This window comes from Paenibacillus sp. FSL R7-0652, assembly GCF_038595045.1.
Lineage (GTDB): Bacteria > Bacillota > Bacilli > Paenibacillales > Paenibacillaceae > Paenibacillus.
Genome location: NZ_CP152001.1, coordinates 3,354,528 through 3,412,198, shown reverse-complemented (window position 1 = coordinate 3,412,198; position 57,671 = coordinate 3,354,528). Strand labels below are relative to the sequence as shown.

The following is a 57,671-nucleotide window of genomic DNA, read 5'->3' as shown; positions in this document are numbered from 1 at the left end:
GGAATATGCTCGGGTTTGATGTGATATTTAAAAGCATGCCAGCTGCTGCGGTGCTGCTGGTCCATGGGATGAAGCCAATTAAAGTTTTCCTGAAAAAAGGTATCCATTTCTGCCGACGTTTCATGTGAGATATACCAGGGGAAACATAATAAAACCAGATCAATCCCTTTTTCTTCAAAGAATTTCATTAATGGATGTAGTTGACCAATCATACTGTCGTTAATTACCGTGTGTATCGATATTTTCCCCTGAAACTTTCCTTCTTTACGCAGCTCCATCAGCCGGTCGATCTGTTTCATCACTTTGTCAAATGATCCTTTTCCACGTATCAGATCATGTTCTTTCTCAAACCCTTCAATGGCAATAAGTAACTCAAGGTGAGGTGAGATACGACACAACTCATCTTCAAATTTCTCGATCAGGTATGCGTTAGTACAAATCGTTGTTTCTCGGGGGTCTTTTTCAAGCAAGTCGAGAATACCACGAATATCCCGGTGGAAAAGTGGCTCTCCGCCCCATAAATACAGTCTGGACTTCGTATGATGAGTTTCTTCCAATACTCGCTGAAAAACAGCAAGGTCCATGTCCATATTTTGTTCCGTTTTATCCATATCATGATGATAGCCCGACTCATTCCACTGGTAACAGTGCTTGCATCGCAGATTGCATCGATTGGTCAGTTTTAACGCAACCACTTCGGGCATGTCCATCTTAAATGAAGGGTTTAGCTTTCGCTCTCTATGCGGAATAACCACATTTCTCATCGTTTGTTTCAAAATCTCAAATGATTTATCATCCATTTCTACCCGACTGTTAGGCTGCATCATATCTCTTCCTTTCAGACTGAGATTTTGTTAAAAACTTTATGTCCGCGTTCACCATTTACGGTTTTTCGTTATAAAACAGGCAGCAACCTTGGCAGATAGGCAAAAGATGCTTACGAAGATAACGCCGATATTGCTTGTACTTTTCCCCTCTCCAGATCGCAGCAATGCTCTCATCATTAACGTTGCCCAGCGTAAGATCATAATAAGCATGACAGGACGTAACATCACCTCTGGCGTTAATTTCGGTGCTTATCCACGGAAAAGGGCAGCGTTTTTTGATATGCGTCATCGAATGCCAGTCTGCGGAAAAGTATTTCCTGATGTTATCCTCCGACATCATTTGAGGATACGTATTCATATATTTGTTGTTTTTTTCGCAAAATTCAGCTAGACGCTGGACTTGTTTCTCAATCAGACCCGCATCCATGTCCGAAAAAATGGCTGGATCACAAACAAATCCTTTGGATAGAGGCGCTTCTTGCACTCCAAATTCTTTTCTGAGAATCCCGCTATACTGTTGATGGTTTTCCTCCGTTATATAAGCCTGCAGCTCAATACTGATGCAATCCAGCTTGGAAATATCAATGGATTCAAAGAAAAATCGTTCCAGATGCCGGTGATTTGCAGGTGTAACGACTGTACTAATACCGATCTGCGGATACGCACTTGCTGATTGTTCTCTTAAGGAAAGAAGTTTGTTGATTCCGCGAATAGCTTTTTTAAAAACTCCCTTACCACGCTGAGCATCATTAATTTCTTCCGGACCATCAAGTGAAATCCATATCCGCTCAGGCGGATATTGAATTAACATCTCTGCATGTTTCTCCAAAAGCGTTCCATTCGTCGGAAAATGAACTTTACTCCCTGCTTCATGAATGGCCTGAAGGATTTCACCAATTTGAGGATGCAGCAGAGGTTCCCCTCCGTAGAGCTCATAGTAAGGTTGTGCGGGTTTACAGGTTGCGATAATATCACGAATCACATCGATACTTAATTGGTTTAAAACCTTATACTCACGATAAGGACCGTTCTCTCCCCATTCGTAACACATTCTGCATCGAAGATTACAGCTCTCAAGCAGTTGTAAAAAAACCCACTTGGGTAATGAGACATCAAGATTTGGCATGGTTATTGTGGATTCGATCTGCATGTAATGCCTCCTTCTCGGAATGAATGAAGCGGCTCATATATTCTGTGGGATAATCTTGAATCTGTTGCTGTCTAGAGATCAGATTATGAGCAAGTTGTGCTAGTAGATCTTTGGAGTAGCCCTGCTCAGCCCATACGTTGTACGGTATGCCAAACCCGTTTTCCTCCCAGATGGATGCATTGCGCTTCTCATGCTCACCAAATGGTTCAAGCATAATGAGTGGTGTGCCTGATGCTAAAGAATCCATCAAAGCCCCTGCACCAGGCTTGGATACAACCGCCATGGCTTGGCGAACTAATCCATATAGTCCGTGATGCTCAATGGGTGTCTTGTAAACAAAGGGTTTACCAGAATCCGTAATAACGTATGGAGGAAATGTGTGCAAACCAGACTCGTCTCTGAACCATGTCCGCCAATGAGGATCATTCATTATATAGCGTAAACCTGGCGTATTTGAAGGGACCACCTCTTCTTCCGTGTATGCTACAATATCCAGGTCATACCCGTGTTCAGTGTCCAGGAGCTGACGAAGCTTTTCCCTGAAGGTTCCAACGCCCCATCCTCCTCCATGAATAACGAGACGACTTGGCCGTTCTTCAAATGGAACCAACGGCTTGTCATCCACATCAAGTCGATACATAATCTCAAGTCTGTTCGGATGATACAGAGGAATTTCCCGATAAAATGAGGCATAGTCGGGTTTAAGCTTCAGTAGTTGTTTCCATGAGGGAGATAGACTGGAGTCCACATACAACAGATCCACGTCAATCTCATCCTTTGTTCGTTCACGCAGGATATCCAGCAAGTGGACCCAGTGCCCGGACAACACGATAAATCGAGTACGTTCTTCCTCCAGCCACTGGTCAAGCAGAGACTCTACTGCAGCGAAGTTCAGACTTTGGCGAATATCTCCAGGTATTCGTTGGGATGCAAGAGCGACAGCAAAATTTTCACGATAAGCCTGTCTGCTTTGGTCTGTTTTGAATTGCTTGTCCTCGTCCATCACGTTTTCAAATACTTCAATGCAGGTTTCCAGACCAAGTTGCTGTAACCTTCTGGCGAGGATTAGTCCTGGGATATAAAAACCCAATCCGAAACCGGAACATAATATAGTAATCTTTTGACCCATTTGCACCGTCTCCCCTAGCATAGTAAGCTTGGAATCCTGACAAACTCGGGCTAGGTAATCATGTTTATCCCTGAATCCAGCAATGACTGGTTAACTCCAGCAACTACGTTTTGCATATGCTGCTGGCTCTCATAAATAACTGCAAAATAGAGTCGTCCCATGGTACGTTCATTCTGATCACGATTTGTCAAAGGAGATATAAGAGTTCCCGAGGAGAGTGGCAAGATTCCCATCCCTCTCTCTTTGGTGTACAAGATCTGCTGTTGATTTAAATTTTGAAGCAAGTGTTCATATTGGAAACGGGCAGGAACTGCGAGATTGAGCTGTATCAGGCTACTATGCAGCTGTGTATCGGTAATTAAGCCATCCACACCGTGTTTAATTAAACTCATGGATTTTCGGGCATTTATTTCAACCAGAGGTTCAATTGAATGATCTTGTAATATCATAGAATCGATACAAACATCGCCAAAGTAGCCGTCTTGATATAATAAGCGTCCGATTTCTAACACTTGATCCGTATAACCGGAATCATATAAGTGCGCTTTGAAGGATTCACTCATCGTATGTGAAGCACCGAATGCGTATCCATGATTATCAAGTTGTTGAAAAGAAACGAGTTGAACCTCGCCCGATTCATGAATATAAAGCTGGCAAGAGAAATCAAATTTACGATCCAGTAGAGGTTCTACGACAAAACGAATCAACTTTTCCTGTGCAGCTTGCTTATCCAGATGCTTGATCAAACGAAGCAAGGCTTTTTCGGAGTGAATGAGTAAATTCCCTTTTCCGGACACACCAAACTCATCTTTTAGCATCACAGCTCCGTCACAAAGCATTTCTTTGGCGATCGCAAGTAGTTGTTCCCTCCCCTCGACCACTCTGCCGACATTCGGCAGGTTCAACCTATCGCGCATTTCAAGTGAGTACGATTTAGCATTAATGCGCTGTACAATATTTTGCTCGGGATAATGGGATGCAAGATGGTGCCTTTGTGCAAAAGCTAGTGTTCCAGGTATTAACGCAAACGCTTCCAAGGTTGCTTTTTCCAAAGAGAAGCAAGATAGTAGTTGTTCCGTAACATTAGAGAGATTCATGATTTCAAAGACATTTAAGTGAAACATTTCGTTCTCCCTATCTGAGGTAAACCAGGGATTTCGATTCATATGGATGTCATATCCGATCGAGCGAATGTAATCATATTGAACGGAGTCCATGACATGGCGCGTAAGCAGCAAGTCTCCGTTTTTACAAAAGACAAACAGAAGCTCGTCCATGGAATCAGTAATCTTCTTTGTTTGTATATTCTGTATGGCAGGAATAGAAGCAAGCCGGGAATCGCGCCAGTACCGCTCTGCTTCAAATGATCCACAATGTAGAGCAAAATTCATACGCTGGCCATCTGATGGATGAATTGTGAAAATTTCTGCACGGATTGCAGATGCTCCAGACTGAAATGATCAAAATCAACTTCGATATCGAACTCTTCTTCAATACGTAAAATAAAATTGATAATCTGCAGTGAATCCATTCCTGCATCATGAGTCAGATCAGAGGATTCATTCAGCTTGTTAACCAGGCTTGGGTCTTCCTTGATTTCAGCTATGATCTCAATAATTTTAGTTGTCATTGTATACAGCCTCCCTTTTTCGCAGTACCACTACGATATCTGTCTGAGGTACAAATAAATTGTAATTCGTTACATGCACTTGTCTTGTTTCGGTTACGGATTCAATCTTTAATTCAGGAGGAATACAGCGCTCAATGTGAGCAATTAACGATTCTTTCGTAAATCTCCAAATTACACCATCAATCGAAGAGTTCGCCATATAGCCACTTTCCATTGTAGAACCTGAAAGAGGCTTGAGAACAACCGGGTCGGCAATAATGATAGATCCACCGTCACGTAACAGTCTGGAGCTCTCAACGAAGGCTTTTTTGTGATGACGAATGTGATGAAAGCTTCGTGCAAACAAAATCATATCGCAGCTATGATCAGGTAAAGAAGTCGGCTTATCAATGAAGGCATGGATATAAGAATCAAACCTTCCCCACTTCTTTCCAAGTTTCAGAGCATTTAAATTGGGATCCATGTTGAAAAAACGAACATCCTTCTGCTTGCGAAGATACTTGTTTAATAAACCTGTACCACAGCCCACCTGAAGAACATCGCCCTTTAAACGGGGTAAAACTTTGTAGACATTACGAGGAATAGGGAAATTTTGAACGTACATGGCCAATTCGTAGAAAATCGGATAACGCTCTTGCAATCGAACCAATTTACTGGTATAGAAAGGCTTCCGCTTTTTGTGACGTTTAAAGTCCCATTTGTTCAAATAGTAGACAGGGGTTAACAGCAGGAACAGAATAATAAAGACACCTTGTACGCCATAAATCCCCAATTTTTTAAAACGATCATTGGAATTACGAGGCATCATTTGTTCAGAAGTATTGAAAATGATCACTCCCCTCTCACAACGCTATAAATGGTGTAGAACCCATTCTAACAAGATCAGAGAATCCAATATATGGTTGAATACGCCAAAAAATATAGATATACTGTCCGTAAGCAATGCTTCCTACCAAATGACTTACGAAGCGGAGGGAATCTGATCATGCACGATTCAATCGAATTTAGAGAAGAGTATTTTTTTGACTCTATCACCCCCGTCCATTTGAAGCTGACAAAAGAAGAGCCGTTTACGATGATGCATCACCATGATTTTGTTGAAATCGCTTATGTATATGAAGGAGAAGGGCTTCATCAGATTGGGGATCAATGTATCCTGGTTTCCAAAGGCGACTTGTTTGTCATCCCTCCTGGCGTATCACATGTGTTTCAACCACTGGATTTGAAAGAACAGGCCCCGTTATATATCATGAACTGTCTCTATAAGCCATTTTTGGAGAAATCATTTTTTCGTGGAGGACGCACTTGGTCTATGTTCGTCGAGCGGCGTAATGAATTTCGCAACGTATTCAAACAAATGTTACATCAACAGGAGGCTCCTGCTGCGCCTTATTTAGCTGCTGCTCAATGCCAGTTACTGAATAAACTATTCTACATTCTCTACAATAGTAAACAGCAAAAGCTGTACAGAAAGACCGAGATTAAGGATTTTTCCATACACCAAGCCATTCAATATATGGGGACCCATTATAGGGATACACTTACACTTGAAAAAATAAGCCAGCTTGTTGCGATGAGTACAAGAAACTTTCAACGAATGTTTAAAAAAGAAACGGGTATCAGTTATATTCAGATGTTACAACACATTCGTATGTTATACAGTTGCAAACTGCTGGAGTATTCAAACTGGAGTGTTCAAAAAATTGCTCAAGCGATTGGCATCGATGACATGAAATATTTTTACAAATTATTTAGAGAACATTATGGAACTACTCCAGGGGCATACAGGCAATACATAGGGATTTCTGCTGAACTACTTCGGGAGGATACAACATGTTAGATATACAACCGCTCAAAAGCTTTAATACCCATTTTCAAGTAACGTCTTGTATTGATGATCACTTCAGAACGATTTCCACTTGGCTAGGCAGAGATATGAGAACGATGTATGCAGATGCATGGGTCTTTGAGTACGATGCTGATCCACAACGACTTTTGCTGGATCGCATCGTCTATCCTCGTTTAAATCTGGGTTACCTGGACACCTATCATGGTATACAAGTTGATTTTAGAGACAGAAATTTCAGTGGGACTACGCTGAACAGCAACGAGGATGAAAAGCCATTTCTAGATATGCTGCAGTCTGAGTTAGATGCTGGCATGGCTGTACTGGTAGGTATTGATGTGTATTATTGTCCATGGTCTGACGGTTATCTCAAAACGCATGCACGGCATTCCTGTCTTGCTGTAGGCATAGACCAGAAAGACCAGAAAATAATGCTGGTGGATGCGTATTATGGACAAAAAAATATGGAGATGGAACTCCAATTGTTTTTGAACATCTCATTTTACTATGCTATCTTTCGTTTAACGGATCCCTGCTCTTCTCACAACGATTGGAAAGGACTGCTATCTTCCAGTTTACATGATCAAACGAGCATCCAAACAATGCAAAACAGTATTCGGAACTTAAAAGATTTTGCCAAGGCTTACTCAGAGGAAGGAATCGTTATTTCAGATCCCAAAATAGATACACAACACGCTATCTTTCAATGGATGAGGTTTTCATTGGCCAGACTTAGATATGCGTCGTTTATCTTTTATTTACATGAACTATCTCAGGAAGATATGTTCCATACGATTGGAGGACACTACTTGGAGCTTGCTAGAAAATGGGATGCTATCATGCATCAGTCCATCAAAAGTAGTTTTTCCGGCGATCCCGTGGATCAGCGTCAGAAAATATATAATAAAATGCTCTCTATCATCCAAAGTGAGAGTGAATTCCTTAAGCAACTGCAGGATTTGGCGTAATCCACTATATATCTTATTTGTTCGCTTCTGTAAATTTGAAGTTAGATGAAGTTATCAAATCATACAGGAGTGATTTTTTATGTTTCAGCATCATCAGATCGCATTGAATCAATTGGTCGAGCTTTTAAAACCTGACCCTACGATCAGAGCAATTATAACGGCAGGCTCAATCGCTCAAGGTAAAGCCAGAGAAAACTCGGATATTGACGTTTACATTGTCGTTACAGATGAATCTTTTGAAGAGAGAAAATTGCAGCATCAACTATCATATACCAATCATGAGATCTGTGATTATCCTGAAGGGTATATTGATGGCAAGATTATCAATTATCGTTTTTTGGAACTCGCTGCTGAACAAGGCAGTGAACCTACAAGGTATTCTTTCTTGGGTTCCAAGGCAGTGTATTCAACAATTCCTCAATTGGATGAACTTCTTCAGCGAATCCCTGTTTACCCGGAGCAAAATCGCAAGAAAAATATAATGGATTTTTATGCAGAAATTTACTTGCACGCTTTCTATTTTGCTGGAGAAGCCGTCAAAAAAAACAATCCTTATCTGCTCTCCCATGCTGTTAGCAATTTAGTTTTATTTTCCGGTCGGGCAATTTTGGCGATAAATCATCAGTTGTTTCCCTGCCATAAAGGTCTGATGAATGCAGTCTCTGGAGTAACGAATAAACCGGAAGGCTTTGTAGAATTGACTAATGATCTCATCGCTCATCCGAATTACGAAAAATGCATGGATTACGCGAAGGTCATGCTTGGATTCTATAATCCTAACATTGCTTTCGAGCAAGCGCTTACTATTTTTGTGGCCAACAATGAATGGAACTGGATCGATCAAGAACCGCCGCTAGCGGATCGTTAAGTAGAATAAAGCCAATACGAAATTTTCAAAATATCATCTCCCATTGTTAGGGATCGAATTTGAACAAACTAAACAAGGCCATCACTTTCTGAGTGTGGTGGCCTTGTGGGTTAATTGTTGGATTCTGTTGAACGTATTTGCTTAGATGTTAGAGAGTAAGTCCGCCGTCTGCTAAAATTATGGAGCCGGTCATATAGCTTGATCCATCTGATGCGAGGAATGCTACAAGCTCAGCAAGTTCTTCGGGCTCGGCATAACGTCCCATACGCATATTAGGGAATTCTTCCGGCATATAATCGCTATCCTGAAGCATCTGCGGCACTCCTGCTGTGAGTGAAGTTGCTACACCGCCAGGGCATATTGCATTCACACGAATTCCTTTCCTTACGTATTCAATGGCAGCCGCTTTGGTTAAACCTGCAACACCGTGTTTACTTGCTGTATACGCGGCCAGGCTGTGCTCTGCACGGATTGCAGTTGTGGAGGCTGTGTTAATCACATGACCAAAGCCTTGTTGATCCATCACCTTAAGCGCATGCTTCATACCGAGGAAAATCCCCTTCAGGTTGACATCAATAATTCGTGAAAAATCGCTCAGCGCTGTTTCGTGGAAAGGTTGGAATTTCTGGATGATTCCGGCGTTGTTAAATGCTACATCAATCTTGCCAAACGTTTCTACCGCTTTTTGAATATAGTTTTGAACATGCTCTTCGTTAGATACGTCCGCTTGAACGAAGATGGCTTCCCCCTCTTGCTCTTTCACAAGTTCAAGAGTTTCGTTACCCGTGGCCTCGTTAAAATCAACCAGTACTAGTTTAGCTCCTCTTGAAGCCATAAGTACTGCACTTGCTCTACCGATGCCACTACCCGCCCCCGTAATCGTAATCACTTTCCCAGCCAGAGAATCTGATTTTTTCTTTACTGCTTGAGTTGCCTTTGAAGTCTCTTCTTCTACAAAAGTTACATTAGCGAGATCTGCTTTTAATGCAGCCAAAATCGTTTCAGGCAAATCCACCTGAGGAATAGCGGCAAGTTGATCGAGTGTAAAATGGGAAGCCATTTTGAATGAAGGTTCGTTAATAAACTCTGGCAGATGTTTAGCAAGAAGTGCAGTTGCTTCCGCGTTATTTAATAATTCCGAAATTTTGATGTTCTCGTTGTAGTTTGTCATGTGATCCTCCCTAGATGAATGTATTTCGCTGTTACTGCAATTTCTAAGAATGATTTACCGGAATTTGCCGCAGAGAATCATTCAGTTGCATTATCTTTTCTTCGTTTAATACGTCCCCTGCATATTCTATAATTACACCCAGTGGTACTCCCATGGCATCCGGATGAGGTTCCTCTCCAATCTCCGGCATAGCAGCAAGAATCAACATTTTACAGCTGTCATTCTTCCATAACGCCCCTAGTTTTACATCCAGACTGTACTCCAATACCTCTTCCTCAGGTAAGTGTTCGAGATCTGCAGCAAATTCTCCGAACACACGAGTCATCCAGTTTGTACATAAACTAAACCATTGTGCAACCGAGGGCTCCACCATGCTGATCAGACCCATTGACGTTTGTGGACGGGCAAGGGACAGCCCATGAGTACCTGTAGGAAAAATATGCATCTCAAAAGGTACGTTTTGGCGAGTCAAAGCATCAGCAAAAGCAAGGGAGTTACTCACAGAAACGAGCTTGTCATCGAATGTGTGGAATATAAATGTCGGTGGTGTGAGATGGTCCACCTTCTGATCTACACCTGGGACAGGATTCGGAAAAATCGCACTCATTTCTTCGAGAATACAAGGATAACCAAGAATCAAAGCATCAGGACGATCAGAACCCATCGTACTTAGTGCTGTAGCCAAATGTCCACCTGCGGAGAAACCGCAGACGGCAATTTTTTGCGGATGGATGTCCCACTCTGCACTATGTGTGCGAATAAGCTTCATTGCCTCTTCTGCATCGTTGAGAGGTTGTGGAAACGCAGCATCTTGATTGAGCGAGTAACGTAAAATAAAAGCCTGATATCCTTCGGCCAAAAAAGCCATAGCAATCGGTTCAGCCTCTCGATCAGAGCAGGCTCTGTACCCTCCGCCCGGGAGGATAAGTACCGCAGGCCGTTGTTTCATATTTGGCATCTCGGGTGATGAATCCAGCAGATAGCCAGTCAGGGTAACATTTGTATTGCTCAAGTCATACGATAGAACTTTCATACACGTGCAGGTCTCCTTTTTTATAAGTGTGGTTTCAAAGAAAAAGGGATACTTCCATTGTAGATTTCAGAGATTGGCCCTGCTATAACGCGATACAAAGATCAAATAGCGAAATCCGAAGAAATCATTTCAAACAAAAAAACCGCAAGATCGCGGTTCAATTGTAGTGTTCATCGAAGTGTCCAACCATGAACAAAGGGATTTGAATTTAAACCAGTTGAATCGTCATCAACTTGAGATCCAACTCATCCAGTTCTTCCTCTGGTGTGTTAAACGAAGGATAACTGGACAGATCGCGTATGCTCGCTTCTCCCATAGGACCGATGGTTGAAGGGTCCAGAGAGGCAAGCGTAGGTGAAAGTTCTTGCAGCATACTCCGACTCTCTTCATTACGAAGCAGCACATTGAGAGGTGTACGTGTACTCAGTGTTTGTTTGTATGGAGTAGAAGGCATATAATTAAAGTCGTAATTGCCGCTTGCTACTTCAATACAGACTTCATGGTCACCCTGTAATACCGGCAGGCCGGCATCAGATAGTGCAATCCCGTTCATAAGGACTTGGTCAATAATTGCGCGTGGCAGCTTAATTGTTGCTGTTGCATTAAAGGGAACGGAGAAGCTCAAATATAATTTGCCATGCTCATCAAACTTCCATTCACTTCTGTAAGCTCCAGCTGCTGTATCAATGTGGGCTTTTGTCCACTGAATTCGGAAGTCTGGCATTGGTGCAAGCACGGTATGACGGAAACCAGGCTGATCTTCAGAAGGATTGATGCCAGCCATGTGACGATACATCCATTCCACGATTGCACCATATGCGTAATGATTTAGCGAATTCATACCGCTCTCACTAATTTTCCCATCGGGTAAGATGGAGTTCCACCGTTCCCAGATCGTTGTAGCTCCTAAATTAACGGCATACAGCCAGCTAGGGTAATCATCATTAAGCAAGAGTGTGTAAGCCACATCATTACTTCCGTGTGCTGACAGAACACGATTCAAATATGGCGTTCCAACAAAACCGGTTCTCAGATGATTTTGATCCTTGCGAACACGCATGCGGAGGTCTTCCTCAATTCGTGCTGTATACTGTTCGGGTACGAGATCCATATACAAGGCGACCGCATATGCAGTTTGGGTATCAACTGCCAAACGCCCGTTTGCTGTGAAAAATTCATTTTGAATTGCTGTTCTAACTTCTTGGGCCAGCTTTTCGTAGGAGGCAGCAAGTTCCTCATGCCCTAACACCTTAGCAGCTTTGGCAACGATGTCCGAGGAGTACGCGTAATATGCAGAAGCGATGAAGAAATTATCTGTCCCGCCCATCGGTGAATCGGGATTATCTCCATCTAGTGCCAACCAATCGCCAAAATGGAAACCTACTGTCCAGAGTCTAGATCCCCCGGACTCTTCGTCTGAACGTTTGATGTAATCCACCCATGCTTTCATGCTATCGAATTGTTGCTCCAGGATAGCCTTATCTCCGGAATGTACATACGTATTCCAAGGAATAATTGTTGCTGCATCTCCCCAAGCGCTTGAGCCACCGCCCTGCACTCGGCCCACAGGAACGACCATCGGAACCATTCCATCCCGATCCTCTTGCTCCATCCACAAATCATAACCATATTTATTAAAAAAGGCATACGTGTCCATATTGTAGTTAGCCGTGCCTGAGAAGACCTGTGCGTCTCCAGTCCAGCCCATGCGCTCATCCCGCTGAGGGCAATCTGTAGGCGTGTCCAGGAAATTCCCCTTTTGTCCCCAAAGTGCATTTTGGAATAGACGATTTACACCGGCGTGACTGGTTTCCAGATAACCAATACGATCCATATCGGAGTAAACTACACAGCCTGTAAAATCATTCAGATCCAGCTCTCCAGGCCAGCCTTCTACCTTGACATAGCGGAAGCCGTAAAAGGTGAAATATGGACGTACAACGGCTTCCTCACCATTTGCTGTATATACGTATTCCGCTTTGGCTGACCGAAGGTTTTCACGGAAAAAGTTCCCTTCCTGCAATACTTCGCCGTATTGCAAGCGGATCATGGTTCCTCGGGGTGCTGTTGTGCGGAATTGAAGCCAGCCGACCATATTTTGTCCCATATCAATCACGGTTTCACCCGCTGGTGTGGTCAGAACAGATACAGGTTTCAAAGTTTCCTTGATGACTACCGGGAGACTTCTTCTGGCTTGAATCCGATCGTATCCCAGATCGCTTTCGCGAACCGGATAAATTTCACTTACGTCCAGTGTGGCATCGTAAATTTCCCCATCATAGATGTTGCCATCCAATACATGGGAGCGAGTGGCATGCCAGGACAGGTCCGATGGAATGACCTCTTCTGTACCATCGGCATAAGTGATCACGAATTCGGACAACAAAGCAAAATGATCACCATACAGATTGGCTGTCGTATCACCTTCGAAACCAAAACGGCCCTTGTACCACCCTTTTCCCAGACGCACATCTACCGAATTTGTTCCTTCCTGCAGCAAATCTGTAATATCGTATGTCTGATATTGCAACCATTTGTGATACGCATTATAATGCGGAGTCAGATATTCCTCCCCTGCTTTGACCCCGTTTAATTCCAATTCATAGATGCCCAAACCGCAAATGTAGGCTCTTGCTTGAGTAATCGGACCTCTTAATTCGAAGCTTTTCTTCATCACGGGATGAATATCCCTGTCCAGATCAGGTGTAATCCACATGGCCGTCCAGGATTCATCCATTTTCGCTGTTTCAAACCAGGCAGTTTCACTAACGGCTTGTTCACCCCGTTCATTCCACACGGTAACTCTCCAGAAGTATCGCGTCCGTGGAGCTAATTCCAAGTTTGGTGAGTACGAAAGTGAATCGATATCCTGTTTCTGCCCGCTGTTAAATACGATCTGTGAAAAAGATTCATCAACAGCGATTTCGATCTGTGCCGCAATTTGTTTCGTTGCCGTAGTATCTGTAACCATGTAAGAAAAGCTTGGATTGGATATCTCAAATCCTAACGGATTGGAGATATGATTTGTTTTTAGCTTCGTAATCTTCATCTAAGTAACCTCCTATGTTGATTCGCGAAATTCAGCTGTAAATGATTCAATGTTATGGCCTAGTCTCTGTGGAGCGGTACCACTCGTTCACTTCGTTTGTAATTTGTCTCCCTCCGGAATTCATCCACTTTTGTACAAACTCATCAAACGCAGCAAGTGGCTCCTCTCCATAAATGATCGAGTTAAAAGTTTCCAGCTCATTTTTTTGCAAATAGGCGTTTCGAGCTTGCATCGTTTTGGTCGGGGGACCTTGAAACAGATTGCTGCGATCAATCTGCCTCTGCTGCATCACTACAGCATCTGCCTGCATGATAGGGGATTGAATTTCATCCTTGGGATCAACCCCCATACTTAGTAAAACAGCGCGATCATGTGAATTGAGATTCTTCCCTCGGCCCATTTTCAGTAAAGCTGCTTTGATTCTGGAAGGGTAACTGGCGTATTGTCCCATGAGGGTGTACTTAAACGTTTGCACCTTCCCCCCAGGAATATCATTGCTGTTGCTATCTAAGGATCCATCAGGGTTTAGAACATAATCGTAACCATTTTGATAAGCGCTGAGATACAAAGGATCGTTGGTCACTGTTGCTTCGTATAAATAGTTCTGATACCTGAAAAATGCCTGCAATGCTTCTTCTGAAATATGCCGATTAATCATCAATGCTCCACTGTATGAGTTTCCTTTCAAGCGGGCCGCGGTTCCGTCCATCCCGGCAGGAATGGGATAAGGTACAAACTCGGCTGACGGCTCCTTGGCTTTTAGTTGCTGGAAAGGATAGTCACCAAACCAGCGGGGGCCAGCAACTATCCCTACTTTTCCATCAATGATGTTTTGATTTACTTGACTAAAGTCTTGAAGTGCTAGGTTATTTCCAATGTAACCTTTTCTCTTCCATGATTTTAATGTCGCAAGCGCTTGTTTGATCTGAGGCTGAACACTTCCATACACGAGTTGGCCTTTTTCATTCTTGCTCCATATGCTCGGGATCGCTCCATATGCACCGAATACCCATGAGATATCCCCTATCGGTGAGACGACGTACTGGTCTTTAATTGCAAAATCAATACCGTACGTGTCCTTTATGCCATTTCCGTCCGGGTCGTCATAGGTAAAGGCAGTCATGACCGTTTCCAGTTCTTTCAGATTGTTAGGAGCTTCGAGGTTCAAGTGCTTCAGCCAGTCCTTGCGAATCCAGAGAACAGACTGTGATGCTTGCTCCGTAATGATCGGAATAGCCATACGCTTTCCATTGATCTCGAAAGGCTCCCAGGCTTCTGGCACCTCTGCCATTGCTGCTTTCCATGTGGGCGAAGCATAACGCTCCCAAGCTTCTCCTGCATCCAAGAGTTTTCCTGAAAGCATAAACGTGTTGACCGTATCCATCACATTCGACGTAAAAACATCAGGTAATACATCATCGGAAGAGAGCATTAGCCTAAGCTTCATATCATAGTCTTCAACTGGAGCACTCCATTTTGTACGAATGTTTACACCCAGTGTGTTATAAGCCCAGCGAATATGTACATTATCTGCAGCATTTTCGCCGTTTTTATATACGGTAGTCGGGTCATTCATATTGACTGTTGTCAGCACAACTGCCGATTTATCGGGCTCAGGTTGTGGCGTTTTAGGGCTACATCCTGCAGTGAGCAGGATCAGACATAAGAATGAAAGAGAAAGATAAATTTGTTTCCAGTTCATACGAATCAAGCTCCTTCATCATCATCATATCGTGCCAGTGGTTGAGTCTAAATAACGCTTTATCAACATTACATAATTCATTATTAACCTTACTTCTATATGTAAGTTAAATGGCTTGTAATTCAGAGTTGGCAAGCCTACAATAAGGTGAATTTAGTTCTTGTCAGGGGGAATTTCAGATTGAGAGAGAAATACAGAACATTTCTGAGTATGGTAGCAATTACGTTTATTATGCTTGCTGCTGTTCTTATCATGTATACTTTTTCTGTTCAATCCAGTGTGGATACGGTGCAGAAGGATATTGAAACGAATAATCTCAATCGTGTCCAATTTGTAGTGAATTCGCTGGATCAAAGCCTGGACCGGTTAAACATGTTATCCATCTCGATGGAAACAGACAACTCCATTGCTTTGTTACGCTCGGTTGATGTGATGAGCTCCTACGAACAGGTACAATTAATTCAGAATATTGCTACAAGAGTCAATCTTCAAAGTTTGTCAGAAGGATGGAACAACAAAATCTCCATCTATTCTACACTTTTGAAACAATGGATTATTTCTTCCGAGATGGGCATGAAAGCTCCTATCGTTAACTCCAATAATACAGGTTGGCATTTTGATAAAGCATCGGATAAATACTACAAATATAAAGTGATGCCCCAGACTATTATCCGACTTGAGTTCCCTCGAAGTAATCTTGAAGATATTGTAGAGAACTCCCATCAGGGAGAGAATGAGTCTGTATTTTATAATACTAACGGGGACTCCATCACACGTAAGAAGGCCAGTCCGGTAACATCTAATATTGTAAAGGAGATCGCAAAACATCTTCAACCTACCTCCGGTTCTGAAACCGTGTCTGTAAACGAAGAAAAGTATATCGTAAACTATGTATACTCTCATCAGCTCGGATGGTATTTAATTGACTTCATGCCGCTTGACAGGGCTTTACAACCCATTCGTTTCACTCAGATCTGGTTCTATGCTTCTTGTATCATGCTGTTTATCGCAGGAATCACGATCATTGTGGTTCTCTTCCGTAAAGTACAGATTCCAATTCTCGCCTTATTGAAAGGTGTTCGACTTTTGAAGCATGGGGACTTCTCTTATCGAATACAGCGGGAGAGCAGTAACGAGTTTGATTTTTTATATGGACAATTTAATGATATGGCTGGGCAAATCGAGGATCTGATTGAAAAAGTGTATAAAGAGAAAATTGTAGCAAGGGAAGCCGTGTTAAAGCAGCTGCAGGCTCAGATTAATCCTCATTTTCTGTATAATTGCCTTTTCTTTATCAACAATATGACGAGATTGGGCAATGAGGAAGCGGTGACAGCCATGACTCAAAATCTGGCTGAATATTTCAGGTATACGACGCGATTGGACGAACCTATGACAACCCTGGAAAAAGAGATGGGGATCATACGCAACTATCTTAAAATTCAGAGCTTGCGCATGGATCGGCTCTCCTATCAGATTGAATTTCCGGAGGAATTAAAGACTGTGCCGATTCCGAAACTGCTCATTCAGCCTTTGGTGGAAAACAGTATCATTCATGGTATTGAAACAAAGCGTGATTCTGGCGTCATACACGTCTCAATAAAACGTATTGAGCATGGGATCTGCATCAGGATAGATGATGACGGTAAAGGAATGAGTACGAATGATATCCATGCGCTTAAGGCTAGGATCTCAAAACCTCCGATCGATACGGTGGGATGTGCGCTTTGGAACATTTCGGAACGCCTAAGAATACATGATCCTGTTAACTCACATCTAGAGTTTGAGCAAAGCCCGCTTGGGGGTCTGCGCGTCCAGCTACATTGGTCTCTTGAACCACAACCGAAAGAAAACATGGAGTGAGCTATGGAAATGACTCATGGATTCTCCTCCGTTTAACCAATAATTTGCAACAAAATAAAGGCACCTGGATTATTTAAATCCAGGTGCCTTTTCTCTCGCCTATTGTTGCTTCACGGTATCATACCACTCATTTACTTCTTTGATGATGTTATCTCCTCCGGATGATTTCCACTTTGCAACAAAAGAATCGAATTCATCGACGGGCTTTTTGCCATAAATGATTTCAATATAGGAGTCGATCTGCATTTTGGTTAATAATTCCTGCCTGGAAAGCATCGTTTTGGTAGAAGGACCCTGGAAATACTCTGGTACATCGGTATCACTCTGATCCATTGCAACCAGCAAAGCTTTTGAAGAAAAGGCCTCCAAAGGATTAGATGCGTCATTTCCAAGAATACCAGTTGGTGCCAGTGCCGCTAACTCTTGATTACTCAACGTTTCGTTTTTAGCCATTTTAACATTGGCTTCCAATCTTTTGGAAGGATATACGGCGTCCGAGCCAGTAATCGTATATTTCATCGTTGAAACTTTGCCACCTGTAATTTTACTCTCATCCATAACGGCTTTGCCATTCTCAATCACATAATCGTATCCATCCTGAAAACCCTTGAATAGCAATGGATCATCTGAGTTGTAGGCCTCGTACAAGGCATTTTGATAATGGAAAAACGCCTGTAGAGCTTCTTCTGAAATATCTTTATTAATCAGGATCGCACTCGTATATGGATCCGCGATTGTTCGCATATTTTTGCCATCTGCTCCCTTCGGAATCGGATATGGATTATAAATCGCATTGGGGTTGGATGCCAGCAGCATCGATCCTGGATATACCATCATCCAGTTTTCTCCTCCAAGCATACCCACTTTTCCAGAGGCAACGTTCTCAGCTACTTTATTAAAATCGTGCAGAGCAATGTCACTCGCAATGTATCCCTTGTTCATCCACTCATTGAGTTTGCTCAAACCTGACTTGACCTCTGGTTGAATGGATCCATACTTGAGGTTGCCATCCGTGTCTGGATACCAGCGTTCCGGTATAGCTCCAAACATTCCAAAGAACCATGAAGTATCACCCATAGGTGAGCCGACTACTTGATCTTTCATCGCGAGTTCCAGAGCTAAAGTGTCCTTTTTTCCATTGCCATCAGGATCTTGATTCACAAAAGCATCCATCACCTTCTCCAGCTCATCCAATGTGGTTGGTGCTTTAAGGTTTAACTTATCCAGCCAATCCTGTCTGATCCAAAGTACAGACTGGGTTCCAGCTGTAGGGCGAACTACCGGTATGGCAAATTTTTTGCCATCTTTTATGAAAGGATACCAAGCGGTGGGTTCCTCTGCGAGAGCTGCTTTCCAGGTATCCGATGCGTATTTGTCGAATGCTTCTGTTACGTCAAGCAATTTTCCTGAGTCAATAAAAGTGTTGATCGTGTTGGATTGGCTTGAGTTAGCTACGAATAAATCAGGTATCTTGTCCCCGGAAGACAACATTAGCTTCAATTTGGTGTCGTAATCTACCGCAGAGGATGTCCATAACGTTTTCATTTCTACGCCGAGCGTATCTTTGGCCCAGCGGGTATGAACATTGTCCATATAGTTTTCACCATTTTTGAATTTGACTGTAGGGTCCTCGCTTCTCACCATTGTTACCGATACCGCAGGCTCGATTTTTCCATTCACAATTTTAATTTCTTTTGCAGGCTCATTCGATTTGGCTGCCTCTTCTTTATTGCTGCAAGCGGCTAACAGACTAAAGCTCATCGCAAGAAGCAGGCATCCCCACATCATTTTTCTTTGTTTTTTCATACTTTTCCCCCCAATGGAATTATTCTTTTACTGCACCGATAACAATCCCGGCTGTAAAAAACTTTTGAAGCACAGGATAGATGAGCAAAATCGGTATAGCCCCAATTAAGACCTGAGCTGCCCGAATAGAACGATTGTTAATCTTCGCAATGTCATTCACATTGCTGGCATCGACAACCGGTACAGCAATTAGAGATTTGAGGAGCGTACTGAGTGGTACATTGTCTCCCCTCATATAAATGGAGCCCGCAAACCATTCATTCCAATCGTTCACCACCATAAATAGGCCTACAGTTGCAAGGACAGGCAAGGATAGCGGCAGAAACATATTGAAGAACACCTGCCAATGATTGGCTCCGTCCATAAAAGCAGATTCTTCGATCTCCTTCGGTAATGCTTTGAAAAAATTCATGATGAGAACGAGATAAAATACGTTGACCAAACCTGGAAGCACAAGTGCCCAGACGGAATTATACAAGCCAATTTTGGTGACGAGCAGATAGGTAGGAATTAGCCCGCCATTAAACAACATCGCAACCACAAACAGACTTACAAACAGTTTGTATCCAGCGATGCCGTCCCTCCCGCCGCCTTTGGATAACACATAAGCTGCCATACAGTTGATCATAAGTCCGAGCACCAGGCTTAGCACGGTACGCTGTATTGAAATCCATATCGCTGGCAGGAAAGCGGGATTCTCAAGTGCTTTCAGATAGGAGTTAAAGGTAATATCGATCGGGAAAAAAGTAACTCTGTTTGCCATAACGGCTTCTGTTGAACTTAGCGATATGGCAACAACATGTAGCAATGGTACAACACAAATTAGTGCTAGTAATATCATGAGTACATTATTAAATGTCTGAAACCAGCGCTGAGGCGTAGACATCGCTTGCATAAGATCCCACCTTAGAAAATTTTATAGTCAGCTACTTTGTAGGCAATCCGGTATGCACCCAGAATTAAAATCAGGCTGACAATGGATTTGAATAAACCGATTGCAGTAGAGAAGCTGTAGTTACCATCAATCAGACCGATCCGATAAACAAAAGTATCGATGATATCACCTTTTTCATACACCAGAGGGTTATACAAATTAAAGATTTGATCAAAGCCTGCATTCAGTATTTGACTGAGTGAAAGTGTTAGTACCACAGCTATTGTTGGAATTAGAGATGGCAAAGTGATATGCAACATCTGTTTCCATTTGCCTGCTCCATCAATCTGTGCTGCTTCATACAGTGCTGGATTGATTCCGACTATGGCCGCGAGGAAAATGATGGAACCATATCCGAACTCTTTCCATACTTCACTCGATACCACTGTAAACAGAAACCAGTTGTTATCACCCAGAAAGAAGATGGGGTTGAGTCCTAATGCCTGCAGTGCCTGATTAACAAGACCGCTGTCCGGGTTAAGCAGCTCAATAAAAATACCGCCTAGAACAACCCATGAGAGAAAGTGTGGGAGAAAAACAAATGTTTGAACAGTACTTCTTAATACTTTGCGGCGGACTTCATTAATCAGCAGTGCAAAGCCCATCGTCGAAATAAAACCAAAAACCAGTTTTAACACCGCGATCCGAAGTGTATTCCAGATGACCTGCACGCTATCTGGATATTCAAATAGAAATTTGAAATGTTCCATACCTACCCATTCGGACCCCATTATCCCCAGATAAGGTTTGTAATCCTGAAACGCCATGACTAGTCCGCCCAGGGGCATGTAGACAAATACAAGAACCAATAGCACGGCGGGGCTTAACATTAAGTAGAGCTGCCAGCGATCTCCTCGTCTATTGATTTTCACTTTGTCCTTTTTTGGGGCTGCCAACTCCATATGAGACCTCCTCATGTCTGATGTAGAATAGTATTAATGGATTTATTGTAAGCGCATACAAGTCTGCGGGATATAATGCAATACAAAGGGTGAATAGCGTTTTCTTAACCTATAGATGAAAAAGCTGATCGTAAAAAAAGCCGCCATACAGGCGACTTCATTACGTAGACCGTTCTCTGGACTAACTTAATGTACAACGATTTGCTCTTTATAACTTTTTTTTACAGGAGCATTTGTATTCAAGGAGCATCGGAAGCTGTGCTGTCCACTCGTCAAAATGTGTATCTCTCCATTGGGCATGTGTAAAGAGCATGTTGTAGAAACGGGGACTGTAACCTCGACATGGAATTGATGTTCATCCCGTTTCCAGTCTACACTCGCCAGGCCATAAGGGGTTATCGTAGAAGCTTTAGCCCATGTAATGCCTCCTCCAATCATAGGAGCGACTCGGAAAGTCTGATATCCGCCGCTGGTGGACTCCAAACCTGCAAGCCTTTTATAAAGCCAATCGCCCACAGCTCCATTCGCGTAATGATTAAAGGAAACCATTCCCCCATTCGATTCTTCTGCAGATTTATTGCCGCTTAGTTCTTCAATATTTACAGTTCCATCAGGTCTCAGTGCATCCCAGCGCTCCCAGATCGTTGTCCCGCCAGCCTTCACCTCGTATAGCCAGGATGGACATTCCTCCTGTAACAGCAGTTCATATGCTGCGTCAAGCTGTCCATTGTCAGACAGGGCAAACAGTAGATAAGGGGTTCCGGTAAAGCCTGTTGTAAGGTGATTTCCCGCTTCGTGAATTAATCGAGTCAAATTATTCACCATTTGCTTTGTTTCCTCACCTTCCGTCATGCCAAAATGAAGGGGGAGCACATAGGCCGTCTGAAATTCTTCTTTCATATTCCCCTGTTTATCAGTAAATACGTTCCGGTACGCGGTGATAATTTTTTTTCTTAAATCGTAGTAATAGGATACATCTTCGGTGTGCCCTAGAATGGAAGCGATCTTTGCCATAATGCCACACGAGTTAGCGAAATAAGCGGTGCCTACCCATTTCCCTTTTTTAATCCATGCTTTGGCATCTCCTTCCGGTGCAGCCCAGTCACCAAAATGGAACGGGAAACGCCAAACATAACGATCAGCAGGCGAGACTGCTAGGAAAGAAGACCACCATTTCGCTGCTTTTAGAAATTTCTTCATGGAAACATATTGTTTTTCAAGAACCTGTTTATTGCCGCGTGCCAAGTATTCAGCCCAAGGGACCAGAATACTGCTGTCTCCCCAACATGAATTAGCCATTGCAGGCCAGTGATCTCCACCTCGGGGAATAACCATAGGAAATCCGCCACCTTTGGATTGCTCTGCTCGCATATCCATCAACCATTTATCAAAGAATCGGCTCATGTCGAAGTTGAAACAAGCGGTTGAAGCAAAAACAGCAATATCCCCTGTCCATCCCTGACGTTCATCCCGTTGCGGACAGTCTGTTGGAATATCAACAAAGTTGGAGCGTCCTCCCCAACGGATGTTACTCTGAAGCTGTGTTAAGAGTGGATTGGAACATGAAAAATGACCAATCTCCTTGAAATCAGAATGTAGTACATAAGCCGAAAGTTCAATCTGGTCCGGATCTATCCCGGTCAAACCAACATAACGAAATCCCATATAAGTCAACCGAGGTGAATACGTTTGCTCTCCTTCCAGACAAACATATGTCGCAGCAGCCTTCGCGGTACGCAAAGATTTTACGAATAGTTCCTGATCTACCAATACTTCAGCGTGTCGAAACACAACCTTTTGATTGTGTTTCCCCACAATTTTGGCTTGGATAACGCCTGCAAAGTTTTGACCAAAATCATAGATGATTTCACCACTCGGTGCTATTGAGCGGGATATCGGTTTCAATTCTTCCTGTACACGCACGGGCAAACCATACTGAGCTAATAATTCCGGATTTTTGCGAGGGTGGGTTACATCTACCGGCTTCCAATGTACATGGTTAAGATCAATGGTGGCATCATAATGTTCCCCGTCATACCATTCTGCCATACGATAGTTTCCATTCAGAGTAACTTCCCACGTTGGATCGGTAACGATTAAATCTGATGTACCGTCTGTATACTCGATGTACAGTTCCAATAATAATGCTTGACGATCAGCACTAATTTTATTTTTACGAACATAATTGAATGAACCGACAGCCCATCCCCCCGCTACTACAGCTGTGACTGCGTTCGATGATTTCAGTTGATGTGTAACATCATAGGTCTGGTACTGGATCTGATGATCATATGAAGTGAACCCTGGAGCAAAATAATCTTTCCCCACCTTTTCACCATTCAGAGTAAGTTCATATACCCCCAGCGCCGTTACGTTGATCCACGCCCTTGTCACCGTCCGTGTGAGTTCAAAGTTACGGCGAAATGTCATAGGTACAGGAGAAACCTTTTTAGGGAAATCGTAAGACATATCGGTAATCCATTGAGCAGACCATTTTGAACCCATTCTGCCTGTCTTGAATAAAGCAAAATGCTCTGCCTGTTCTCCACTGGTTCCAGTTGCTATGATCCTGACATGATATTCCGTATGCGGTTTTAGCGGCCCCGTGTAAAGATTGTTAATCTGATCTGAGGTGGTCACACGCCAGTCACCGACTTCAATGATGGCTTCATGCAACTTTTCTCCAGCTCGATCCGAAGAAAGTGCAAACGAAATCATGGGTGCATGATCTGTAATACAGCCGGATTCCAATCCGTTGATCTTGATGGAAGATAGCATTAACATTGAGGCCTCTCCTGCCTTGTCAAAATATTATACATCCAGCTCAGAAACTATTTTTTTATAAACTCTGGTCTCATTCGGAGCATGTAACGGAGTCCATACTTGAGCAAAAAATGGATCTACTTTTGCACGTTCAGCATAATTCCAACTCTCACGTTCACATTCAGGGCACCAATGACCAGCATGCAGCACCAGCTTCGGACTGGCTTGGAATGTATGTCCAAATGCACATGTAAAACTCAACTTATTTCTCCAGTTTCCTTTTTCCATCTCTGAAGACAAACATTGTCCTCCCCGAAATGCTGCGGCCGACTTCACATCATCAATTTCGAGATCCCGCTCAGGTTTGGTGTCATCATATCCATGATCAATATGAACTACGGTGTTCCAATCTTTGAAATGCTGGAACTCGCTTAATTTATCAGGTATGTTGTTCCATGCCTCTTTACTGCCCCAATACGCATCAATGTGGTCTTCCACATTTTCTTCAATAAACCGCAGTGTGCCATGTTCCGTTCTGGCCGGTTTTTCAAACATTTTTTTCATGACGGTTCCCATGATTCGTTCTCCAAACGGAAGTTTACACAAGATTTTCGCTGCCGTTGCCTGAGAACCCAGATTTTCAAGGTAACAATGATAAAAATAATCCATCCCGTCCTGACGGAAATGCAAATAATCGTTTAGCTTGTCCGAATCGAGGTAATACTGTCCGTGAAAATTACGAGTGGCATACCATTTCGGATTAATCACATGGTCAAGGTTTTTGAAACCAATTGCCCCGTATAGTTTTTGGTACATCTCATAGGTACTGACACGGCAGGATTCCCCGCCTCCTATATTGTAAACATGACACCAGAAATCCTCGGGCAGCTTGCCTGTAAACTCATAATTGCACAAATTCTCCATCATTCTGCCAGAGTCACGGTCTGATACATACTCCAGGACGTTGTCCAGACAGTTGTGAAACATAATCGCATCCATAATTTTACTCATGGCGGGTCCCATAATTCCGGTTTGACGCAGGCTTACCCAGTATTTGAGCCCGGATTCAATCACAAGACGCTCGGCTGCAATTTTAGAAACGGCATAATAGTCAAACATGCTTGGTTTAAGGGGATCACCTACGCGTCCCCAATGGATAGGTGGCATGCGATCGCCGGTTTCTGCGATGGTTCCGATAAACACCAGCTTGGTATGTTCCTCTTGGCCATGTTCGTATATAGCACTCACCAGATTTTTGACGGCACCGTAATTAATTTCCATAGCTTTCTTGGGGAAATAATCTGCAGCAGGTGACACAAATGCAGCAATGTGAAGAATCAAATCTACGTCTTTGACACATTCAAGCACCTTTTCATAATCCAGTATGTCTCCATACTTTATGGTTACTTCTTTCAACTCTTGATACGGCTCCAGGGCCTTACGATCCTTTTCCGTATCCAGACACAAAGTAACAATGTCATACAAATGGCTGTCTTTGATCATTCTTTTCAAGCTTTCCTGCCCCATGCCACCGGATGCACCAGTAATAAAAACACGTTTTTTGCTGATCATGCGCTGACTCATGTTGTTTCCTCCTGTATGTTCGTGGTTTAAGGTGTAGTCACTTCTGGTCCTTCGGCAGAGGGGACAAACGTTCTTTTCGAAGCATGCGTTTGATGCCTTGCATGATCTGACCATTCAGCAAGTCAATCAGCCCTGCTGCGATATGGTAGCCAAAACGGCCTGTACTGGACACGGACATGGAACGAATGCTGTTATTCGGCATCATTTTCATCAGAAACATGCCATTTTTGCGCTGCATATCCCGCTCGGGACCTTCAGGCATCTTTTGTGATCGATTAAACTGTTTTTTGCCAATACCGATAACGAATGTATAAAATAAATTCCCTATAAAGGATTCCCGCAATTCATCCAATCTGGAATCCAGAGTATATTTCGTTGATTCCTTATTAGATGATCTCGTTACTTTCCTCCCAAGTAGAACTTCGAATTCTTCCATACTCACTTGAGATAACAAATGTGGAGAGAAGTAATGCTTTAATTGTTCGCGAGAATACGGGCTTGCAATGTCAGGTTGGCTGGTGATAGACAGGCTGGCTGACAACCGAATATCGGTTGCTGAAGCAGCAATCAAGACCTGATAATCCCCATTTTCTACAACCCACTCTTTCCGGTCCACATGATAGTAAGCGAGGTCGCTTAGGGTAAAGCTCATTTTTACTTGCTTTTTCTCACCTGGCTTCAAATATACTTTGCCAAAAGCACGAAGTTCCTTGGTAGGCTTAAACACATCTGAGGTTGGGTTTGCAACATACACCTGTATGATTTCTCCACCCTCCATCTGCCCTGTATTCGAGATTTCACATGTGACGATGAACGTTTCTGAATCTTGCCGGACTTGCAGCGATTCATAAGCAAACTGTGTATAGCTAAGTCCATGACCAAATGGATAACGCACACCCTCTCCCTGCAAAAAATCATAATAGCGATAGCCTACGTAAATAGATTCCTTGTAAAGCTCGGACTTCTGCTGCACAAACTGTTCACCAAAGGGTACATCTGTATAACTTTTCATCCATGTCTCCGCCAGTTTCCCGGAAGGATTTTTTTCTCCGAAAAGGAGTTGAGCCGCAGCTTCTCCTCCTGCTTGGCCAGGCAAGTACATATTCAAGATCGCATGAACCTCATCTTCAAAAGGCAATTCGACAGGTGAACCCCCAAATAATACAAGAACAATTTTTTTGTTCAGCTGGACCAGCTTGCGCAGAAGAGCAAGTTGATTATCAGGTAATGTCATCGACTCCCGGTCATACCCTTCACTTTCTGTATAATCGGTTTGTCCTGCGAAGAATAGAACAACATCCGCTGACTGTGCCTTTGCCATAGCTGAATTAACATATTCCGGTTCTGATTCAAACTCGGACTCTCTGTAGCCACTTGCATAATCGTAGCGGATGCCGCGTTGATCAAAAGCAGTTTTTGGAGAAGTAAGCTTGCTTGGGTTGATCAAAGAGCTTCCGGCCCCCTGAAAACGCATCTTCTCAAACAATTCACCGATGACAACATAGTTTTGGGACGAATCTAATGGCAGGATGCCATCGTTTTTCATAAGGACAGCACTATCGGCTGCGATTTCACCTGACAGGTTATGATGTTCTTCTCTGTCATATGCAAGGCCGTACTGAATATCGTGTGTACGCTGAATCAGCTTCAAAATATTGCTCACCGACTGATCCAGCGCAGAAATTGGTAATTCACCACTATGAACTGTATCTATAATTGACTTTCTAAAATATTCGCAATCACCTGGCATCTCCAGATCCATTCCCGCCTTAATGCCATCTACCCGATCAGATACTGCACCCCAGTCACTGATAACCGCACCATCAAAACCCCATTCTTCTCTTAGAATTTCAGTTAATAGTCTGTGATTTTCGGAACAGAAGACACCATTAATCTTGTTGTATGCACTCATTACAGTTACTGGCTTTGTGTTTTTGACAATTCGTTCAAATGCTCTGAGATAGATCTCACGTAATGCACGCTCATCCAATACAGAATCTCCCATAAAACGATAATTTTCGTTGTTGTTTACAGCGAAATGTTTCAGGGAGACTCCAATCCCTTCATTTTGAACACCCTCGACAAAAGCGCTGCCAAGAATTCCCGAGAGGTAAGGGTCTTCAGAGAAATATTCGAAGTTTCTGCCGCACTTGGGATTTCTTTTAATGTTAACAGCAGGACCAAGGAGAAGATTAACCCCGAAATGGTGACACTCCTTCGCTATAGCTGCACCCATCTTACGAATATTATCCCGGTTCCAGCTGGCAGCAAGCGTAACTCCTGTGGGAAATGATGTTGTCTGCTCACTGTTGTTTAGACCGAGATGATCTGCCTTCTCTCCTTGTTTGCGTAAGCCGCAAGGCCCATCCGTCATATATATAGATGGTATGGATAATCTCGGAATAGAATTTGTTTTCCAAAAATCCACACCAGCCATTAAAGCCGCTTTTTCTTCTACCGTCATACGTTGAATTAGTTCATTAACGGTCTGCATGATCCTTCTCCCTTCGCTCCGGATGCATTAGTTAAGATTTATTGTATTCCATAATGGAAGTGCTATCTTTCATATATGTACTTCAAATTTCAGATTTGTTCTTAAAATATATTGACTGTCTCGGACGAGTTTGCTATTTTGAAATAAATCAAAAGAATGTTGACACTCCAACCATTCGTTTATACGGAGGAAATTTTGTTGAACAGATTACAAAAAACATTGAAATTTCTCTACCAGTCTACGTTGATTCCGACATATTTGTATAACCAGCAGCACCATACATTTAGTCATCCTGCTCAGAGCGAGTTAACTTATCCGCCACTTGAGTATTTATCCCAACTTTTGCTTTCACACGAAGAGGTCGCATATTTATCTACTTCCTTCTTTGCTTATTATGGTGCGATCAAAGTCAGTTCCCTTCCGGGCCATGTTATTCTTGTCGGACCCGTCAGTCAAACACCTTATTTGAAAGACACACTGCGTATCGCTAAAAAAGCCTTTGTCGTTTCCGGTCAAGATGAAGCAAACTTCGAAAGTTTTCTAAAGCAGATCACTCCAATGCCGCTGCAGCAATTTCTAAATCATCTTGTGACCATTCATTATTTTGTGAACGGCCAAGAGATGAGTTACTTGGACTTACTTCAAATGAATTCGATGAAGGAAATTAACAACGAGCAAACAAAACGAATTTACGAGAATAAAGAAAACTTATATTTTAACAATTCCTACGAGATTGAAAACCAGATGTGTTATTACATTGAGAACGGTAATGAAGTTGGCCTTAAACAGTTTTTGGAACGGCCTTTTATGGTTCATGAGGGTATGACCGCTGGGGACACCATTCGTCAGACGAAAAATACATCGATTGTCGCGATTGCCCTGGCTACGCGAGCAGCCATTCGGGGGCAATTAGATACAGAAGTTGCTTTTCAGTTATCCGATCTCTATCTCCAAGAGATTGAACAATTATCGACGCCTGAATCCATTCAAAATTTCATGAAAGAGGCATTGTTTAATTTTGCTAGGAGAGTCCAAGCCGCAAGGTATGATATAGCAGATGACGTAAGTATGCGAAGTTTGATTCAATATATTTATAATAACGTGCATCAGAATTTGACCGTTGATCATGTGGCAAAACATTTTGGTTACAGTCGTACGTATCTATCGACCACTTTCAAAAAAAAAATCGGCAAAAGCCTGCATCAATTTATTATGGATTGCAAGCTAAAGGAAGCTCAAAATTTGCTTGTTTATACGAACAAACCCATTAGCGAAATTAGCAACTATCTTTGTTTCTCCAGTCAAAGTCACTTTCAGACCGTCTTCAAAAAATCATTAAATATTACACCTGCTCACTTCAGGCAACAGAGCAGCCATGGTGTGCGCCAGAATAAATGATCCTAATATTGAATTAAGTGTCTTGAGCCAGTAGAGTTTATCTTCTAACAGAACGTATTTAAAACGGCCAACAAAAAGAAGCTTTCCCTTATGGGAGAGCTTCTTTTTCTAATGAATCAGGACTGTTTTCTGGCGTCTAATTCTTGAATGATCTTAGGATATTCTTTATCAAGTTTATATTTATACAAGGCTGCAGCAAGAATAATCAAAATGACTATGGGCACGTAAATGTTCAGGGCAATAATCGCTTGTTTAGCTCCTGCTCCCTGCTCGGAAGCCTGCTCCACATATCCTCCTAATGCAAGCAGCCAACCGATCATAGCGGTTCCGACTGCTGTTCCTACTTTGGAACCAAATGCGATAACACTATTGGTCAATCCAACCAGACGTTTATTGAACTTCCATTCCCCGTATTCAATCGTATCCGTTGTCAGAGCTGTACCAACGGCCATAAGTGGAATCGTACCTAGAGCCTGAAAGATGGAGCAGACCAGTCCCAGAATAATGCTTTCCGGTGAGATCAGTCTAATCGCAGCTGCGATTAGAGCTATAATAATGCCGCCCAAGGCCGTATTGCGTTTCCCAAAACGTTTGATGAACGGTCCAGAGAGTGCGAATCCAATAATAACGGGTATCAGACCGATCGCCCCCATCAAACCAACCAGGCTGACATTTCCCCAAATGTATTTGGCAAAGTAGCTCCCTGCAGCTACGTTAAGAGCAAACAGGATGTTTACAACTGTCATCACGATGAGGATTTGAACCCAGTACTTATTAGCAAACAACATTTTAAGACCTTGTGACAGCGGAACTTTATCCTGGAAAAAACCAAGTTCATCCAGCTGCACATTATTATATTTTTCTTTGTTGGATAAAAAGGCGACGAAAATACCGATGGCAGCAACGGCAGCAAATACACCGGCTAAGATCGTCCATTCCTTGCGTCCTCCCCCCATAGCTGTTACCACCGGAATGAAAGCAATGGCAACAATCATACCGGACAAATATCCTCCTGCGGAGCGGAAAATCCCCATCAATGATCGTTCATAGTTGTTACGTGTCGTTAGTGCCATTAGGCTGGAATACGGAATAGATGTTGGTGTATACACAAGAATATAAAAAATAAGATTGGTCACAACAGCATATATTATTTTACCAGTTGGACTGATATCTGGAACAGAAAATACGAGCAGCAGCGAGACGAACATCGGGATGGTCATCCATCGAAGCCATGGACGAGCCTGCCCGTATTTTGACTTGGTGCGGTCAACAAGCACTCCCATACCAACGTCTGCAAACGCATCCAATATTTTAGTTAACAGCAGCACTGTACCGACAATTGCAGCGGATACACCGACTACATCGGTATAATAATACGTAATTAATCCAAGCAAGCCGCTGGAGATGTTAAGACCAAATTGCCCCATGGAATCTCCAAGTAATCTGCGTGTCGGAATTTCTCGTTCAGGTTGTTTGGGCTTAACGTTCTCGGTTACAATGGGTTGTTCATTTACTATGGTTCCCATACTGTTTCCCTCCGGTATCTAGTTGTTTTAATGCTCAATTGAGTTCTTTATCTTATAACTTTATTTTAATAACTGTTTGAAGAGAGGGATATAACTCATAACAAAGATGGAATAGCGTAATCTAAATGATTGGTTTAATCGTTACAGCAGTTAGAATTTAGTATCAACTCTCCCGATTTCTCTCCATACTCCGAATCCTTTTCATTTTTTCTATTTTCGCCCTCATCCTCACATATATCAGGTTTTGTAAATGGAGATTTGATCTCTCATATTAAAAGCAGAATCTCGAATGTTATCGGAAAAATGCTGTATTTCTTCTGCAATAACCATCTGCTGTTCAACGGCCTGAACCATCGTTGTGCTTTCTGTATGTGCTTGTTTGGCAATAGAAGCTAAATGCTGCATCGAAGCGCTGACCTCCTCAGAGCTTGCGGATAATTGCTCAGAAGCGGATGAGATCTCTTGCATCTGACTGGCAACGTCTTTGGCAGATTCAAGGATCATTGCGAATGCTTGACCTGCTTGTTCAACTGCATTTATCGTTTGTGCCAACTCTTTTTTTCCTTGAACTACGATAGTGTTTGCTGATACCGTATCTTCCTGAATGTCGTTAATCGTATCAAATATGTTGCTTAACGATCGACGGGTTTGATCTGCCAGTGAGCGAATTTCACTTGCAACAACGGAAAATCCTCTTCCTTGTTCCCCACTTCTTGCAGACTCTATACCTGCGTTAAGAGCGAGTAAGTCAGTTTGACGAGCAACTGTCGCTATAAGATGAACGATTTCTTGAATAGTAACGGAATGCTGTTTCATTGTCGCAACAGATCTTTCTATTTCATCCATCGTGTGATTAAAGCGGTCAATGCGAAGTTTAGCGTTCTTTAGAAGTTCCTCTCCCTTTCTAGCTTCTTGTTCAGTAGTGGATGAACATTCTGTAGCTTCATTATTTGACTCACTGATCAGGGCAATGCCTCGGGCTACTTCATCTATGGCTCGTACCGTTTCTTCTGCTGACTGAAGTTGTACAAGCGCTCCATCGGAAACGGAAGCTGCCGACCGACCAATTTTTCTCATTGAAATGGAGGACTTCTCCAAATTCTTTATTAGATTCTGACTGGTTTGTACAACCACATCGGAATTATCCTGGGCTGAACGTATGAAGCCTGTAAGGCCAGTGCGCATGACTTCAAACATAATTGCAAGTTTGCCAATCTCATCTGAAGCGTTTGAATGAAATGACTGGCTTAAATCTCCATTATGGATCCGTTCCGTTCCTTTAACGAGACGTTCAATAGGCTTAATAATAGAACGCGCGAGCAGCAGGGCGATGACGATAACAAGTAAAGTCACTAATAACTGATATGTGATGGACTGCCAAAATACATTTTTGTTGGACGTGATCAATGTATGAATATTGGAGTTCACATCAATCACACTTTTGGATTTTAATCCAAGGATTAATTCGTTTAGTTTCTGTCCTCCCTCCAAATGACCTTGGTCAATGTAACTGGAATATGCTTCCTGAATCTGAACTGCTTCATTTTTTTCGGATGGATTCAATGCAGAATACTCTTGCAAAGCTTGCTTGAATTTTGTTAACAATTGTGCACTTGCTTCTTCAACGGATTCCTTAGACGCATATCCAATCGATGGAAGCATCATTTGAACCTGGTATTCCATCAGACTCTCCTGCATCTCCTGTGCTTTCAGCGAGGAGGTGAATTGAACTTTTCGTATCTCTTCCAACTTTTCATTTTGGTTTAAAGATTTGTAATTTTGGTAACTTAGTGCCACGAGATACAGTACAATAACAGTCCCAAACACGAATAGCATTTTCCTACGAATACTCATTTAATATCCACCTTCTCTAAAAGTTACATATTAATAATTCTTATAAATTTATACATGTACGAGTTAAGTATAAAGACTATACAAAGGATAAAAGTCGCCTTCATGGCGACTTTTATCTGAAATCAAGCTGAAAAGAAAGATCAAATTCTATGTTTCGCTTTGTACTGCCTGATTCAATGCTGCAAGTAATTGTGATAAGGTTTCCTCTGTCATCCCTGAAAAAGGAATCAGGTTCCGCAATGGCAAATACTGCATGGAAGCTTGAACCATCTCAGCGGATACTGCACTGGATTGAATCTCACTTTGATCCTGATCCGCTTGAGGTTGCATTTGAGAAAGGATTGCCATCGTTTTAGGATTTGCAAGCAACTCACCAAAAGTGGTGTCGCGATGGTATGTTGGGATAATTTCACGTGATGTCGAATTTACGACAACTTTTGTTGTAAGCCTAATATCTTGAGAAGATGCACCTACCAATATCTCGAATTCGCCGCTGTCCACATGCCAATCGGATCGCTCTACATCGTAATATGCAAATGAACGTTTATCGAGACTTATTGTGACTTGTTTCTCTTCACCTGGTTTTAAGTCGATCTTGGTGAAGCCCTTCAACTCTTTGTCAGGACGTGTAACACGGGATGCTGTGTCATGAATATAAAGTTGAACAATCTCCTTACCCTGCACAGAACCAGTATTCTTAATCTTTACCGAGACGTTGATGCAATCTGTATCGTTGATCTTCCTTTTATCAACAGTCAGGTTGGAGTATTCAAATTGTGTGTAGCTTAGTCCATAACCAAAAGGAAACAGCGGTTCTATATCTTTGGCTTCATAGTACCGATAACCTACAAATATCCCCTCTCTGTATTCAACCTGGTTTCCATCACCAGGGAAAAACAATGCGGATGGATTGTGTTTGGTTGAACGCGGGAACGTCTCGGCAAGCTTGCCGCTCGGGTTTGCATCACCAAATAAAATATCAGCGATAGCGCCTCCAGTTGCCTGTCCCCCCAGATATGCTTCCAGAACGGCTTTGGCATTGTGGAGCCAAGGCATAACGACAGGGGCACCATTGCTCAACACGACAATTACATTAGGTTGAACAGCAGCTATTGCGGTAATGAGCTCCTGATGATTGTTTGGCAGGTCAAGATGTTTGCGGTCATATCCCTCAGATTCATAACGATCGGGTAGTCCTACAAACAAGATGGCCACATCAGCTGCCGCTGCCGTTTCCAGAGCAGCTTGTAATAATGGAGCATTGGTTTCATCCGAGCTCAGTTCATATCCCTGCGCATACGTGAGTTGTGCTTGGTCTCCTGCTGAAAGAAGCAACTGCTCATAAGGAATATCAATTTTCGTTGCATTAATGTGTGAACTTCCCCCGCCCTGATAACGGGCAGATTGGGCTAGTTCTCCAATAACAGCGATATGGCCCGTTTTCTGCAATGGTAGTATCCCATTTTCGTTTTTCAGCAATACCATGGTCTCTTGGGCCACCTGTCTCGCAAAAGCATGATGCTCTTCAGCATCGTATGTCACATCTTGCTGCATATGATCTGCACATTTAAAAATAACCGTAAGCAAGCGTTCGACCGCTTGATCAAGTAATGAGATATCGAGTGTGCCCTCTTCAACCGCTTGAATAATTTTAAGTTGTGCCTCCCCATTGGAAGGCGGCATTTCAAGTTCCATGCCTGCCGCCACGCTAGGTACAATTTCACTGACTGCTCCCCAGTCTGACATAACAATTCCGTCATGACCCCATTCTTCTCGCAATATATCATTCAGCAGGTAGGGATTCTCCGATGCATAGGTCCCATTAACTTTGTTGTATGCAGACATAAGAGTCCATGGTTGAGCTTGTTTGACCGCTTTTTCAAAGCCAGTTAAGTAAATTTCGCGTAAAGTCCTTTCATCCACTACCGCATTAACAGACATTCGACGATCCTCCTGATTGTTAACGGCAAAATGCTTCAACGAAGTGCCGACTCCCTGGCTTTGCACACCGCGAATGTGAGATGAAGCCAGTTCACCTGTAAGATACGGATCTTCAGAAAAATACTCAAAGTTTCGTCCGCACAGCGGGGAGCGCTTGATATTAGCACCTGGTCCCAGCAAAACAGATACATTCTCGGTCTGGGCTTCTTTACCAATGGTGCTTCCTACCTGTTCAATCAGGTCGCGATTCCAGGAACTTGCCAGCCCGCTGGCTGTAGGAAAACATGTCGCGGGTACACTTTCGTTCAGACCCAGATGATCCGATTCTCCATCTTGTTTTCGCAGTCCATGTGGTCCGTCAGCTAGCATAATGGATGGAATACCTAATCTTTCGATTCCTGTGGTTGTCCAGAAGGTGCTGCCGGAACACAGACTGGCTTTCTCCTCGATTGTCATTTGATCTATGAGCTGTTTAATATCTCGTTTCATCCATTGATACTCCCTTTCGTTATGTATCATTTAAAGGTATCCATTTTATTTTACGGTTGAGGGAGAAGAAGGCATATAACGCATTCTTAAGATTGCATAACGCATTTCGCAAGATTCATTTTGATTTTTGTGTCCTTTTTTACACCTATAGATAACTACATCCAAACACGGATAACAATATCTTAATATTCGCAGGTTAAGAAGGAAATCCGGATTGTAATGCCCGTGATGATTGCCTACAATAAGGAGACCAATCATCAGGAAGGAAGTTGTTGCACTTATGTATGCGCTTTTAATTGTAGACGACGAGAAGTCTGTGGTGGACAGTCTTGCTCTCACGATTCCTTGGGAAGATAGCGGCATCGAAGAAGTGCATCGTGCCTACTCCGCCGAAGAAGCACTGGATATCGCGTCCCGGTTTGCGATTGATGTGATGATTACGGATATACGTATGCCTGAAATGGATGGTCTTGAATTAATCCGCCTTATTCGCTTATCAGCTCCTCGCATTCGGAGTATTATTTTGTCAGGACACGATGAATTTGAATATGCGCAGCAAGCCATTCGCTATCAGGCGATGAACTATATGCTTAAACCTGTGGACACTCAAGCGCTTATCAAGACTGTTGAAGACGCCATTAAGAATATTGAGCAAGAATGGGAAAAGATAAGTTCAATGCAGCAGATCCAGCACATGTTACATGCTAATCTTCCCGTGTTGCAAAATCAGTTTCTTAATGATCTCCTCCAAAATAAGCCTATGAGTCAGCATATTTTGGAGGAGCGCCTGAAGATTCTGAATCTTCCTATCCGTATGGAAGACAACTATCGAATGATGGTGATCCGAATGGAAGAGGAATTCTCAGGATATGATCTTCAATCTCTATCCCTCCTTGAATATGCGATTACCAATATTGCAGATGAAGTTTTCACTCCATTTGGATTATGGCATTGTATTACCGATCAGGGGTATCTGGTGTTCCTCATTCATCATGAGGATCCCAAAACACTAAACTCTGTCGATTCTTTTGCGGTTAAGTTGCAAAATCATGTGCAAAAATTTCTAAAAGGGGCAATCTCCATCTGTTTGGGACAAGAGCGACTTTTTCCCGGAGGATTAAGTGAAGGTTTTAATCGGTGCGTGGCGGCTATTCAACAAAATGTCGGTGAGCATAAAAGCTATTTTATTACCGTCGACGATCAGCTGCCGAACCCTGTGATGGATCAAGGTTATCTTCAACTTTTGGAGCCCCCACTTCTGCCGCAATTGTTGGAAGCTGGAAACTGGGAAGAAGCGATTGCCAGAATCAAACGTGTGCTTGTAGTAGATGAAGAAGGGTCGGACCTGTCTCATGAAGTTCTTTATACATGCTTGCTGTACTTGTCATCCACCTTTGCCATTGCATTCCGCTCACAACATGTTACGGTAGATGAACTGCTCAATGAAGAGTTCGATTTGATGATTCGAAAGAAAAGTCAAATTTCCAGTCACCGTGTATATGCCTGGGCTGAGAAAATAATTCAGTTTCATCGAAGCCAAGCGATAAATCAGATCAGGCATACCCACGATGATATTGTTTCAAGCGTGCATGCCTACATTCAGAATCATCTTTCAGATGGAATCTCGTTGCAAATTATTGCAGATCACGTTGGACTTCATCCGGTCTACTTGTCAAAAGTCTACAAAACAGCAACAGGAGAAACGATCGGCGATTATCTGTTTCGGCTGCGCATGCAAAGAGCTGTTCACCTTCTGACCCAAACCGAACTTAAAGTTGCTGATGTTAGCAAAAAGCTTGGGTTTATGGCTCCCCCTCATTTTATAAAAATTTTCAAAAAACAATATGGCTGCACACCTCAGGAATATCGAAATCGTTAATTTTACAACAAGATCATTTGATTAATTTATAATGTGAAAAAACCTTCCATCCCATCGATAATTATGGGTGGAAGGTTCTTCTTTGTATTATGCAAATTGTTGGAGCAGTTTTCTTAAGAACGTGATCTGTATCAGATGATGATAAACATACTCTCTTTCGTTGACAAACCACATCTAAGTTGATAGCATAATTTAATTGAACTTAAGGAGGTCATTCTCATTCAACCCAAACAAAGGTTAGAACAGGAGCGAACCAGCTTGCGGCAGAAACGCCGGATCGAAATTATTAAAGCGGCTACTGTTGTATTTGCACGACAGGGTTTTGAACAAACGACGATGCAGGAAATTGCAAATGAAGCGATACTCGGCGTTGCAACAATTTTCCGTTACTTCCCAAAAAAAGAGCATCTTATTGTGGAGGTAGCAGCTAACATCGTGCATTCAGAAATTGAGATACTTCAAGACGTATTGCATGATGAAGGTACGTGTTACGAGAAAATGGAGCGCATCTTTGACGCTTTGGTTTTCTATCATCAAGCTCATTATCAACAGAATTCCAAACTTATAGAAGCTTTTGAATGTTATGTTGCCTTGTCTAAAGAACCTCTGGAGAACATACAAATTTATCAGGATAAATATGATCAGCTAATCCATCTGTTTAAGGAGCTGGCCCATTTAGGCGAACAGGATGGTTCTGTGCGCACTGACATGAATACAGTTGAAACATTAATTACAATGATTAATGTATTCGGTAATTTCTCCAAAAAAATGTCCATGCTGCATGATACGGATGCATTTAATACCCGGGTAGACTTGAATCAACAATTTAACATTCTTAAAACGACGTTTCTTTCAGCGCTCAAGGCTTAATGATATCTTTTTTATTTAATGTTTGATTCCGTCTGAACTTTGGTATTTTTTGTCATTCTGCTCTCGTTCATATTCTCTTGCATAATGGATTCACCTTCAATATCGATATTAGGTAGAAGTCGATCCAACCATTTAGGCAGATACCAAGCGTGTTTGCCGAGTATTGTCATGACAGCAGGTACAAGTGTCATTCGTACGACAAAGGCATCTACCAGGATACCAAAAGCAAGGGCAAGTCCCATCGATTTGATGATCGTATCTTCGGCAAAAATAAAGCTGGCAAACACAGCAATCATAATAAGTCCAGCGGCTGTAACCACAGGCCCGCTGTGAGTTAATCCACTTCTTACTGAACGGTGGGCGTCGCCCGTGTGGGTATAATCCTCACGCATTCTGCTCACCAGAAATACTTCATAATCCATTGCCAGTCCGAACAAAATTCCTGTCACAAGAATTGGGAGGAAATTCAAGACAGGACCAGGTTCCGGGATGCCGAACAAGCTGCCGAGGTATCCATCCTGTATGACCCATACGATAAAACCAAGTGTTGAACCTAACGTGAACAAGAAGCCGACAACTGCTTTAATAGGAACCAGGATTGAACGGAAGACAAGCATTAGCAGGACAAAGGCGAGTCCAACGATAAGCAATGCAAACTTAGGCAGTGCCTCCTGTAATTTTTCCGATATATCAATGTTGACTGCCGTTCCACCAGTCACCATAATCTCTACGTTGTCTTTTTTTAGCACGTTCTCCGATTGATCCCGAATAGCTTGTACTAATTCAGTCGTGCGAATATCATGTGGTCCTGTCTCAGGCAATACAGTAATGATTGCAGCTTGCCCTGAAGGAGTAGGAATCGCTGGCGATACACTTGCAACACCTGGAATATCTTTGATGTAAGTTGTTGCCTCTGCAATCTTGGTCTGGCTATCTTTACTGTTAGTAGTTTTAGCTACAACGACAAGCGGACCATTAAATCCGGCTCCAAAACCCTCTGCTAATAAGTCGTATCCTCTTCGTTCCGTGGTTTCGGTTGATTTAAGCCCGCTATCCGGCAAGCCTAGCTGCATGTGCAGGAATGGCAATGTACATACGGTAAGAATGATTATGGATATAATCGAAATTAACCACGGTTTTCGGGTGATCAACCCTCCCCAGGCATTTTCTTTTGTTTTATTTTTCTTTTGACCTGACCATTTGCGCAACCAGCGATTTTCTCGCGCCGGACTAATCCGATCTCCAGCAACAGCCAGAAGAGCAGGAACAAAGATGATGGCAATAAGCACTGCGATAAATACACTGATTGCTGCAGCCAAGCCCATCATGGTAATAAACGGAATTTGAACAACGGATAGTCCTACAAGGGCGATAATAACGGTCAGACCCGCAAAAACGACTGATCCTCCGGCAGTAGCGTTTGCTTGCGCAATAGCTGTGTCACGGTCATAACCTTCGGCCAGCTGTTGACGGTAGCGGGATATAATGAACAAAGCGTAGTCAATACCTACGGCTAAAGCAAGCATGACAGCGAGTGTAATTGAGAATGATGACATGGATACAAAGTTCGATCCAACGATCACGGTCATCAATCCAATTCCCAAACCGATCACTGCTGTCAGAATTGGTAATCCGGCTGCAAGAAATGATGTGAAGGTAAAAGCCAGAATCATAAATGCAATCAGAATTCCGATGACTTCAGAAACGCCACCTACTTCAATTTCAGAGAAAGCCACACTGCCTCCGAGTTCTGTCTGCACTCCATTTTTGGTTAACAATTCTGCTATATTAAGTACATTTTCTTTTGAATGTTCTCCGACTTCACTTGCAGACTGTTTATACGTAATATCAGCATATCCGATTTTTTTGTCTGCACTTAGTGTCATCGTTTCGTATGGATTGGAAACGGAGACGACGGACAGATCCGTTTTAACATCTTTCAACGCTTTTTTTATTTTGGATTGATTACCCTCTGATGTGAGCAATCCCTGATCAGCTTTGAAAATCAGACGTATTTGACCACCACCATCCGACGCTGGGAATTCGGATTTCAATACCTCGGCAGCCTGCTCGGATTTTGTTCCGGGTATAGTCATCTCACCTGTAAACGAAGTCCCCATGCCTAGGCCGAGAGCTGCCATTACAATGAGAAGTGTGAGTCCTGCTGTAATTACTGCTTTTCTTTTCCTCGAAGACCAGGCTCCGAGACGATATAACCATTTTGCCATAATAAATGTCATGCCCCTTTCAACTTGCTGCAATTAGGAAGTGATTCATCACCACCCTATGTCTGTATTGTATTGAAAAATAGACGAAAAAAAATCGTACATAAGGGCATTCCCTAAATGTACGATCGGGCAAGATCGGGCATGTACGTTAGTTAAATCAAGACGTACGCGAGGCATTTTTTTACTTAGAGATGCAGGAGTCCCTTTTCGACAGCGACAGCAACCGCTTCAGACCGTGAATCTACGCCAAGTTTGTTGTAAATATTCGTAAGATGAGCTTTCACTGTACGTTCGGCAATGCCCATATCAAAAGCAATCTCCTTACTACGCATTCCTCTTGCGATGGCTTGCAGAACAATCGTTTCTTTATCGCTAAGCAAGGTAGGCTCCGTTTTTCTGGCTAACGATCGGGTCTGATGAGCGAATACTCTGGCAGTAATCTCTGGCTGAAGCAAAGTCTCTCCACGGAGTGCAGAGTCTAATGTACGGAATAGGTTTTCACGGCTGGTATCCTTTAAAAGATATCCTTTGGCACCCAGGGATAAACCTTCGATCATAAGTTCATCCTCGTTATATGTGGTAAGAATGATAACGGGAATAAGCAGGCCTTGCTCTTGCATCCGTTTCATGGTATCCAGTCCCCCAAGTCCCCCTGGCATGTTAAGGTCCATCAGGATGACATCCGGTTCAGAACTTTCCATCAGTTTTAATGCTTCAACACCTTCGTTTGCTTCTCCTACAATGCAGTAATTGTCGTCTGTTTCAAGAATAAGCTTCAGACCTTCTCTCACAACCCAATGGTCATCCACAATCATGACTTTGTGCTTCATGCGGCTATCCCTCTCCTTCTACCGATTATAATGGAACGCTTAAATGTATAGCTGTTCCTTGTGCATTACTGTCAATCTCAATACTCCCGCCAATGAGTCTGGCGCGCTCCTGTACACCAATTAAGCCGTAATGGCCATGTAATTTTCCGATGCGATCCGTGTTAAACCCTTGGCCGTTATCGATGATGTTCAGGTTAAACTTATTATTGCTATGGCTGGTAGTTATCTTGACAAGGTTCGCTTGTGCGTGACGGGCGATATTCATAAGGGACTCGCTCAAAATATGCAAGATATGCTCCATCTGCACTTTGGACAACTGTGAAGAGAGCTCTCCCTGAAATTCAGTTGCAATGCCAGTCGCCTGTCGGAATCGTTCCAGTTGTTCTTGAAATGCTTCGCTCAGCGTGATGGAAGGGGTTGATTTCGTGCGTAAATCATCTATTGCTCGTCGTGCATCCGCCAATGATTGTCTGGCCTGCACCATGGCATTACGTATAATTTCCTGTGCTTTGAGCTGGTTCCCCTTTTCTTGGTGAATACTTGCAGCCTCCAGCTGCATAATAATTCCGGCAAGACCTTGGGCCAATGTGTCATGCAAGTCCCTAGCCATCCGCTGTCTCTCACCAGTGAGTGTAAGTTCCTCTACTTTTTGGTGAGCCAGCTCTAATTCCCGCAAGAAATTTTGGGTTCTGACACGTGCATTAACTTGTTTGTAAAACAATGACGCGTAAGATATGACTACAACCATCATGAGTAAAAGTAATAAAACAAGCAGTGCCGCCTCAGGGCCAGTTCGATTAAATAAAGTTAGAGAACAAAACATGACATAGAGCACAAATGCAATGAAAACCACTTTTGCTGTTTCGAAATAGATCGCAACGGTTTGTCCGATCAATACAGGTATAAGTCCAATCAGAATCGCCGGCATGCCATCCGGCATAAGAATAGCACTACCGTATATTAAACTTGCTTGAATTATAATATATAACGGCTTGGAATAAGCGACTATTGAACCTGTTATCCAGTAAAAGTAAGCATGGACAATCATCACTATGACGAAAAAAATACTCGGAATAATGGTGGGTGCTGACATGGTCTGTAATATAAGAGTTGCAGTGGTAACAAGGCAGAGCCATATTAACACAGGGATCCGCGAAGCGGATAAAGGGTCGATAGGTTCTTCTACATCTGAAGCGGCATTCAGTCTTCTCTTAAACCACATTGGATTCACCTCGGTATCCAGTATACCTCTTTTCACCAGAAATAATAGTACGTTAGTACATGCCCTTTCGGACATTTCCCGCTGCCTTTTATAATACCTAGCGGCTCGTGTCAGTTGTTCTAAAAAAGTTGAAGAATTTCATGTATTAGGGTACTTTAATGAAATTTTAAGTACATTTGATGTGTGTTTAGATGTACATCTAATCGGAACTAGGACCTTTTCTTGTCCTCCGACAGATAAACAACGACTTTCACCGACTTTTTTCAATAGCCACCAAACACTTTTCATTGCCTTTCTTGTTAATCAAAGCAACTTCAAAATCAGATTCCCATTTAATTTCGCCTAAATGTTTAGCATAAGCAAATTCATCCGGTTGTTCTGATATGACCTTTTCTAAAAGTACTTGGGCACCATCTCGTTGTAGAATAGATATAAATATATCCATGCTTTCTACAGTATGATGGCATATGACTTTAGCATTGTACTTCTTATTAGGGCTCTTAACCATTTTTTTCCACGTCCACTCATTTACGTAACCTAACTCTTCTATTTGTATTGCTGTTTTTCTAAATGGCTCGATAGCCCAACGATTACGTAAAGCTAGTTTCTCGAGTCCGTCCATCAGTAGTCGAAGCGCATCCCTTTTTTTCTCCATCTCATTTTTGGCAAGATAGTTATTCAAACTAAACTGGATTGGCGCCGAGCACACTCCTGAATCATTAACAATCCTTTCTTCCGATATGTTCTCTACACATTCTATTAGTACTTTCCAACAATCGTTTGTTTTGTATTTCCCAAACAAACGTTCAAACATCGCTGTAATACAGCGAGTTTCCAACCTAAATGAACGTCTTCTCCATTTCCAATTTAATTCATAATCTAATTTTGCTGCTTCTTTGTAATCACATTTTTGTAATTCCATTAGCGATTCAATGCTTTCAGTATCCTCAATATATGGTAAGTCCAAGTCAAATTCTTTTAGGTACATGTGAGTCTCTCCTTACTTATTTCCCTTGGGCGTGTCCCCTGCAGATTTTGTGCTGGATATGCTTTGTGTGTTTTTTACGGAAGGCGTGGTGAGTAACCATTCATTAAACAAAAAAACAGCCCATCACAATGACCAGCTGCTTTCTTGTTGTTGGAGCTGTGATTTCCCGTTATTTCAAAAATATTTTCCCTTTAAAATCTGTACATACTTTACATCAATTCCAGTGATTTTGGATATTGTGCCCGTATCCATTCCCTCTTTGAGGGCGTTACGGGCAATGTTTAGATTATATTTCATTTTTGAGATCTTATCCTTTAATAAAGTATCGCTAAAATCCAAATAGTCATCAGCAATCTCGCCATCTAAATTAAATTCAATGTCATAACTACCTATTTCTTCTTCCAAATAAAATATATCGACTGAACAAAATATAACTGCTTCTTCGACATTGAAAGAATACTTAAGATAAATGGAACGTTCTTGAACACTTAAAAATTCTTCGTACAGCTTACCTTGAAATGTATTGAGATAATCGCCTCTCTCTTCTTCACGCCATTTTCTAAAACAATCCCAGAAACCCTCTACAGTTCGCTTTATTGCTTTATGTTTACTCTCCCAAGCAAGCAGCGTTTTTTTATCCATGATTCATTTCCTTTACTTTTAAATATGCGTCTCCATTGTAACATCCTTGATTGATTTATTCTGCCCGTTAGTTTAATGATTTGAAAAGCAAGATGCCGATTAGATACAAGTCTAAAAGGGAACCGATTGCATTTCCTGCCAGGTCTATTCAAAAGGATGGCTAAGCATTAACCAACATTCCTAACTGAAGGCTGCATTATTAGTTCACGCCGAGCTTCTCTAACAAGAGATCAATCGATTTCTCCTTAATATAGGGAGCGTCACTAATGACCCAGTGAGGTACAGTATACACTTGTTTATTCTTCATTGCCTTCATGCTGTTCCAGATCGAACTTCGAGTTAACTCCTCATATATCTTTTTAGCTTCTTGATCTCCGCCACGCAGAGGGCGCCCTACCTGAATAAAAATATGATCTGGATTTAGCTCAGGCAGCTGTTCAATTGAAATATTTTCGAAATTTTGGATCGATTCGGTTTGAGGCAAATAGTGTAGGCCCATATCTTGAGATAACGTTGCTCCCAAGGATTGAGTTGAGTTATAGATTCGAAGTACCTTAGGCATCACACGCATATAGAGGACATTTTCAGTAGGATCAATCTTTGAGCTAAGGAGGTGCATTGAAGCAGCTGCCTTCTGATCATACTGAGCTAACCATTCTTCCGCTTCCTTGTTTTTGCCAAGCATACTTCCGAGTTCTTGCAAAGATTTACGCCAATCCTCATTTTCCTTTGTAAGGATTGTGGGTGCGATTTTGGTCAACTGGTCGTAAATTTCTCTTCGGCTTTCCCAACCGATGATTAAATCCGGATTGCTTTGAGAGAGTAATTCGAGATTGGGCTTGTCTCCGAGATCAATTACACCATCTAATGCATCGTTCTCTAAATATTCCAGGTTCGTCTCCCCAATAAAATTTGTCATAGCATAAGGTTTGATGTCCAAGGCTAAGAGAAAATCAGCTAGCTGCCAATTTAGAACTGCAATCTTTTTGGGCTCTCCAATTATTGTGGTTTCCCCTTCTTCGTTCTGGATAGATATGGAGTTATCGGACGCGCTCTCGTCCGTTTTAACTGCATTATGATCACTTTGCGTAACGCGTTTGCTGTCATTTATACCACAACCAGAAAGGAAAAGGATACTAAACAATAGTAGGAGTAAAGCAGCTTTAAAGTTTTTTCTATGTAACAAATTTCTTTCCCCCTTTTATATAGAATGGACACATTATAATGATAATAATTATCATCGTCAATTGGCGGAGGGTGCTGTCCATTGCTTGCAGAACGATTACAAACCTAATGTCAAGATTCGATGTAACCTCCCATTCTGTTCATGACGTGGGCAGCTGCTAGCTCTAGAAACAACGGCAATGTAGGATATTCGTATCCTACATTGCCGCTGTATAATTCTTGCGATATACTTCTCCGCCACTGTAACAATGCAACCTTTAAGTAGTTCCTAAAAGAGTTAGTGTACAATGAGGACTGGGCAGCTTGATAATTGTGAAACTTTGTGGCTGACACTTCCAAGCATCATTCCTTTTACCCCTATTAGTCCCCGGCTTCCGATAATAATAAGCTGCTGCTCGGTTTCCCTTGCATATTTTAATATCTCATACGCAGGATCTCCTTTGAGATGAACAGTTTCCGGATTTATCCCTTCAGCTTTTAATTTAGATTTGGCGTGCTGCAGCAGCTCCAAACTCGCTTTTTCCATTTCGTCCACTATCTCTTCCAAAAATCTCTCGGGTACATATGTCATTCCATTCGACACATAATCCTGACTTACTTTAACCAAGGTGATTTGAGAATGTTTATTTTGGGCTATTTCAACGGCTGCATCAAGAAGTTTATTGGTTATTTCAGCTTTATCAATGGCCACCATAACTTTGTCAAACATCGTTATCATCCTTTCCGCGGCTGCTCGTAACGATTTGGGCTGCCTACAGTACGATTGCTTGCTGCTCCCATGCCTACTAAAAAGAGCAGGACCGAAGCTCCTAGCAAAATAAAAAGTGGCAGGTCCCAGCTATTTGATGCATCATGCAGATATCCAATAAGGGCTGGACCCATAGCGGCAAGAAGATATCCGATCGATTGTGCCATGCCGGATAGTTCCGCTGCTTGATGCGCATTCTCAGTGCGCAGTCCGAAAAACATCATGGACAAACTAAAGGCGAAGCCTCCACCAATTCCGAGCATGATGATCCACAGCAGAATGATATTGGGACAGCCGTATAGAAGTCCGAGTGTTCCCGTTAAAAGCAAAACGGTAGTGATGACTACTAACAAACGTTGGTTAGACATACGCCCAGCAATAACAGGAACGATAAAAGTAAATGGAAGCATCCCTAACTGCATGATGGACAAGAACCATCCTGATTGGTTGGGGGCAATTCCCTGCTGCTTTAAAATTTCAGGCATCCAAGCGATCAATACATAAAATATCATGGACTGTATCCCCATGAACAAGGTTACCTGCCAGGCAAGCGGGGATTTCCAAACATTCACATCATGGCTGACAATTCTTTGACTCGTCGTGACTGTTTGCTTTGTTTGTTTTCTTAATTGAGGCAGCCAACAGAGGACCGATATAAAGCTTAGAATTCCCCATACTCCTAATGCACCCTGCCATTTAAGACCAGCGTTCACAGCTAGGGGCACACTGATTCCTGATGCGATTGCTCCACATAAATTCATTGAAATGGAGTAAGCACCTGTCATGGAGCCAATTTTATCTGGAAAATCTCTTTTGATTATACTTGGCAATAACACATTACATATGGCAATCGCGAATCCTAGAACCGCTGTCCCGATAAACAGATGAATTGCGCCCGATAATGACCGTATAACAATACCAGCAGTCAGAAAAATTAGAGCAATCATAATAATACGCTCTACCCCATATCTTCGTCCTAATTTGGGTACTAGAGACGATAATAGAGCAAAGGCCAGCAAGGGTACCGTCGTGATCAGGCCTGCTGATGTATTTGAAATATGAACGTCATCCCTTATAAGACTCACTAAAGGACCTACTGAGGTTAAGGGAGTACGTAAATTAGCTGCAATAACAATGATGCCGAGAATGATCAACCCCATAGAGGACTGTACGTTTTGTTGTTTATTCGGCATACTTTATTTCTCCTTCCTGTAATCTTTCGTATGATTTGCTTTATTCTGATTTGAAAATCTTTGCTATAGCATCCGCGCGAATAGTGAAAGTATATTATAATATACTTTTTTAATCAATAAGTATTTTAAAACATACTGAATTTATATAAAAAAATACAACTCAGATCTTCCGTCATGGAAATCGAAGTTGTATTTCATAAGTGGATTTTCGAATTTTAGAAACCATATTTTAAGGAAATATGGAGAACGGTTTGGCTGTTGGTACGATTGGTATAAGAATGAGGAGAATCTGCACGAAAACTGATCGTATCATATTGATTCAGTGTGTAGACTTCTTCACCGACTTGTATCTCAATGGAACCTGTCATCACTGTTGCAATTTCAGTTGTATTTACGTGATGACCTTCAGGACAATACGAGCTGTTTGGCTGTAAGTACGCCCGGCACATTTCAATATCATTGCTTTTAAAGACCGGTTCAATGCTCCAATTTTTTTCATCATTAGAAAACCTTAATCCTTCGCCAGCACGATAAACACGAACCGGCTTCTCTGTTTGGATCAAAGCCAATAGCGGTAAAGATATCCCTTTTGAAATTTTCCATATGATTGCCAGAGTCGGATTTGTCTCGCCACGTTCGATATTTCCCAGTGTAAGTTTGCTTACGCCTGTTAATTCGGATAAGTCGTCCAAGGTTATGTTTTTTTCTTTTCTATACTTTTTCAATGCACCGCCGATTTGTAATACAAGTTGTTTTGATTCATCGATTTCATCCATTAGATATTCACCTCAACAATAAACTGTTATAGCTAGTATATTGTTTATCTGAATTCTTTTCCATACGAGCTGTAATGGACTTCCACTTGCTATAGAAGAATCAGTTGATAAATACGAAATGCAGCTATAAAAAATTTAGGTAGTCGAACTAATTCATTAAGGAAAGAATTATTAAATCAATTTGAATCTCTCTAGATGCTTTTAACAAAATCACATCATTTATCTTGATTTTTTGCTTTAATGTATTCGCTAGGATTATTTGATCTTTAAAAGTCATCACTGCCTCTAATGGATATCTTCTTTTTGCTTCTGAACCAATATAATAACTGAGATCACCATAAGTATAAATATAATTTATTTTATCTGGATCAAGGTATCTTCCAACAACTTGGTGAAACTCTATTTCATTATCGCCCAGTTCAAGCATATCACCAATTACTAAATGCTTCTTACTATAACCCGTCATTTCCTGAAAAGTCGTAACTGCTGCATAGACGGAATCCGGGCTGGCATTCCAAGCATCATTAATAATGGTAAATCCCAAGGGTGAACTGATTTTCTCAAATCTCATATTAGGCAATTTCAGCTGAGTAAACCCCTCATTAATTTCAGAAGTGTTTAAACCCAATCTTAGAGCAATAGCAATGGTAGCAAGAGCATTATTAATATTATGCTTACCAGGAAGTGGAAGGTAGTACACTTGGTTTGCAACTGAGAATTGTGAACCCTCGGCACTTGATATTGTATTTTTGGCAATTACATCATTAAAGTCTCCCTGTCCAAAACTAATTGTTTCTAATAAGATATTTCTTTTAATATTATTTATTTCTTTAACTAATAACTGCTCGTCACCTTGGAAAACAAAGCACCCACCATTCTTTAGACCACTAATAATTTCTAATTTTGCTGCTGCTATTTGTTCTCTAGAGCCGAGACTAGATAGATGTGAAACTCCTATCATTGTAATTAAGGCTATGTCTGGATGAGTAATTCGGGAGAGCTGCTCAATTTGACCTCTTTCACTCATCCCCATCTCGATTACTGCAATTTCAGAATCTTTATCTATCGCTAAAATCGTTAAAGGGACACCGATTTGACTGTTTAAATTACCTTCTGTTTTATGGACTCGAAATTTTTCCTGTAAGACAGAATTTAGCATCTCTTTTGTAGTTGTTTTACCATTGCTTCCCGTAACACCTATAACTTTAATTTGTAACTCTTTTCGGTATTCTGCCGCTAATTTTTGTAAGGATTCTAAACAGTCATCTACATAAATTAACGGAAAATGATCTGGTGGACTAGGGTGATCCTTTTGCCAGAAAGAAGCAATTGCTCCTTTAGATATTGCTTCACTTACATAATTATGACCATCTAACTCTCTTATGATTGGAACAAATAAATTCCCTGGCGTTATATTCCTGGAGTCAATAGACACACCATGAATTATGAGTTCCTCAAAATCCAACGATAATCCTTCACCTGCTGACATGCGTTCGATAACTTTGAGTTTATGATTAATCATCACTGCACCATCCATTGAATTATTTTTTAAGTGGAGCTCATAACTCATCTTATTTTTGATAATGACATGTATGAGAAGAAATCAAAAGATCCAACACAAAGGCTTTTTCTATAAAGAGTGGTTCTCATACACATTAAATTGATCATATTTTCATCTTTTAGATATTGCCCCCTGTGTTACTACAATGGGACCATTCTTCTCACATTTAAGAAACCACGCAAGTGTATAAGCCCATATAATGATTTGCTCATATGACAGACGGTGCAATATGCCGTGTTCTTTATCTGATAAGCCGCAGACTAGGGAAATGTCAGGGCTGGATGATAAAAGAAGCTGCAGCAAAAGGTCCGGTTAAGGCTGACCTTTTGCTGCAGCTTTTCTTTTGTATTTCTACTCGCTTTGTATAGCAAATTCATCATAGCTTTAAGCTTTGCGAAGCATTTGTCTCTCGCTTAGCTGTGAAAGCATATCCTTCGTCATGGCCTTCAAGTCGTAGCGGGCATGGAATCCCCATTCTGTTTTTGCTGCCGTCGCATCAATGGAATGCGGCCAGCTATCGGCAATCGCCTGTCTCTTCGGGTCAATGTCATAATCGAGGATAAAGCCGGGAAACTCATCCCGAATTGCTGCAGCGATCGCCTCCGGATCCACGCTCATTGCGGTGACATTAAATGAATTTCGGTGTATCAACAGGGATGAATCCGCTTCCATTAAATCAATGATGGCGTTTAGGGCATCCGGCATATACATCATGTCCATGTCTGAGCCTTTGGCGATATACGAGGTATACCGGCCAGTCGATACGGCTGCATAATAAATTTCCACCGCGTAATCTGTCGTTCCTCCGCCGGGTGGCGTCATATAAGATATCAAACCCGGAAGTCGCAATCCCCTCGTATCCAAGCCGTATTTATGAAAATAGTAATCACAAAGCAGTTCGCCGGATACCTTGTTCACACCGTACATCGTATTGGGCCTCTGGATCGTATCCTGCGGGGTATTGTCTTTCGGAGTCGAAGGACCAAAAGAGCCAATGGAGCTTGGAGTGAAAAATTGGCAGCCGAGCTCCCTGGATACTTCAAGTGCATTCATCAAACCGCCCATATTCAAGTTCCAGGCAAGCAAGGGTTTCTCCTCCGCGACAGCTGACAGCAGCGCGGCCAAATGAATGACGGTATCTACTTTGTAGCGATTGGCGATTTCAAACATCGCCTTAGCATTCGTCACGTCCAGCAGCTCGAATGGTCCGGATTGGGTGATTTCGTGGGATGATGACCTGAGATCCGCAGCAACGACGTGATCGACACCATAAATCTCACGCAATTTAACGACTAGCTCAGAACCGATTTGGCCTAGTGCTCCGGTCACCAAAATCTTGTTCATAAGACATTCCTCCCGAAATAGACTCCCGCGAATGCAGCTAAATCAGCTTCATTTCCTTGCCGACTTTCTCATAAACAGAGATCACCTGGTCCAGCATTTCTTTGGTATGGGCAGCTGTCGGCATGTTGCGTATTCTTCCCGTTCCTTTTGGAACCGTCGGAAACAGGATGGCCTTGGCATAAACGCCTTCTTCATAGAGTTGTTTGCTGAACTGTTGGGTGGTTACTTCATCGCCAATGATACAAGGTGTGATCGGCGTTTCGCTTTGGCCTATATCATATCCAAGTCGTTTCAATCCATTTTTCAAGTCCTTGCCGTTCTCCCACAGCTTCTCGATCAGCTCTTTGTCATTCATCAAAATGTCGACAGAAGCGCTGCAAGAAGCAATTACAGCCGGAGGCAGCGATGTCGAGAAAAGAAATGGGCGGCTTCTCAGCTTCAACCATTCGATCAGTTGTTTTTTACCTGCCACATAACCGCCGGCAGCGCCGATTGCCTTGGAAAGAGTACCAATCTGAAAGTCAATGCGGTCGGACAATCCAAAATGCTTCACGGTTCCTGCACCTGCTCCAAGAACGCCGGAACCGTGGGCATCGTCCACATAAGTAATCAGATCGAATTCTTCTGCTATTTTCACGATTTCGGGCAGTTTTGCGATATCACCATCCATCGAGAAAACTCCGTCGGTAATGACCATAATTTTACGGTACTGTCCGGATTCCTTGGCCTCTTTCGCCTGCTGTCTTAGATCATTCATATCCGAATGTTTAAAGCGGATCACCTTGGCTCTCGACAGGCGGCAGCCATCAATAATCGAAGCATGGTTCAGCTCATCTGATAAAATCGCATCATGCTGGTCCATTACCGCGGATATAGCAGCCATATTGCAGTTAAATCCCGACTGATACACGATAACGGCTTCCGTTTTTTTGAAACGGGCCAGTTTTTCTTCAAGCTCAATATGAAGATCCATCGTACCATTAATTGTTCTGACAGCCCCTGCGCCTGCTCCGTATGTCTGTGATGCCTTAATCGAAGCATCAATCAGACGGTAATCTGTCGCCAATCCCAAATAGTTATTAGAAGACAAATTGATCAGAGACTTCCCGTCGATACGAATCACAGGACCATTTGCACCCTGCAGCGTATCGATGTCGTTATACAGACCTTTAGTCTTTAGATCTTCGATGCTCGAACTTAAGAATTGGTCTAATGCTTGACTTGACATTCAATTCCCTCCTCGATATACGTATGTCCTCGTACAGGAGACAAGAAATTTCTGTTTGAAAACCTTGTTATAAAAGGATTTTTCCTGATTTCAATGTATCATCTTTTTTGTTTTTTGTACACATATGGTGGACAAAATGACAAAAAAATCCGCAAATAAACATAGCGATTGCTTCCCCGATTTCCGGAAGCAATCGCTACTAAATCTTTGTTGATATTTTTTATTTTATTTCACTCATAAACTTCCTAAAATTTTCGACGATTTCTTTCGATCGGGTATGGTGTAAATAATGTCCTCCTTCGAATGTCATCACTTTCCCATGCACAGAATTTTTAACTTGCTCTTCATGGAGAGGTATCCAGTTTTTCGTTTCTGTATCATTCGCTTGTAAGAAGAAAATCACAGGAAGTTCTTTGGGGAAGGTCAAGTTTTCCGTTGCTTTGAAATTAGGACCGAAGTTTTCTCCTTCATTCAGGTTGTTCGGATTAAACGTATTTTTGAGTGAAAGTATTCTAATCTGTTCTCTGGTTTCATCATTAACGTCTGGTGCAATCAGTTGATCAGGGGCCAGTTTCATTAACAATCGGTAGAATCCTGATTTTTTAAGCAATTTGTATGTTTCAGTTGGAAATGGGGCATCGTTACCACCCTGCGTTGGAACGCTGCTATCAATCCCGACAAATGCACTTACTTCGTTTGGATATTTGTTCACATAGTCCAGTCCGTAAATTCCGGAAATAGAGTGACCCATAAGAGTGTAACGATGAATATTAAGCTGCTGTAACGCTTCATGAATTTCACTAACCATATTTTCCGTGGTACGCTCTTTTTCAGTTACGTCACTTAATCCATAACCGAAAGGTTCAATGACAACGACTTTGTAAAATGGTGATAGCTCATCGATGAGCAGTTTGAAATCAAGGGCTGGAGCTGGAGTTCCATATCCGGGAAGTAATACAACGGTTTCTTCCCCTTTTCCTTGAATAAACACATTCATGTTTTTCCCGTCGACCGCTACAAACTGACCATAAGGTTTTATCTTCCCTGCCTCCGATTTGTTGCTAAATACATTAACAATAAAAACAGTGGCGATAAATAATGTGATCAAGATAACTAGGGCTCCGACTATTTTGAGCAAAATGCTTAATATTTTTTTCATCATGATGTTTGTCTCCTGCTCAGTTTGATTGTTGTAGGATTGTTGTAGAAATGTTTGAAACTCCATTCACCTTAATTTTTTAGTGAAATTTCAAATTTGGTGCCAGCCTCACCAGCAAATACAATACGGCCGTTTTCGGGTAAAACAACAACATTCTTACCGCTGACCACGCTGTGATTAATACAAATTCCGTTCTTATCATAGACAGCAAAGGCTCCATTTGCAGGTAACTTCACTGTCATGACTTTTCCTTTCGCCGTAGCGGGTACAGAAAACCATTTGGCATGTCCATCTGCTTGAATGGTTGTTGCGGATCGTTTACCCGAATAGATGGGTTTCACAAGTTCCTCACTGGCGAATACATAACCTGAAAATGTAAGATACTCTCCTGCGTTCTTTTTGGAGAAATGAATGTCCATCGGATCTCGTCCGGCTACACCCGGAATCTGCAATTTATTGGCTGCTTCGTCTGCTCCAATAATTTTATTATTGGACATATACCCTGGATTCTCTTTATTCATATGAATAGGCAGGATTGATGTAGCATTAAGGTAGAACATGGATGTGTATTTCGCATTCACCAAATAATATTTTTTACCATCACGCTTTGCCCATGCAGCGTTAATCTCCTTGGGTAATGTATTGGCTTTGAGCTTCTCCGAATTATATTCGGAGAAAGCCACCTGTCCGAGTTCTGGAACGGAGATATACGAACGCGACCACAGGTAGGTATTCCCATTTTCCTCCACAACGAATTTCAACTTTTCTGACCCATCTTCATTCACAAAAGTACCATCGGCTGTATACGTGTATTCTTGAACCGGATTACTTGGAGCCGTGAGAGAGGAGACTGTCATTTGTCCAGCTTTATTTATCTGGATCTTCGTCACTGAATTACTGCCACCATATCTTCCTGCAAACTTGGATATTTCTTTAGGCATCTCAGCCTTCACAGGTACACCAAATGATTTTTCCGGTTTCCGTGCTTTAATAATGCCCTTTTCTTCAAGTGCGCTGAGTAATAACTCACTCGCAATGAATTGATCGGTTACGCTTGACCCGTCTGAAGAGATCACGGCTGCAGCCATGTTGTATTCCGGAAGTACGACGAGTGAGGAATGATAAGATAACGTATCTCCACCTTTCGTAACAGCCTTGATGCCGTAGTCACTGAATGGGAACAAGTCCACGCTGTCCCACCCTAACCCGTAAGACATAGAAGAATCACTATCCTTTGGCCACATGCCTCTTCTGTATTCTTTTTTCTCCATGGCTTCTACCGACTTGTTGGAAAGAATCCCTTTGACCTCTCCTGTGAAGATTTGCGAAAATTTCACCAGATCCTTAGCGGTGGAATATAAGCCTCCTGAAGCAATGATATTATAATTTTCTTGTGGGAGCTGCCCCTTATACGAAGGAGAGTAGATTCCCGCCATTTCTACCGGATTAACCACATCTTGTGGTGTTTTCGTATGATCCATTTTTAGAGGCTCTGTAAAGTGTTTGTGTATGAATGCCGTAAAACTCATGCCACTGACTCGCTCCACCAAAATTTCAGCTAAAGTAAACCCGTCGTTTGTATAAACCGAATATGCACCGGGATCTGCCTTCAGGTTTTGATCCGCCAATTGATCGAGAAACGTATCATGTGAATACGAGTCATTGTCCCCGTACAATATGGCACTGCTGGTTGAAGTGCCCATAAGACCAGATGAATGATTCAGTAACATACGGGGTGTAATCTGTTTGTATCGTTTATCTTTCATTGTAAAATCAGGCATATAGTTCACAACAGGCACATCCAAATCGATCTTGCCTTCATCCGCCAACTTCATTACTGAAGCTGTAAGAAACATTTTACTGGTTGACCCTATGCCATAGATCGTGTTCGTAGTAAGAGGCACCTTGTCGTTTAGATCGTTCTTCCCCGTTTGACCGGACACTATAATCTCTCCACCATCAATGAGCGCATATTGCAGACTCGTCGTACCGTACGTTTCAGTCAGTAATTTGGCTTTTTCGATTACGGTTTTCTTCGTTGTCTCATACGTAAGGCTACTGTTATTATCTATGGCAGCCGGTTTAGCCATTGCAGACATTGGAGCAAGTATCGTCAGCATGAGAGTCACAGCAGCTATAGTATTTCTTTTTCTTGCTGTCCTCACACTCATCTTTGTAACCTCTCTTGGTTTCACTGTTGCATCCACTCCTGTCTTCGTTATTATGCTGGGCCACCTTATCGGGAGCGCTAAAGACAGTATAACTAACCAAGATGTCCCCCTAATTACTAGAGTATGAACGGAGGATGAACAGGCCAAAAAAGTTTGAATTATCATGTGAATTAAGGTTTATACATGGTTGCATGGTCTGGAAAAGGCATGCAGTCCAATTAATCTGCTCGCGTTGTGATAGGCAAGATGAGGATGAAGGTTGTTCCTTGTCCGTATTCGCTCTCAACCGAGATGTCCCCTTGATGAAGTGAGACAATCTGTTTTACAATAGCCAGTCCCATACCGCTGCCTTCATATATCTGGCTATGTGAACGATCTGCTTTAAAGAAGCGGTCAAATATACGCTTTTGGTCTTCCGGGAGGATACCAATACCCGAATCTGTTATAAGGATCGTCACATTCTTGATATTTTGTTTGATCTTGACTTCAATTCGGGCACCATCTTTGGAAAATTTGATGGCATTGCCGATGATGTTGAACCACACCTGATTTAATTGTTCATGATCGGCAGTGATTTTGGTGGGCTGCAAATCTAGATCGAACTGAATGTTGCGGGCTGACCATTGGGGTTGAATAGCGACGATTACTCGTCGGATCTGTTCATCCAGGCTGAACGTGGACAGTCGCATTTGCAGTGACTGAGATTCGAGCAAGCTCAGCTTCAGCAGACTATCACTTATTTTCGACATTCGTGCAGTTTCAGTGATGATAATGTCCAGATAAGAGCTTCGTTCGTCATCCGGAATGTCTTCCTGCTTGAGCGCTATGGCAAAACCGGAAATAGAAGTAAGCGGAGATTGAACTTCATGGGAGACGTTTGCTACGAATTCCCTGCGCATCTGCTCAAGCTGCTGTAAGTCGTGCATCATCTCTTCGAAGCTGCGAGCCAAAGTACCGATCTCACCCTTTTGCGTAATATTAAGTTTGACGTTGAAATCGCCAGCAGCTATAAGACGGGTCGCTTCTGTCAACTTTTTGATCGGTCTTACCAGAAAAATAGCTGCAATTAGCATCAATAAGCTTCCTGCTACAAAGGAACAAATCAAAAAGGTCACAATAAACTTGATGAGAAATAAGGTGGAAGAGGAAGTGAGGGGCTCTACAAACATGGCTATGCTTCCTATTTCAGTTTTTATCGGCAATCCCAGGAAGATCGTATCGATTCCATTAATTTGTATCCTTCCTCCATTCAGCACTTTCTTCACTTGTTCCGTAGTCAACTGGAATGGATGTTGTCCATTAAGTTCTCCATAGGTTTGAAACTGATCCGTCTCTTCATAGATTCGAATGTGGTAGGAGTTGAGTTGTTTCATTTCACTTATGAGCATTTCTGCTTCGCGTACCGGCAATGTCTCGTAGATACGTGCGATATCCTGACCAAAGTCGAGCAAGTTGCTTTGCAGGTTTTCATTTAACTTATCTTGAAATATCCAGGTTGTAGCAAGAAAAGAAAGGATTGTACCTCCGATCACGGACACCAGAAAGGTCAGGACTACACGTGTGTATAGAGAGCCGGTCACTCTTGCACCTCTAGACGGTAGCCTAGTCCCCGAACCGTTTCGATACGAAAATCGGAGATATCGGCGAAACGTTCGCGTAAACGTTTAATATGTACGTCTATCGTTCGATCATCGCCAGTATAATTAATTCCCCATACTTGATCGATTAATTGCTCCCGCGTATAGACTTGTCCCGGTAATCCAGCTAGTTTATACAATAATTCGAACTCCTTAAGCGGCAAGGTGAACGACTCTTTACCCCACTGGACCTTATAAGACTGCCGATTCAGAATAACGTTTCCTAACTGGATCGTCTGCGTTACACCTATACGGTATCGTTTCAACAGTGCCTTGACTCGAGCCATCAACTCAAGCGGATCGAATGGTTTCGTCATATAGTCATCTGTCCCGAGCTGAAAAGCTTGTACTTTCTCCCAGGTTTCGCTTCTTGCCGTCAGCATTAGTAATGGAAGATCCGGATTGGCTCTTCGAAGTTCCTCGCATAATGTCCAACCGTCCATGACTGGCATCATAATATCAAGAATCACCAAATCCACTGGCGTAGAGTTATAGATATCCAGAGCTTCCTTTCCGTCTGCGGCGTTGATGGCTTTAAATCCGTTGTTACGCAAAAATAAACCAACGAGCTTGCGAATGTTCGCATCGTCGTCAGCAACCAATATCGTAGTCATCGTTTGCACTCTCCTAAAAAGAATAATTCTTGGGTTGAGCAAGGGTAAGAATTCTAAATCATGCTACCTCATTGGCTGAGATCATGCAATGGGACTGATGTGAGAAATGATCTCTTGCGGTGCTTTAGATCGAAACTTCAGTAGAGGAAAGAAACCTTCGTCAATGCGATGAAGGTTTCTTTTCACTTGGAAAGAAGATGGTTATTGTTATTATCGCAGTGGCGCGAAATGATTGATGGAAGACAGAATTTTTTCAGTTTCCATAATTAGATCAGGTGTCAGTTCAAGCTCAACCGCTTTGATATTCTCTTCAATCTGTGCAGGTCTGCTGGAACCAATGATGGCAGAACTTACCACGGGTTGACGTAGAATCCAAGCTAATGCAAATTGAGACAAGGTTACTCCGAGTTCGTTAGCAATTTCCGCCAGCTGTACAGTACATTGGAGCACATCCTCACGTAAATAACTG

At 42.3% G+C, this 57,671-nt stretch carries 43 protein-coding genes (2 of these 43 cut by a window edge); 7 read left to right on the top strand and 36 right to left on the bottom strand.

Features of this window, described 5'->3' with window-relative positions; genetic code table 11:
- The 6 genes in view from MKY97_RS15285 to MKY97_RS15260 are tightly spaced (at most 58 nt apart) and all read right to left on the bottom strand, a layout consistent with a single transcriptional unit that may run on beyond the window.
- On the bottom strand, positions 1 to 824 hold the 5' portion of the coding sequence (locus MKY97_RS15285) for a radical SAM protein (protein ID WP_342556346.1). 367 nt of this gene lie to the left of the window's left edge; only the first 824 of its 1,191 coding nucleotides appear in the window; its start codon is at positions 822 to 824; the stop codon falls past the left edge of the window.
- Between the two features lie 58 nt (positions 825 to 882).
- Complete coding sequence (locus MKY97_RS15280) at positions 883 to 1,977, bottom strand: radical SAM protein (RefSeq protein WP_342551217.1); 1,095 nt, start codon at positions 1,975 to 1,977, stop codon at positions 883 to 885.
- The gene (locus tag MKY97_RS15275; protein ID WP_342551216.1) at positions 1,940 to 3,106 is read right to left on the bottom strand and encodes a UDP-glucuronosyltransferase; all 1,167 of its coding nucleotides are present in this window, start codon (positions 3,104 to 3,106) and stop codon (positions 1,940 to 1,942) included. Before MKY97_RS15275 ends, MKY97_RS15280 begins: the two co-directional genes overlap by 38 nt.
- 50 nt (positions 3,107 to 3,156) lie before the next feature.
- Positions 3,157 to 4,497: a hypothetical protein gene (locus MKY97_RS15270; protein ID WP_342551215.1), complete on the bottom strand. Its 1,341-nt coding sequence runs from the start codon at positions 4,495 to 4,497 to the stop codon at positions 3,157 to 3,159.
- On the bottom strand, positions 4,494 to 4,736 hold the full coding sequence (locus tag MKY97_RS15265) for a phosphopantetheine-binding protein (RefSeq protein WP_123066949.1): 243 nt from the start codon (positions 4,734 to 4,736) through the stop codon (positions 4,494 to 4,496). The genes MKY97_RS15270 and MKY97_RS15265 overlap by 4 nt, the downstream gene beginning before the upstream one ends.
- A complete protein-coding gene (locus tag MKY97_RS15260; RefSeq protein WP_342551214.1) occupies positions 4,726 to 5,571 on the bottom strand; it encodes a class I SAM-dependent methyltransferase in 846 nt (281 codons plus the stop codon). The genes MKY97_RS15265 and MKY97_RS15260 overlap by 11 nt, the downstream gene beginning before the upstream one ends.
- 63 nt (positions 5,572 to 5,634) lie before the next feature.
- On the opposite strand from MKY97_RS15260, the gene MKY97_RS15255 reads away from it, so the two are divergent.
- From MKY97_RS15255 to MKY97_RS15245, 3 genes are all read left to right on the top strand, one after another.
- Complete coding sequence (locus MKY97_RS15255) at positions 5,635 to 6,576, top strand: helix-turn-helix domain-containing protein (RefSeq protein WP_342551213.1); 942 nt, start codon at positions 5,635 to 5,637, stop codon at positions 6,574 to 6,576.
- Positions 6,570 to 7,550: a BtrH N-terminal domain-containing protein gene (locus MKY97_RS15250; protein WP_342551212.1), complete on the top strand. Its 981-nt coding sequence runs from the start codon at positions 6,570 to 6,572 to the stop codon at positions 7,548 to 7,550. Before MKY97_RS15255 ends, MKY97_RS15250 begins: the two co-directional genes overlap by 7 nt.
- 79 nt (positions 7,551 to 7,629) lie before the next feature.
- Positions 7,630 to 8,418, top strand: a complete 789-nt coding sequence (locus MKY97_RS15245) for a nucleotidyltransferase domain-containing protein (RefSeq protein WP_342551211.1) — start codon at positions 7,630 to 7,632, stop codon at positions 8,416 to 8,418.
- A 148-nt stretch (positions 8,419 to 8,566) separates the two neighbouring features.
- Here MKY97_RS15245 and MKY97_RS15240 read toward each other — a convergent pair whose 3' ends face one another.
- From MKY97_RS15240 to MKY97_RS15225, 4 genes are all read right to left on the bottom strand, one after another.
- Positions 8,567 to 9,319 (bottom strand): glucose 1-dehydrogenase, encoded by a 753-nt coding sequence (locus MKY97_RS15240; protein WP_342556345.1) that lies wholly within the window; start codon positions 9,317 to 9,319, stop codon positions 8,567 to 8,569.
- A 313-nt stretch (positions 9,320 to 9,632) separates the two neighbouring features.
- Positions 9,633 to 10,622, bottom strand: a complete 990-nt coding sequence (locus tag MKY97_RS15235) for an alpha/beta hydrolase (protein ID WP_342551210.1) — start codon at positions 10,620 to 10,622, stop codon at positions 9,633 to 9,635.
- Between the two features lie 208 nt (positions 10,623 to 10,830).
- On the bottom strand, positions 10,831 to 13,671 hold the full coding sequence (locus MKY97_RS15230; protein WP_342551209.1) for a family 78 glycoside hydrolase catalytic domain: 2,841 nt from the start codon (positions 13,669 to 13,671) through the stop codon (positions 10,831 to 10,833).
- Positions 13,672 to 13,723: 52 nt separating this feature from the next.
- Positions 13,724 to 15,373, bottom strand: coding sequence for a hypothetical protein (locus MKY97_RS15225; RefSeq protein ID WP_342551208.1), 1,650 nt, complete (start codon positions 15,371 to 15,373; stop codon positions 13,724 to 13,726).
- 180 nt (positions 15,374 to 15,553) lie between these two features.
- Between MKY97_RS15225 and MKY97_RS15220 the strand changes: the two genes are divergently transcribed.
- Positions 15,554 to 17,236, top strand: a complete 1,683-nt coding sequence (locus MKY97_RS15220; protein WP_123066941.1) for a histidine kinase — start codon at positions 15,554 to 15,556, stop codon at positions 17,234 to 17,236.
- Between the two features lie 99 nt (positions 17,237 to 17,335).
- Here the strand turns inward: MKY97_RS15220 and MKY97_RS15215 are convergent, their stop codons facing one another.
- From MKY97_RS15215 to MKY97_RS15190, 6 genes are all read right to left on the bottom strand, one after another.
- A complete protein-coding gene (locus MKY97_RS15215) occupies positions 17,336 to 19,042 on the bottom strand; it encodes a sugar ABC transporter (protein WP_342551207.1) in 1,707 nt (568 codons plus the stop codon).
- 19 nt (positions 19,043 to 19,061) lie between these two features.
- Positions 19,062 to 19,805 (bottom strand): carbohydrate ABC transporter permease, encoded by a 744-nt coding sequence (locus MKY97_RS15210; protein WP_342551206.1) that lies wholly within the window; start codon positions 19,803 to 19,805, stop codon positions 19,062 to 19,064.
- A gap of 143 nt (positions 19,806 to 19,948) precedes the next feature.
- Entirely contained in the window at positions 19,949 to 20,806 is an 858-nt protein-coding gene (locus tag MKY97_RS15205) for an ABC transporter permease subunit (RefSeq protein WP_342556344.1), read from the bottom strand.
- Between the two features lie 258 nt (positions 20,807 to 21,064).
- Positions 21,065 to 23,662 carry a family 78 glycoside hydrolase catalytic domain gene (locus MKY97_RS15200; protein WP_342551205.1) on the bottom strand — a complete coding sequence of 866 codons (2,598 nt, stop codon included), beginning with the start codon at positions 23,660 to 23,662 and terminating at the stop codon, positions 21,065 to 21,067.
- 27 nt (positions 23,663 to 23,689) lie between these two features.
- On the bottom strand, positions 23,690 to 25,225 hold the full coding sequence (locus MKY97_RS15195; protein WP_342551204.1) for an NAD(P)-dependent oxidoreductase: 1,536 nt from the start codon (positions 25,223 to 25,225) through the stop codon (positions 23,690 to 23,692).
- A 37-nt stretch (positions 25,226 to 25,262) separates the two neighbouring features.
- The gene (locus tag MKY97_RS15190; protein ID WP_342551203.1) at positions 25,263 to 27,719 is read right to left on the bottom strand and encodes a glycoside hydrolase family 3 C-terminal domain-containing protein; all 2,457 of its coding nucleotides are present in this window, start codon (positions 27,717 to 27,719) and stop codon (positions 25,263 to 25,265) included.
- Between the two features lie 198 nt (positions 27,720 to 27,917).
- On the opposite strand from MKY97_RS15190, the gene MKY97_RS15185 reads away from it, so the two are divergent.
- Positions 27,918 to 29,117, top strand: a complete 1,200-nt coding sequence (locus MKY97_RS15185; RefSeq protein ID WP_342551202.1) for a helix-turn-helix domain-containing protein — start codon at positions 27,918 to 27,920, stop codon at positions 29,115 to 29,117.
- A gap of 116 nt (positions 29,118 to 29,233) precedes the next feature.
- On the opposite strand, the gene MKY97_RS15180 is transcribed toward MKY97_RS15185, so the two are convergent.
- The 3 genes from MKY97_RS15180 to MKY97_RS15170 form a co-directional block, all read right to left on the bottom strand.
- Positions 29,234 to 30,643: a glycoside-pentoside-hexuronide (GPH):cation symporter gene (locus MKY97_RS15180; protein ID WP_342551201.1), complete on the bottom strand. Its 1,410-nt coding sequence runs from the start codon at positions 30,641 to 30,643 to the stop codon at positions 29,234 to 29,236.
- Between the two features lie 237 nt (positions 30,644 to 30,880).
- On the bottom strand, positions 30,881 to 32,497 hold the full coding sequence (locus MKY97_RS15175; protein ID WP_342551200.1) for a HAMP domain-containing methyl-accepting chemotaxis protein: 1,617 nt from the start codon (positions 32,495 to 32,497) through the stop codon (positions 30,881 to 30,883).
- A 147-nt stretch (positions 32,498 to 32,644) separates the two neighbouring features.
- On the bottom strand, positions 32,645 to 34,927 hold the full coding sequence (locus MKY97_RS15170) for a glycoside hydrolase family 3 C-terminal domain-containing protein (protein WP_342551199.1): 2,283 nt from the start codon (positions 34,925 to 34,927) through the stop codon (positions 32,645 to 32,647).
- Positions 34,928 to 35,207: 280 nt separating this feature from the next.
- Between MKY97_RS15170 and MKY97_RS15165 the strand changes: the two genes are divergently transcribed.
- Both MKY97_RS15165 and MKY97_RS15160 read left to right on the top strand, forming a co-directional pair.
- Positions 35,208 to 36,806 (top strand): response regulator, encoded by a 1,599-nt coding sequence (locus MKY97_RS15165; RefSeq protein ID WP_342551198.1) that lies wholly within the window; start codon positions 35,208 to 35,210, stop codon positions 36,804 to 36,806.
- Between the two features lie 258 nt (positions 36,807 to 37,064).
- Positions 37,065 to 37,676, top strand: coding sequence for a TetR/AcrR family transcriptional regulator (locus MKY97_RS15160; RefSeq protein ID WP_161557051.1), 612 nt, complete (start codon positions 37,065 to 37,067; stop codon positions 37,674 to 37,676).
- An 11-nt stretch (positions 37,677 to 37,687) separates the two neighbouring features.
- Here the strand turns inward: MKY97_RS15160 and MKY97_RS15155 are convergent, their stop codons facing one another.
- From MKY97_RS15155 to MKY97_RS15075, 17 genes are all read right to left on the bottom strand, one after another.
- Positions 37,688 to 39,904: an MMPL family transporter gene (locus MKY97_RS15155; protein WP_342551197.1), complete on the bottom strand. Its 2,217-nt coding sequence runs from the start codon at positions 39,902 to 39,904 to the stop codon at positions 37,688 to 37,690.
- Positions 39,905 to 40,089: 185 nt separating this feature from the next.
- Positions 40,090 to 40,734 carry a response regulator transcription factor gene (locus MKY97_RS15150; protein ID WP_123066928.1) on the bottom strand — a complete coding sequence of 215 codons (645 nt, stop codon included), beginning with the start codon at positions 40,732 to 40,734 and terminating at the stop codon, positions 40,090 to 40,092.
- Between the two features lie 25 nt (positions 40,735 to 40,759).
- Positions 40,760 to 41,956, bottom strand: a complete 1,197-nt coding sequence (locus MKY97_RS15145) for a sensor histidine kinase (RefSeq protein WP_342551196.1) — start codon at positions 41,954 to 41,956, stop codon at positions 40,760 to 40,762.
- 250 nt (positions 41,957 to 42,206) lie between these two features.
- A complete protein-coding gene (locus MKY97_RS15140) occupies positions 42,207 to 42,944 on the bottom strand; it encodes a hypothetical protein (protein ID WP_342551195.1) in 738 nt (245 codons plus the stop codon).
- Between the two features lie 174 nt (positions 42,945 to 43,118).
- Entirely contained in the window at positions 43,119 to 43,586 is a 468-nt protein-coding gene (locus MKY97_RS15135) for a hypothetical protein (protein WP_342551194.1), read from the bottom strand.
- A 199-nt stretch (positions 43,587 to 43,785) separates the two neighbouring features.
- Entirely contained in the window at positions 43,786 to 44,772 is a 987-nt protein-coding gene (locus tag MKY97_RS15130) for an iron-siderophore ABC transporter substrate-binding protein (RefSeq protein WP_342551193.1), read from the bottom strand.
- A gap of 276 nt (positions 44,773 to 45,048) precedes the next feature.
- Positions 45,049 to 45,480, bottom strand: coding sequence for a universal stress protein (locus MKY97_RS15125; protein ID WP_342551192.1), 432 nt, complete (start codon positions 45,478 to 45,480; stop codon positions 45,049 to 45,051).
- Positions 45,481 to 45,485: 5 nt separating this feature from the next.
- Positions 45,486 to 46,712, bottom strand: a complete 1,227-nt coding sequence (locus MKY97_RS15120; protein WP_342551191.1) for an MFS transporter — start codon at positions 46,710 to 46,712, stop codon at positions 45,486 to 45,488.
- Between the two features lie 215 nt (positions 46,713 to 46,927).
- Positions 46,928 to 47,488 (bottom strand): XRE family transcriptional regulator, encoded by a 561-nt coding sequence (locus MKY97_RS15115; protein WP_342551190.1) that lies wholly within the window; start codon positions 47,486 to 47,488, stop codon positions 46,928 to 46,930.
- Positions 47,489 to 47,636: 148 nt separating this feature from the next.
- A complete protein-coding gene (gene murF / locus MKY97_RS15110) occupies positions 47,637 to 49,010 on the bottom strand; it encodes a UDP-N-acetylmuramoyl-tripeptide--D-alanyl-D-alanine ligase (protein ID WP_342551189.1) in 1,374 nt (457 codons plus the stop codon).
- Between the two features lie 423 nt (positions 49,011 to 49,433).
- Positions 49,434 to 50,393 carry an NAD-dependent epimerase/dehydratase family protein gene (locus MKY97_RS15105; protein WP_342551188.1) on the bottom strand — a complete coding sequence of 320 codons (960 nt, stop codon included), beginning with the start codon at positions 50,391 to 50,393 and terminating at the stop codon, positions 49,434 to 49,436.
- Positions 50,394 to 50,430: 37 nt separating this feature from the next.
- Positions 50,431 to 51,621 (bottom strand): glycine C-acetyltransferase, encoded by a 1,191-nt coding sequence (locus MKY97_RS15100; RefSeq protein WP_342551187.1) that lies wholly within the window; start codon positions 51,619 to 51,621, stop codon positions 50,431 to 50,433.
- A 220-nt stretch (positions 51,622 to 51,841) separates the two neighbouring features.
- Positions 51,842 to 52,783 carry an alpha/beta hydrolase gene (locus tag MKY97_RS15095; RefSeq protein WP_342551186.1) on the bottom strand — a complete coding sequence of 314 codons (942 nt, stop codon included), beginning with the start codon at positions 52,781 to 52,783 and terminating at the stop codon, positions 51,842 to 51,844.
- 68 nt (positions 52,784 to 52,851) lie between these two features.
- The gene (locus tag MKY97_RS15090; RefSeq protein ID WP_342551185.1) at positions 52,852 to 54,951 is read right to left on the bottom strand and encodes a serine hydrolase domain-containing protein; all 2,100 of its coding nucleotides are present in this window, start codon (positions 54,949 to 54,951) and stop codon (positions 52,852 to 52,854) included.
- Positions 54,952 to 55,169: 218 nt separating this feature from the next.
- Positions 55,170 to 56,531 carry a HAMP domain-containing sensor histidine kinase gene (locus MKY97_RS15085; RefSeq protein ID WP_342551184.1) on the bottom strand — a complete coding sequence of 454 codons (1,362 nt, stop codon included), beginning with the start codon at positions 56,529 to 56,531 and terminating at the stop codon, positions 55,170 to 55,172.
- Positions 56,528 to 57,202: a response regulator transcription factor gene (locus tag MKY97_RS15080; RefSeq protein ID WP_342551183.1), complete on the bottom strand. Its 675-nt coding sequence runs from the start codon at positions 57,200 to 57,202 to the stop codon at positions 56,528 to 56,530. The genes MKY97_RS15085 and MKY97_RS15080 overlap by 4 nt, the downstream gene beginning before the upstream one ends.
- A 210-nt stretch (positions 57,203 to 57,412) precedes the next feature.
- On the bottom strand, positions 57,413 to 57,671 hold the end of the coding sequence (locus tag MKY97_RS15075) for an aldo/keto reductase family protein (protein ID WP_342551182.1). It continues 713 nt past the right edge of the window; only the last 259 of its 972 coding nucleotides appear in the window; its start codon lies beyond the right edge, outside the window; its stop codon occupies positions 57,413 to 57,415.

What these genes read in the sequence shown, in the direction of transcription:
- MKY97_RS15195 (WP_342551204.1), bottom strand. Translation starts at nt 25,225, where the DNA reads ATGAGTCAGCGCATGATCAGCAAAAAACGTGTTTTTATTACTGGTGCA.
- MKY97_RS15105 (WP_342551188.1), bottom strand. Translation starts at nt 50,393, where the DNA reads ATGAACAAGATTTTGGTGACCGGAGCACTAGGCCAAATCGGTTCTGAG.
- MKY97_RS15280 (WP_342551217.1), bottom strand. Translation starts at nt 1,977, where the DNA reads ATGCAGATCGAATCCACAATAACCATGCCAAATCTTGATGTCTCATTA.
- MKY97_RS15165 (WP_342551198.1), top strand. Translation starts at nt 35,208, where the DNA reads ATGTATGCGCTTTTAATTGTAGACGACGAGAAGTCTGTGGTGGACAGT.
- MKY97_RS15180 (WP_342551201.1), bottom strand. Translation starts at nt 30,643, where the DNA reads ATGGGAACCATAGTAAATGAACAACCCATTGTAACCGAGAACGTTAAG.
- MKY97_RS15225 (WP_342551208.1), bottom strand. Translation starts at nt 15,373, where the DNA reads ATGAACTGGAAACAAATTTATCTTTCTCTTTCATTCTTATGTCTGATC.
- MKY97_RS15140 (WP_342551195.1), bottom strand. Translation starts at nt 42,944, where the DNA reads ATGTACCTAAAAGAATTTGACTTGGACTTACCATATATTGAGGATACT.
- MKY97_RS15100 (WP_342551187.1), bottom strand. Translation starts at nt 51,621, where the DNA reads ATGTCAAGTCAAGCATTAGACCAATTCTTAAGTTCGAGCATCGAAGAT.
- MKY97_RS15210 (WP_342551206.1), bottom strand. Translation starts at nt 19,805, where the DNA reads ATGGCAAACAGAGTTACTTTTTTCCCGATCGATATTACCTTTAACTCC.
- MKY97_RS15155 (WP_342551197.1), bottom strand. Translation starts at nt 39,904, where the DNA reads ATGGCAAAATGGTTATATCGTCTCGGAGCCTGGTCTTCGAGGAAAAGA.
- MKY97_RS15200 (WP_342551205.1), bottom strand. Translation starts at nt 23,662, where the DNA reads ATGTTAATGCTATCTTCCATCAAGATCAACGGATTGGAATCCGGCTGT.
- MKY97_RS15250 (WP_342551212.1), top strand. Translation starts at nt 6,570, where the DNA reads ATGTTAGATATACAACCGCTCAAAAGCTTTAATACCCATTTTCAAGTA.
- MKY97_RS15125 (WP_342551192.1), bottom strand. Translation starts at nt 45,480, where the DNA reads ATGTTTGACAAAGTTATGGTGGCCATTGATAAAGCTGAAATAACCAAT.
- MKY97_RS15080 (WP_342551183.1), bottom strand. Translation starts at nt 57,202, where the DNA reads ATGACTACGATATTGGTTGCTGACGACGATGCGAACATTCGCAAGCTC.
- MKY97_RS15245 (WP_342551211.1), top strand. Translation starts at nt 7,630, where the DNA reads ATGTTTCAGCATCATCAGATCGCATTGAATCAATTGGTCGAGCTTTTA.
- MKY97_RS15215 (WP_342551207.1), bottom strand. Translation starts at nt 19,042, where the DNA reads ATGAAAAAACAAAGAAAAATGATGTGGGGATGCCTGCTTCTTGCGATG.
- MKY97_RS15190 (WP_342551203.1), bottom strand. Translation starts at nt 27,719, where the DNA reads ATGCAGACCGTTAATGAACTAATTCAACGTATGACGGTAGAAGAAAAA.
- MKY97_RS15150 (WP_123066928.1), bottom strand. Translation starts at nt 40,734, where the DNA reads ATGAAGCACAAAGTCATGATTGTGGATGACCATTGGGTTGTGAGAGAA.
- MKY97_RS15235 (WP_342551210.1), bottom strand. Translation starts at nt 10,622, where the DNA reads ATGAAAGTTCTATCGTATGACTTGAGCAATACAAATGTTACCCTGACT.
- MKY97_RS15265 (WP_123066949.1), bottom strand. Translation starts at nt 4,736, where the DNA reads ATGACAACTAAAATTATTGAGATCATAGCTGAAATCAAGGAAGACCCA.
- MKY97_RS15135 (WP_342551194.1), bottom strand. Translation starts at nt 43,586, where the DNA reads ATGGATAAAAAAACGCTGCTTGCTTGGGAGAGTAAACATAAAGCAATA.
- MKY97_RS15270 (WP_342551215.1), bottom strand. Translation starts at nt 4,497, where the DNA reads ATGAATTTTGCTCTACATTGTGGATCATTTGAAGCAGAGCGGTACTGG.
- MKY97_RS15095 (WP_342551186.1), bottom strand. Translation starts at nt 52,783, where the DNA reads ATGATGAAAAAAATATTAAGCATTTTGCTCAAAATAGTCGGAGCCCTA.
- MKY97_RS15145 (WP_342551196.1), bottom strand. Translation starts at nt 41,956, where the DNA reads ATGTGGTTTAAGAGAAGACTGAATGCCGCTTCAGATGTAGAAGAACCT.
- murF (WP_342551189.1), bottom strand. Translation starts at nt 49,010, where the DNA reads ATGATTAATCATAAACTCAAAGTTATCGAACGCATGTCAGCAGGTGAA.
- MKY97_RS15115 (WP_342551190.1), bottom strand. Translation starts at nt 47,488, where the DNA reads ATGGATGAAATCGATGAATCAAAACAACTTGTATTACAAATCGGCGGT.
- MKY97_RS15090 (WP_342551185.1), bottom strand. Translation starts at nt 54,951, where the DNA reads ATGAGTGTGAGGACAGCAAGAAAAAGAAATACTATAGCTGCTGTGACT.
- MKY97_RS15255 (WP_342551213.1), top strand. Translation starts at nt 5,635, where the DNA reads ATGGTTGAATACGCCAAAAAATATAGATATACTGTCCGTAAGCAATGC.
- MKY97_RS15120 (WP_342551191.1), bottom strand. Translation starts at nt 46,712, where the DNA reads ATGCCGAATAAACAACAAAACGTACAGTCCTCTATGGGGTTGATCATT.
- MKY97_RS15205 (WP_342556344.1), bottom strand. Translation starts at nt 20,806, where the DNA reads ATGTTAAGCCCCGCCGTGCTATTGGTTCTTGTATTTGTCTACATGCCC.
- MKY97_RS15275 (WP_342551216.1), bottom strand. Translation starts at nt 3,106, where the DNA reads ATGGGTCAAAAGATTACTATATTATGTTCCGGTTTCGGATTGGGTTTT.
- MKY97_RS15170 (WP_342551199.1), bottom strand. Translation starts at nt 34,927, where the DNA reads ATGAAACGAGATATTAAACAGCTCATAGATCAAATGACAATCGAGGAG.
- MKY97_RS15175 (WP_342551200.1), bottom strand. Translation starts at nt 32,497, where the DNA reads ATGAGTATTCGTAGGAAAATGCTATTCGTGTTTGGGACTGTTATTGTA.
- MKY97_RS15230 (WP_342551209.1), bottom strand. Translation starts at nt 13,671, where the DNA reads ATGAAGATTACGAAGCTAAAAACAAATCATATCTCCAATCCGTTAGGA.